The sequence below is a fragment of the uncultured Devosia sp. genome, assembly GCF_964244875.1.
Taxonomy (GTDB): Bacteria; Pseudomonadota; Alphaproteobacteria; order Rhizobiales; family Devosiaceae; genus Devosia.
On record NZ_CAXTKA010000018.1, the window covers coordinates 1 to 56,729 of the forward strand.

A 56,729-nucleotide genomic window follows, 5' to 3' on the forward strand; every position below is an offset into this window, starting at 1 on the left:
GAGTCTGGGCCGTGTCTCAGTCCCAGTGTGGCTGATCATCCTCTCAGACCAGCTAAAGATCGTCGCCTTGGTAGGCCATTACCCCACCAACTAGCTAATCTTACGCGGGCTCATCTAATTCCGATAAATCTTTCCCCCTTAGGGCGTATACGGTATTAGCAGAAGTTTCCCTCTGTTGTTCCGTAGAACTAGGTAGATTCCCACGCGTTACTCACCCGTCTGCCACTCCCCTTGCGGGGCGTTCGACTTGCATGTGTTAAGCCTGCCGCCAGCGTTCGTTCTGAGCCAGGATCAAACTCTCAAGTTTGATTTCCGACTTGGTCGCTGTAATGCACGTTTGCATGATTGACGAGAACTCACACCGTCTACGCCGCTGCAAGCAGCGCAAACAATATGTTTTCTCTTAGAAAACGTGCACCCATCGAAGTCTTTTGCCAAATCCTCAGTTGCCCAAGAACCTGACCGCAAGAACCTCGCCGTCCACGTTTCTCTTTCTTCCATCTTCACAATTTCAAAGAGCTGACCTCGCTGCCCTCGCGGGCTAGGACGTCATTGGAAGCGTTGGCCTCCGCATTCTTTCAGGAAACAAAACTTGTCTTCCGGTTGCCCGGCAGATCGTCCGCCCTTTCAGAAAACGCTGAACAGTGGGAGCGAAGTTCGCTCGACGTCGTCAACGTGGCGGGTTGTAGTCGAGACCGTTTGGCCTGTCAACACCCTAATTTCGATTTTCGTTTCTTACCGAATTTCGAAACACTGAACTTACTAATTTCTTAGAGTTTTCAGTGGCTTGCTGCTCGTTCGGGCCGTTGCCGGCGCCGCGGTCTGCAGCGATGAGCCGGGTTATAGGGGCAGCCCTTTTGCCTGTAAACCCCCCAAAACGACAAAACCGTCATTTTTGGACATTCGGCAATCTGGGCTTGTGGAAAACTCGACCGGACCGCCAGTGATTGCGGTGGTTACAGCGCCGTTTTGGCTCATATGGACCTGCTTTCATCGTCTTCAAGGCTTCGACTTCGGCGTTTTGCCATACGCTATCCTGCCCAGGCCCTGCCACGCGTTGTGGCCTAATATCGCCGCATTTCTTGCAGATCACCGCACGGGGCGTATAAGACTCCTGCGGGCATGCGCGCTGGCTATTTCCAACCAGACCGGCACCAGGCCCGCCGCCGGGGAACGATCGTGACAGTTCGAAGGATTGGGCGTTGAACGCAGCGCAACGAAATCGCCATGCAGCGCGCCTCAAGGCTACCGGCTATGAGGACAGTCCGGCCCTGACGGTGCAGTCGACGGACGGCGATATTCCCCATGGCCGCGAGCTGAGCTTTGCCTGGCTCGCCGGCACGGTGATGACCGGCCTGACCTCGGTTCTGTTGATGTTCGCCGCGCTCTATGTTTCGTTCCAGGGCCAGGATACCTTCTCGACGGCCTATGAAGCGTTGCAGCTGGCGCGGCCCAAGGCGGGGCTCCAGGCACCGACCGATTTCGATGCCAAGTCCTCGCGCGTCCGCCCCGTGGCCGCCACCCGCTCCGATCTCGAAGTGATCGAGGCTTCCATTCGCGAGAATGTCGATGGCCGCGACATGATCCGCAACCAGCCCTTCGTGCGCATCCGGGCAACGTTGGCAACCGCCGCCACCTCGCTGTCGGAGGATGCTCCGCCCTATGATCCGGTAGCGATCCTGAGCGCCACCGCGCCCGAAACCGGCGCCGACGCGCTCGAGGTCAATACCGATATCTATGGCGCCGAAGTGGAAGGCGAAGTGGCCGTCCGCCTTGCCGCCATGCCGATGACCTTCGTGCCCGCCCGCGTCATCTCGGACCAGTCCGCCGCGCTGTTCGTGCGCGAGACGGTCGAAAGCGCCTATTCGGATTCGGGCTTTGACTCGCCCACTCTGGCCTATGCGGCGCTGGGCCCCACCATTCGCGATCTAGGCATCGCCACCAATGGCACGACGATCGGCGGCGTTGCCGAAAACGTCACCGTCGTGCCCCAAAGCATGAATGCGACCGAGGCCGGGCTTGGGCGATCCGAGCGCATCCTGACCATTCGCCAACCCACCCCGATCACCGAAATCCTGACCAAGAACGGCTTTACCGCCCCAATGATCACGGCGATCGAGGGCAACCTGCAAAACGTGCTGCCCTCCAAGGACCTGGCCGCCGGCACGCGGTTGCGTATTCTGTTTGGCCCCTCGCGCACCTCGCAAAGCCTGGTTCCCTATCGGCTCAGCGTCTACGTGCACGACAATGCCAGCAATAGCGACCGGCACCAGGCCACCGTGGCGCTGACCGACAATGGGCAATATGTGCTGGGCCTGGAACCCCCGGTGATCCAGTTTCCCGAAGAGGACACCGAGGAAATCAACGTCGCCAACCTGCCCACCATCTACCGCTCGCTCTGGGAAACCGGTCGCAAGCATGATCTGGCCGATGCCACCATCAGGCGCATTATCGGCATGTTCGCCTATGACGTGGACATGAACAAAAGGATCGCCGCCGGCGACAGCATCGAAATTCTCGAAACGCCCGCCGATGCGCAGGGCAAGCAGGAACTGCTCTATGTCGGGCTGACCCTTGGCTCGACCAGCCGCCAGCTTTATCGCTTCGCCAACCCTGACGGCACCGTCGACTATTTCGATCCCGAGGGCGAAACCGGCAAGCGCTTCCTCAATCGCCGTCCGCTCCAGGGCGGGGGGACGCTGCGCTCGCGCTTCGGCTATCGCATCCACCCCATTTTCCACACCCGCAAGCTGCATACCGGCGTCGACCTGGCCGCCCGGTCCGGCACGCCGATCTATGCTGCCGGCGACGGCGTCGTCGAGTTTCACGGCTGGCAGTCGGGCTATGGCAACAAGATCGAGATCAAGCACGTCAACGGCTTCGAAACCGCCTATGCTCATATGAGCCGCTACGAGCCTGGCATCGATGTCGGCACCCGTGTGCGCCAGGGACAATTGATCGGCTATGTCGGCTCCACCGGCTACGCCACCGGCCCGCACCTGCATTTCGAGATGCTGATCAACGGCAATCTGGTCGATCCGCTCAGCGTCAAGCTGCCGCGCGAAAATACCATGCCGCCGCAATACGTGGCCCAGTTCCAGCAGACCATCGCCCAGATCAACGAACTGATGGCCCGCGACCCGGCTCCGGTGAACGTCGCCGCAGTCAACTAGACCGCGGTTCGGACCGGCTGGCGCTCCAGCGTCCACCAGGCGATCGCCGCCGAGATCAGGCTCAACACCGCCGTGATATAGGCAACGCTGGCGAAGGCCGCATCTGTCGCCGCCAGACGCAGGGCCTCGTCGCCGGCGCTCAGCCCCGGCGCCGCCATGCCGAAAAAGATCGGCAGTTCGGCTGCGCTCCCCAGCGATTGCTCGAACACCGATGCGACCACCAACCCCAGCAGGGCCACGGCCATCAGCCCGGCCACCCGCGCCACCGCATTGTTGACGCCCGATGCGACGCCCGTATCGCTGTCATCCACCGCGGTCATCACGGCAGTGGAGAGTGGGGACACCACCATGCCCATGCCCAGCCCGAGCAGCGCCACGCACGGCAACACCGCCAGCCGGACATTGTGCAGCGGCGTCGTCCATCCCAGCAACCCAAAAGCCAGGGCGACCAGCACCGACCCCACCGCGATCAGGGGCGCCGGCCCGAACCGGTCCGCCATCACGCCGCTGAACGAAGACAGGATGGTCAACAGGATTCCCAGCGGCAGCAGCGCCAACGCGACTTCCGCCGGCGAGACGCCCCAGCCGGCGATCAGCGTCATCGGCAAAAAGAACATCGCGCCGCCCAGCGCGAAATAGAGCGCAAAGGTCAGCGCATTGGCGCCTGAAAAAGCCCGGATCGCAAACAACCGCAGCGGCAGCATCGGCGCTTGCGCCCGCGCTTCCCAGACCAGGAACAGCACGGCAACGATGATCCCGCTGCCCGCGTAAAGGCCCATATGGCTCAATGGCGGCGTGCTTTCGCTGCCATCTCCGGTCAACCCATAGGCGATCAGCATCAGTGCCAGACTCGCCAGCACCGCGCCGACCAGATCGAGCCGTCGTCCCGCTTCGGGCACGTCCGCCCGCACCTTGAACCACAGCAATGCCAGTGCCGCTGCGCCCAGTGGCAGGTTGATCGCAAAGATCAGCCGCCAGCTCGCTTGGCCGAACCAGGTCAAAACGAAGCCGCCGATGATCGGTCCGCCGATCGAAGTCAGCGACGAGGCGGCCGCCCAGATGCCGATCGCCCTGCCGCGCACCTCGCGCGGATAGGCCTTGGCGATGATGGCCAGACTGCCCGGCACCATGAACGCCGCGCCTGCCCCCTGCACGGCGCGCGCGATCACCAGCACCAGGGGAGTTGGCGCCAACGCCACCACCATTGAGGCCACGACAAACACCGCGATCCCCAGCCCGAACATGTTGCGCAGTCCGAACCGATCCCCCGCCGCGCCACCGAGCAGGATCAACGAGGACAGGAACAGCAGATAGCCGTTGGAAATCCACTGCGCATCGGCCAGCGTCGCGCCCAGATCGGCCCGGATCGCGGGAATGGCAATGGAAATCACCGAGCCATCGATAAACCCCATGCTCGATGCCAAGATCGCGGCGACAAGCACCGGCCGTCGTTCGGCCGGCGTGCTCGCCAAAGCCGGGGCGCCCGGTGCAGGTGTTACGACATCGCCCACGTCACTGTCCCCGAATCGTTGCTCGATCATCAACCCGCCCCAGCGCCGCCGCCAGCCCTATTCGGTGTCTGGCATGACCGTGCCGCGCAAACCTGATACACGGGAGCGCCCTGCCCATCATGCGGACACGGCATCGTCCCGCGCGACGAACACCGCCAATTCGTTCCCGCCCGGCTCGCGAAAATGAAACCGTCGCCCGCCGGGAAAATCGAACTGCGCCCGCGTGATCACGCCACCTGCGGCGATCACGCGCTGTTCGGCGCCATCCAGGTCGTCCGTGCGCAGAATCGCCATCGTCGCCATGACCTTGCCAGCCGACTGATCGATACCCCCATCGATCCCGGCATCGCTCAGCGCGTCATAGTCCGGGCCATAGCTGACAATGCCCCAGCCGAACGCCGCGTTGAAAAATGCCGACGTTTCCGCCCGGTTGCTCGACGGAAATTCCACATAGTCGATCTTGTCGTTCATCGTCGTTGATCCCCCAAGGTTCTCTATTCGTTCTAATATCGACCAACCGTCAAAGGCAACAAAAAAGGCCGGTCTTTCAACCGGCCTTCTAGGATCATCCGCCTACGCAGCGGCATCCACCATCGCCGGCAGGTCGGGCAACAACACCAGCCCATCCTCGCCCACATCGATCAGCACGGCATCGCCATCGGCGATTCGCCCGCTCAGAATGGCGTCGGCCAGCCCGTCCTGAACATCGCGCTGAATGACGCGCTTGAGCGGGCGCGCCCCATAGGCCGGATCATAGCCCTCATTGGCCAGCCAGTCGCGCGCCCGAGCCGTCAGCCGCAAGGTGATGCCGCGATCTTTGAGCAAAGCGTCGAGCCGCTTGAACTGGATATCGACGATGGCGCCCATATGTTCGCGGCCCAGCCGGTGGAACAGCAGGATTTCGTCGAGCCGGTTGAGAAATTCGGGCCGGAACGCAGCCTTGACCATGTCCAGCACCTTGCCGCGTACCAGTTCGACCGAATCGCCGTCCTTGAGCTCGACCAGGTATTCGGCGCCCAGATTGGACGTCAGGATGATCACGCTATTGCGGAAATCCACCGTCCGCCCCTGCCCGTCCGTCAGCCGCCCGTCATCGAGCACCTGCAGCAGGATGTTGAACACGTCCGGATGCGCCTTTTCTATCTCGTCGAACAGGATCACCTGGTAGGGCCGGCGCCGCACCGCTTCGGTCAAGACCCCGCCCTCATCATACCCGACATAGCCCGGAGGCGCCCCGATCAAGCGCGCCACCGAGTGCTTTTCCATGAACTCGCTCATGTCCAGCCGCACCATCGCCGTCTCGTCGTCGAACAGGAACTGTGCCAGCGACTTGGTCAGCTCGGTCTTGCCCACCCCGGTCGGCCCGAGGAACATGAACGAGCCGATCGGCCGGTTGGGGTCCTGCAAGCCCGCGCGGGCCCGGCGCACGGCTTTCGCCACCGCAGCGACGGCCTCGGCCTGCCCGATCACGCGGGCGCCCAGCGAGCCTTCCATATGCAGCAGCTTTTCGCGCTCGCCTTCCAGCATCCGGTCCACCGGAATGCCGGTCCAGCGCGACACCACTTGCGCGATATGGCTGGGCGTCACCACCTCCTCGGCCATCAGCGGATCGCTGACGCCATCGCCATTGGCGTCCTCGGCCGCCTTGATCTGCTTTTCCAGCCCCGGAATGACGCCATAGGCCAGCTCCCCGGCTTTTGCCAGGTCGCCCGTCCGCTGCGCGATTTCAAGCTGGCTGCGCGCCGCATCCAGCCCTTCCTTGAGCTTTTGCGATCCCTGCAGCCGGTCCTTTTCCGCCAGCCACTTGGCCGACAGGCCCTGCGCCTGCTCTTCGAGGCCACCCAGTTCGCCCTCCAGCCGATCCAGCCGCGTCTTGGAGGCGTCGTCGGTTTCCCGCTTCAGCGCTTCGCGTTCGATCTTGAGCTGCATGATGCGCCGGTCGAGCTCGTCCAGCGCTTCGGGCTTGCTGTCGACCGCCATGCGCAACCGCGCGCCGGCCTCGTCCATCAAGTCGATGGCTTTGTCGGGCAAGAACCGGTCGGTGATATAGCGATTGCTCAACGTCGCCGCGCTCACCAGCGCCGAATCCGAAATGCGGATGCCGTGATGCAGCTCGTACTTTTCCTTGAGGCCGCGCAGGATCGAGATCGTGTCCTCGACGCTGGGTTCGGCAACGAACACCGGCTGGAACCGGCGCGCCAGCGCTGCGTCCTTTTCGACGTGCTTGCGATATTCGTCCAGCGTGGTGGCACCAACGCAGTGCAGTTCGCCCCGCGCCAAGGCGGGCTTGAGCAGGTTGGATGCATCCATCGCCCCTTCGGATTTCCCGGCGCCCACCAGCGTGTGCATCTCATCGATGAACAGGATGACCTGCCCGTCCGATGCGGTCACTTCATTGAGCACGCCCTTGAGTCGCTCCTCGAATTCGCCGCGATATTTCGCGCCGGCGATCAAGGCGCCCATGTCGAGCGATAGCAGCGACTTGTTCTTGAGCGATTCGGGCACGTCGCCATTGACGATGCGGATGGCGAGGCCCTCCGCGATTGCCGTCTTGCCCACGCCCGGCTCCCCGATCAGCACGGGATTGTTCTTGGTGCGGCGGCTGAGCACCTGGATGGTGCGCCGAATTTCTTCGTCCCGCCCGATCACCGGGTCGAGCTTGCCTTCGCGCACGTCGGCGGTCAGGTCGCGCGCATATTTCTTGAGTGCGTCATAGCTGTTTTCAGCCGACGCCGAGTCGGCCGTGCGGCCCTTGCGGATATCCTCGATCGCGCTGTTCAGCGTCGCCGGGGTCACGCCAGCCGAACTCAGGATCTTGCCGGCATCGGTATCGGCCTCGATCGCCAGCGCCAGCAGCAGCCGCTCCACGGCGACGAACGAATCGCCGGCCTTTTGCGCTGCGCTTTCGGCAGTGTCGAAGACGCGTGCCAGTTCGCGGCTGAGATAAAGCTGCGAGCCGTCACCGCTCACGCTGGGCAATTTCGCCAGGGCCGCCTCGACGCCGGCCCGCGCCGCCTTGGCATTGCCGCCGCCGCGTTCGATCAGGCCATTAGCCATGCCCTGCTCGTCGTCAAGCAGCACCTTGAGCAGGTGCAGGGGCGTAAACTGCTGGTGCCCCTTGCCCAGGGCCGCAGTCTGCGCGCTCTGGATAAAGCCGCGCGCCCGCTCGGTATATTTTTCGATATTCATTCAACTCTCCTGGTCTCGCCCGCCCGGCTGCCCCAAAGGCACAACCAGACGGCGGAAGCGTCGTTTGATGAAACGCCCGGCTTTCGGCGCTGCTCCATCACGACCAAGATATAGGCAGAGGATCACAAAGGAAAAGAGGCGCTGCCACGCCCTCGTGGTTCAAGGCTCACGAAGGCTCGCAGCCAACCATGAGGGCTACGCTTGAGGCGGTATTCAGAAGACCTCATGGAGGCGGCAGCGCAGCGACCTCGAACGACGAGGGCGCGGCCCACGCAAAAAAGCCGGACATCGCTGCCCGGCCTTCCACTCTTCAATTCGGACGATCTTACTCGGCAGCTGTCGTGCCACCGGTCAGGAACGCGGGCAACGCGCCCACATCGGGCTGCTCGCCATCGGCATCCACGCCGGCATCGCCACCCGCAGGGCGGCGGCGGCGCGGGCGGCGCTCGCGCACCTTGCGCGGCTCGCCCTCGGCTTCGCCATCGGGGGCTTCGGCCGGCACGGCTTCCGCTACCGGCGCTGCAGCCTGGGCGGCTGCGGCTTCGGCGGCCGCCGCCGCGGCCTGCTCGCGCGCCAACTGCTGGGCCTTGGCGCGCTCCTCCGCCGATGGCCGATCCGGGCGGGGCTGACGCTCCTGCCGATCGCCACGATCCTGGCGTTCCTGGCCATTGTTTTGCGGCTGCTGCTGTGGCTGCTGGTAAGGCTGCTCGCCATCGTCGCCATCGTTCTGCTGGCTATTGGCCGGCTGCGGCGAGGAAAAGCGCGAATTGATCTCGGGCATGTCGTCGTCGAAATCTTCGCCCTCTTCGCGGCTGGCATTGGGCTGCGCCGCCGACACGATGCGGAAATAATGCTCGGCGTGCTGCAGATAATTCTCCGCCATCACCGAATCGCCGCTCGATTGCGCGTCGCGGGCCAATTGCATGTATTTTTCCGCGATATGGGGGGCGTTGCCGCGCACCTTTACGTCGGGGCCGTTGCTCTCGAAGCTGCGCGACAACGGATTGACGTGCTTGCGCCCCCCGTTGCGGCCACGCGAGCGGTTCTTGTTGCTGTTATTCTGGCTGTTGGGTCTCATCTGGTCGCTTTGTCTAACTCGAAAAAAGTTAAGCGTCACACATTTGGCGGACCGGCTGATGCCAGGGTCGGCCAATGGCCAGGCGGAGCGCTTCGCTCCCGCACCTGGCAAATCTGGCTTCATGAAGACCGTGAGCTGTCATGCGGCAATGCCACTTGTTCCGATATCATCAAGCGTGGGGCCGGAACTCCAGGACCGCGCTGAGCCTTGCAGCTTTCGAGATGAACGGGTGACTATCACCGTGGCGCTCATGATGCGCCGTTGACAGCAAGTGTGAAGCTATCTGGTTCGCGTCGCCATTCCAAGCATAAAATGCTCCAGTTCACCGGGCTGTGCGCGTCTTGGTTACGATATGGTGCGCAATCGCCACGCGATCAAGCCCCGCCAGGTCCTGGTGGATGGCGACATCGCCAAATCCGGCCTGGGTGAGCAAGGCCGATACCGCTGCGCCTTGGTCAAAACCGATCTCGACCATGACTTGGCCTCTGGGCTTCAGCCACATGGCCGCCCCCCTGGCGATAGTCCGGTACGGCGCCAGCCCGTCCGGCCCGCCATCCAGTGCCAGGCGGGGGTCGAAATCGCGCACGTCGGAGGCGAGTGTGTCGACCACGACCGAAGCAATATAGGGCGGATTGGAAACGACGAGGTCAAACCTTTCACCACCTCTCCCTTGGGGAGAGGTGGTCAGCGGCTCAAACCACGATCCTTGTAAAAATTCGATCCGTTCCCCCACCCCATGCCGCTGCGCATTCCCCCGCGCCGCCGCCAGCGCCTCGGCGCTCAAATCCGTCGCCACTGCCGTCACCTCCGCCCGGTTCACCAGCACGCTGACCGCAATCGCCCCCGTCCCCGTCCCCAGATCCAGCAACCGGCCACCTGCGGGCAGCGTCCCGATCGCCAGATCCACCAGCATCTCGGTCTCCGGCCGCGGCTCCAGCGTCGCCGCGTTCAAGGCGAACGCCAGGCCGTAAAATTCCCGTTCACCAACGATCCGCGCCACCGATTCTCCGGCCAGCCGCCGCTGTAACAATTCGGCCACGCGCAGCGCACTGGCGTCGTCCACCGCTTCGCCCTCGCGCGTCGCGATCTCGAGGTCGCTCAGCCCCAGCGCAAACGCCGTCAGCCGTTTCGCATCGAGCGCTGCGCTGTCGAATCCAAGCCGTCCCAGCACATCGCGCCACTGCCGCCACAGCGCGCCGATGGTCATCGGGCCGCTCAGTTCGCATTCTCCAGGTCGGCCAATTGCCCGGCTTGGTGCTCGGTGATCAGCGCCTCGATAAGTTCGTCCAAGGCTTCCCCCGTGATGACCTTGTCGAGCTTGTAGAGCGTCAGGTTGATGCGATGATCGGTGACCCGCCCCTGGGGGAAATTGTAGGTCCTGATCCGCTCCGACCGATCGCCCGATCCCACCTGCCCCTTGCGCTCGGCCGAGCGGGCGCTGTCGCGTTCCTCGCGCTGCATTTCATAAAGCCGTGCCCGCAACACCAGCATCGCCTGCGCCCGGTTCTGGTGCTGCGATTTCATCGCCGAGGTGACCACGATTCCCGACGGCATATGGGTGATGCGCACCGCCGAATCGGTGGTATTGACGTGCTGCCCGCCCGCGCCCGAGGCCCGCATCGTATCGATGCGGATATCCTCGTTGCGGATCTCGATGTCGATATCCTCCACTTCGGGCAGGACCGCCACGGTTGCCGCCGAGGTATGGATACGGCCCGAGCCCTCGGTCGCCGGCACCCTCTGCACCCGGTGCACGCCGCTTTCGAACTTCATGCGCGCATAGACGCCCTTGCCCGAGACATTGGCGATGATTTCCTTGAATCCCCCCATTTCCCCGGGGCTCTCCTCCATGATCGTGACCTTCCAGCCGTGGCCCGCAGCATAGCGCTCGTACATGCGAAACAGATCGCCCGCGAAGAGCGCCGCCTCGTCGCCGCCGGTGCCGCCGCGGATTTCGAGGATGATCGACTTCTCGTCCGCCTCATCCTTGGGCAGCAGGAGCACGCGCACGGCCTGATAAAGGCGCTCGATCTTGCCGTCGAGCTCCTCGATCTCGGCCTCTGCCATCTCGGCCATGTCCTTGTCGCCGCTTCTGAGCAGCGCCTCGGCCTCCACGCGATCGCTCAACGCTTTATTATAGGCGCGGATTTCCCCCACGATCGGGGCCAGCTCCGCATGTTCCTTGGAGAACCTGACGAACTCCTCCGGCCCCGCCCCACCCGACAGCGCCGCTTCCACATATTGGAAGCGCGTCTCGAGCGCGTCGAGCTTGTCCTGGGGAAGCTGTGCCATGCGTGTTCTTTCCGGTTTTTACGCTGCGTTTAAGGCGCAAGGGCGCGGAACTCAAGGGCGGTGGCTTCACCTGTCATGTTGCCAAATGCAACAGTCGACACCTCCCCCTCGCAGGGGGAGGATCAAGGTGGGGGTGCTGTCCACGGTGCGAGGGCGCCCAACCCCCACCCAACCTCCCCCTACGAGGGGGAGGGGCCGCATCGTGCATGCGGCGGCAATGAACTAAACTGGCAGCCCTTGCTTCTGAACCCATTCATGCAACAGCGCGCGAATGGAAATCCCGCTCGCCCCATCGCTGAGCGCCGCCGCCACCGATTGCCGGATCGGCACCAAATCCAGGTTCAGCACCAACTCCTTGATCGGCCCGATGGAAGCCGGCCCCATCGACAGCCGCGTCATCCCCACCGCCATCAGCGCCAGTGCATCGACGGGCTTGCCGGCCAGCTCGCCGCACATGGTGATCGGGATGTTGTAACGCCGCGCCGCATCCACGACATGCCGGATCGCCCGCAATCGGGGCAAGGCGATCGGATCGTAGTTCTTGGCTACGCGCGGATTGGCCCGGTCCGACGCCGTCAGGAACTGCACCAGGTCGTTCGACCCTATCGAGACGAAATCCGCTTCGGGCAGCAACTGGTCCAGCTCGAACAGCAGCGAGGGCACTTCCACCATCACCCCCAGTTCGAGCTTGGACGGCACCGGCTTGCCGGCGCGCCGCAGCCGTTCGACTTCCTTGTTGACCACCAGGCGCGTTTGCCGGAACTCGAACGTCTCGGTCACCATCGGCACGAGAATCTTGAGCGGCTGCCCGTTGGCCGCCAGCAACAGCGCCCGGATCTGGGTGCGCAACAGCCCCGGCCGGTCCAGCCCCAGCCGGATCGAGCGATAGCCCATGGCCGGGTTTTCCTCGCTGTCATTGCGCAAATAGGGCAGCACCTTGTCCCCGCCGATATCGAGCAGGCGAAACACGATCGGCCGGTGCTTGGCGATCGCCATCGCCTCGGCGTAAAGGGCCACCTGCTCGCCCAGCCGCGGCAGCTTGCTCGCGATCATGAACTGCAATTCGGTGCGGAACAGCCCTACGCCTGCGGCACCCGTATCCTCGAGCATGGGCAGATCGGCCACCAGCCCGGAATTGTGCAGCAGCGTGATCTCGATTCCGTCCCTGGTCAACGACGGCAAGTCCTTGAGCGCGGCGTAATGCGCCTGCCTTTTGGCGCCCACGCGCACCTTGTCGATATAGGCCTGTTCGATCTCGGGCGTCGGGCGCAGATGCACCACGCCGGCCGGGCCATCGATGATGATGTCATCCCCGCTTTCACACATCGACACGATCGACTGCGCCCGCCCCACCGCCACCATGCCCAGCGACCGCGCGACGATCGCCACATGTGCGGTGGCTCCGCCTTCCTCCAGCACGATGCCCCGCAGCTTGCTGCGGTCATATTCCAGCAGTTCCGCCGGCCCGATATTGCGTGCGACCAGGATCGCATTGTCGGGCAGGTTGCGCCCGATGCCCTCATGGTCCCCGGTCAGCACCCGCAACAGGCGATTGGCCAGATCGTCCAGATCATGCAGCCGGTCGCGAATATAAGGGTCGGTCTGGCGCATCATGCGCGCGCGGGTGTCGTTCTGCACCCGCTCCACTGCCGCTTCCGCCGACAGTCCGTTTTCGATCGCCTCGGACAATCGGTGCACCCAGCCGCGATCATTGGCGAACATGCGGTAGGTCTCGAGGATTTCCCGATGGTCCGAGCTCGGCTGCATATCGCCATGCTCGAGCATGGCGTCGATCGAGACCCGCATCCGCTCCAGTGCGCTGTCCAGCCGCGTCTTTTCCTGGTCGGTATCCTCGGCGATGAAATTGGTCACGATTACGCGCGGGTCGTGCAACACCACGGTGCCCAGCGCGATGCCATCGGTAAAACTGACGCCGGTGAACATGCGCGGCCGCCTCAGGTCGATATCGGACCCCGGCTTGATCAGATTGTCGAAATCCGAGGTCGCGATCATCTCGGCCAGGATTGTGGCCGTAGTCAGCATCGCCTCGACTTCATCCTCGCCATAATGGCGCCGCTCGGCATTCTGCACCACCAGCACGCCCAGCGTCTGGCCGGCGCGCAGCACCGGCACGCCCAGAAACGCGTAATACGGGTCTTCCCCGGTTTCGGGCCGGTACGCGAAGGCGGGATGGCTGGGTGCATCGTCCAGCGACAGCGGCTCGGCTTCGGCCGCGATGATGCCGACCAGCCCCTCGCCCAGCCGCAGCGTCGTCATATGCACGGATTCGGCCTTGAGCCCCTTGGTGGCGAACAGCTCCAGCGCGCCGTCGTCGCGCAGCACATAGAACGAGCAGACATCGGCCCGCATGTTCTCGGCGATCAGCGAAACGATCTTGTCGAGACGCTCCTGGCTCGCCAACGGCTCTGCCATGGTCTCGCGCAATTGCCGCAGCAGCACGCGCGGGCCGACTATCGTGGTGGCCATGTTCCCAACCTGGCGGCCCGCAAGCCGCCCCCCTCGCCCGGGCACGGCTGAAAGGCTTCAGGCGCGCTAGGACTCTTTTTTGTCCAGACCGTAATACGTATGGAGCGCGCGAACCGCAAGCTCGGCATATTGCTCGTCGATCAGCACCGAGGTCTTGATTTCCGAAGTGGTGATCAGCTGGATATTGATCCCCTTGTCGGCCAGGGCCTTGAACATGGAGGACGCGACGCCCGCATGGCTGCGCATGCCCACGCCCACTACCGAAATCTTGGCGCCGCCCTTGGAGCCCGAAATCCGGGCATATTCGATGCGCTCGCCGGCATTCTGCAGCGTCTTGACCGCCTTGTCGTATTCGCTGTCGGGCACGGTAAAGGTGATGTCGGTGGTGGCCCCGTCATCGGCGATGTTCTGCACGATCATGTCCACGATAATGCCTTCGTCCGCCAGCGCACCGAAGATCGCCGCCGCCACGCCGGGCTTGTCCTTGACGTCGCGCAGCGTGATCTTGGCTTCCGCCTTGGCGAGCGTTACGCCTGAAACGATCTGCTTTTCCATGATTTCATCCTCATCGCACACCAGCGTTCCAGGCACTCCGGGCGTTCCGTCCGGCGCCAGCTGCGGCGCGTCCGGATCATCGAACGTGGAGCGCACCAGGAGCCGCACTTTGTGCGCCATCGCCATCTCGACCGAGCGGATCATCAAGACCTTGGCGCCCAGCGAAGCCATCTCCAGCATTTCCTCGAACGAAATCTTGGACAGCCGCTGCGCCTTGGGCACAATGCGCGGGTCGGTGGTGTAAACGCCGTCCACATCGGTATAGATGTCGCAGCGATCCGCCTTGACCGCCGCTGCCACCGCCACCGCCGAAGTGTCCGAGCCGCCGCGCCCCAGCGTCGTGATCCGGTTGTGCGGCGACACGCCCTGGAACCCGGTGATTACCGGCACCCAGCCATCCTTCATGCGCTGGTCCAGTTCGGTGCCGTCGATCTCCACGATCCGCGCCGCGCCATGCGCATCGTCGGTATGGATGGGCACCTGCCAGCCGGCGAACGAGCGCGACTGGATACCGATTTCGGAGAGGACGATCGCCATCAGCCCGGCGGTCACCTGTTCGCCCGAGGCGACCACGGCGTCATATTCGCGCGCGTCGTGCAAGGCGCTGGCCTCGTTGACCCAACCCACCAGCTCATTGGTCTTGCCACTCATGGCCGAGACGACCACGCAGACCTCGTGGCCCGCATCGACCTCGCGCTTGACATGCCGCGCCGCCTGCCGGATGCGCTCGACGCTGGCCACGGAGGTGCCACCGAACTTGACGACGATACGGGCCAACTGCTTCCCCGACACTCCACCGAACCCGGCGGTACGCTTCTTGTTGGCGCGGACATGCCACAAAGGGCGCAGGGGATCAATGGGGATGGGGCTGTGAGAACGAGGCGGGGTGACAGGCGCACGTCGGTATTGGGGTGGAAAGGAGACAGGCGGCTTCTGGGCTCGGCTCGTCGCAAAGCAGAATTGGTAGTTTTGCTCAGTCCATTAAGCTTTGAAGGTATTGGTCTACGTGTTGCGTCCAAAGAGCAGGCTTGAACATCAATGCGTGACCCATGGGCGCCGCGACGAAGTTTCCTTCACCACCTGCGGACCTGAATTGATCGAAGTTAGCTCTGCAGTGCGATATTCGATAATATTGATCGTAACTGCCATGCAGCCAAAGGGTTTTCACCCCCGCCGGCGCGCCCCGTTCGAAAAGCAGCGGATTGACGATTTCATGGTTTGGACACCCCCTCCCGAGCCATCCGCCGTTGAAGTTGATGGAGCCGCGAAACGTATTTGGCCTCATCCCGGCATACGCGATAGCCAAGATACCCCCGCGTGAAACGCCCCCAATGACAAGCCTTTCCTTGTCCACATCAGTTCGGCCGTGCAGATGGTCGACGACGGCATCGACGTCCTCAACTGCTCGCTCGAAGCCTGCAATCGCGATTTCAACGTCACAGGAATAGCCGGAACCGTCTGCATCAAGCCTTTCCCCATATACACCGCCGGATTTCCCTCTACCCCTTCGTTGCGGGAACAGTGCCATCCAGCCGCATTCGACAAAGTAGTTTGCCATGACCGCAGGAGCCACCGTTCTGGTGTAGAGCGATTTGTTCCGGCCATTCCCAGTGGAGCCATGATGGAACACAATGGTTGGATGCGGACCTTCTCCGCTGGGCTTCGCGGTGACGATCTCCAGAGCAACGCCAGGCTCACTTGAAGGTATGAAGGACTTTTGGAGTTTCATTCCGCCGGCCTCGATGTCTGCTTACGTCGCAGATATCACTTCGACTAATCGACCGAAATGGGGTCGCAAACGGACGCTTTTTGGCAGCCTGACTGCATATGCGACGGGACTACAAGCTGTCCCAATCTCGGTCCACCCCAAAAACTTATCCCCGCACCTTGCTCCCCGATTATCATACCCCCATTCCCGCCGTTCACGCGGCACCGACGAAGTGCCGGGCGGGGAGCTGGTTGCATGGGGTCGCCCAGGCACGAGCGTGACGCTGACAACCGGCCGGACGTAATCGTCCAACCCGAAAGGGCGGCCGCTCCATGCGTGCGCGGGAAAGCCAGATCGTGTGAAGCGGCTTTCGCCTCTTCAATATACCAAATCGGGGGCGCAAGCCCTCGGGGCGAAAGCCGCTTCCCACCGTGTCCCCGCGACGCCGCAAGGCCGGGCGGCGCTTCGGCGTGTTCTCGAACAGGACTCCCGGTAAATTTAGGACCGTCGAATGGGAATTGTGACGGATGCTTGCGCCCTGTTCATTGCCTTGCTTCCGCCCTGCACGGCAGGTCATATGGCTTCAAACGGAGCCGCTCCATGACCGCCACCACCATCAACGACGCCGAGATTGCCAAGTTCACCGCCATGGCCGAGCAATGGTGGGACCCCAAGGGCAAGTTCAAGCCGATCCACAAGTTCAATCCCGTCCGGCTGGCCTATATCCGCGAGCATGCATTGGCCCATTTCGGTCGCGACGGCAGCGTCATGCGCCCGCTCCAGGACCTGCGCCTTCTCGATGTCGGCTGCGGCGGTGGCCTGCTATGCGAGCCGCTGGCACGCCTCGGCGCCACGGTCACCGGCATCGACGCGGCCGAACGCAACATCACCATTGCGCGCCTCCATGCCGAGCAATCCGGCCTGACGATCGATTACCAGGTCACCACCAGCGAAGCCCTGGCCGCCCAGGGCCAGACCTACGACCTCGTGCTCAACATGGAAGTGGTCGAGCATGTCGACAATGTCCCGCTCTATATGAAAAGCTGCGCCGATTTGGTCGCCCCCGGCGGGCTGATGCTCACCGCCACCCTCAACCGGACCGCCCGGGCCCTGGCCTTTGCCGTCATCGGCGCCGAATATGTCCTGGGCTGGCTGCCCAAGGGCACCCATGACTGGAAAAAGTTCATCACCCCCGACGAATTGCGAGCGCTGATCACCCGCAACGGCCTTCAGGTCACCGACCAGACCGGCCTGGTCTACCACCCCCTGGGCGACGACTGGCGCAAGTCGCGTGACATGGCGATCAATTACATGATCATGGCGCAGCGGCCCGCCGCCGGTTAGAACGACACTGTTGGCCTTGGAGTTTTTTATGCGCCTTTTCCGCTTGCCGCTGGCTCTCGCCGCACTCCTCGCCCTGGCCTGCCCGGCCGCCGCCCAGATGTCGCCCGAGGCGATGACCGATCGGATCGAGCAGGTGATCGGCTTTTCCGCCGAATTCGGCACCGCCTTCGACGAGATCACCGCCGCCATGCGCGATGGCGATATCGACACCGTCGCCGCCTATGGCGCCTATCCCTTCGAGGTTGCGGCCAATGGCGAGCTCTACGATATGTTCGAGGCCAACGACCTCGCCGATAATTGGGATGCCCTGCTGCTGCCGCAAACCATCGCGGCCATCGGCGCGCAGGATTATGGCGATCTCATCGTTTCCAGCGACGGCATCGGCTTTGCCGCCGGCGCCATGTGGATGAATTTCGTCTGTGCCGACGACACCTGCGACAGTGGTGATTGGCTGATTACGCGGATCAACAACTAACGCACTCAATAGCACACACCAGCCTGGCGTTCGTACGCCGGTTACCAATGGCCCCTCATTATCTAAGTATTTACCACATTACCGCAAAAGTTCGGCAATCAAGCTGCTGTTTTGTTTGGTTTTTTGCCCATGCTTGCGCGCGCCGCCTGTCACGATAGCTTTGATCTGCGCGCCCTGGTGCCGGCGCTGGCCTTCGCCGTTCTGAGCGCGGGCCTGGCATTGGCGACCACGATGGCGGCGCCCCAGACCGGCGAGATGGCGGTGGTTTTTCCCCCGTTCACCGATGAGCGCACCGCCTGGGCGCTGGTGAGCCAGGCCGGGGGCCTGGTCGTTGCACCCACCAGGGTGCCCAATGTCGTGGTCGCCTATGCGCCCGACCCGCAATTTCAAAGCCGCATCGCCCGTCTCGGCGCCCTGTTTTTCATTGCAGCGCGTGGCCTGTGCGCCAATCTGCCCCAGCCTCTGGAACCGTCATGACCCTCGACCAAAGCCGTTCCCGCGCCACCTATGCCATCGGCGTCTTTGCCGCCATCCTGACCCTGGCCGCCATCGGCACCGAATACCTGCTGCGCGGCGCCTTCGGCACCGCCAGCCTGATCTCGCTGGCCGGCATGGCCGCGCTTCTGGTCACCTTTGCGCTGGCCCGCGGCGGGGCCACCTTCCGCTACCTGGCGGTTTCGGTGCTGATGGCCCAGGTCATGGCCATCCTGATCGCCAGCGAAGGCTATCCCTGGCAATCCGATATCAACATGGCCTTTTTCGCCGCGCTGGCGCTCTGCGCCCTGCTCTACGACGCGCGTGCCATCATCCTTGGCGCGGTGCTGATCGCCATTCACCACATCATCGTGGGCATGGCTTTCAGCGATCTGGTGTTCTTTGGCGGCGGCGGCATGGGCCGGGTGGCGCTGCATATCGGCATCATTGCGGTTGAAACCGTGGCGCTGGCGGCCATGACCCTCAATACCCTGCACATGTTTGCCCTGTCCGACCAGAAATCCAGCCAGGCCCAGGCCAGCGCCAACGAGGCCCGCGTCCTCGCCGACCAGGTCAGCCAGGCGACTGCCACCCACCGCCAAGAGCGCGCCGGCACACTGGATCAATTGCGCAGCTCGTTTGAAAACGTCGTCATCGCCGCGGCGGCGGGCGATTTCTCCCACCGCATCGATCTGCAATCCACCGACGACGAACTCGAATCCCTGGCGCGTTCGGTCAATGCCCTGGTTGCAACCGTGGAAAGCGGCCTTGCCGAAACCGGCAAGGTGTTGGCCGCCCTGGCCCATACCGATCTGACCCAGACCATGACCGGCAGCTATCAGGGCGCCTTCGGCAAGCTCCAGGCCGATACCAATGCGGTGGCCGCCAAGCTGGTCGAAATCGTCGGCGAATTGCGCGACACCTCGGGTGGCCTCAAGAGTGCAACCGGCGAGATCGCCTCGGGCGCCAACGACCTGCGCGAGCGCACCAGCCGCCAAGCCGTCGCTATCCAGGAAACCAGCACGGCCATGGACAAGCTTGCCGCCACGGTGGTCCAGAACGCCGAACGGGCACGCAGCGCCAGCGATGTCGCCGCCGGCGTCACCCGGACCGCCGAGGAAGGTGGCGCCGTCATGCACCGGGCAACCGAAGCGATGGAGCGCATCACCCAGTCCTCGGGCAAGATTTCCAACATCATCGGGCTGATCGATGATATCGCCTTCCAGACCAACCTCCTGGCGCTTAATGCGTCGGTCGAGGCCGCCCGCGCCGGCGACGCCGGCAAAGGCTTTGCCGTGGTGGCCGTGGAAGTGCGGCGCCTAGCCCAATCGGCCGCCAGCGCCTCCGCCGACGTCAAGGCGCTGATCGAGCAATCGGCCAACGAGGTCCAGGGCGGCTCCAGGCTGGTCGGCGACGCCGCCGCGCGGCTTGAATCCATGCTCGGCGCTGCCCGGTCCTCCAACGACATGATGAACAACATTGCCCGTGAAAGCGGCGACCAGGCCGCTTCGATCGATGCCATCAATTCGGCAGTCCAGGCCATGGACGAAATGACCCGCCACAACGCCGCCCTGGTCGAAGAGATCAATGCCGCGGTCGAACAAAGCGAAACCCGCGCCCGGGACCTCGACCGCGTCGTCGACATCTTCGCGGTTCCATCCGCCAGCCATCGCCAGGCCCCACTCCGCGCGGTTCGCGCTGCCCCTCCGCACCCGCAGACCGCGGCCCGCGCCTATCTCAGCAATGGCAACGCCGCGCTCGACAAGGACTGGAACGAATTCTGAGCCCTTGCGGCGGCCCGGACGGTCAGGACTTCAGGTGTCCGCTTTGATCGCATAACACAGGCTCTGTCCGCCTGCGCAGGGGGAACCAACATCGGGCCGCCGCGTCACTCCTGACGCTGGCGGCCTGAAAACTGTCCGCCCCACCGGACAGGAGTTCCCCATGATCAAGGCCATCGGCTACGCCGCCAAGCATTCCTTCAGCCGTCTCAAGCCGTTCGAGTTCGAACGCGCGGACGCCGCCGCTGACGAAGTCGAGATCGAGGTGCTGTTCTGCGGCGTCTGCCATTCCGATATCCATCAGGTCAAGAACGAGTGGTCCAACACGGTGTACCCTTGCGTGCCGGGCCACGAGGTCGTCGGTCGGGTGACCCGGATCGGGGCTTCGGTCACCAGCCACGCGATCGGCGATCTGGTCGGCGTCGGTTGCATGATCGACAGTTGCCGCCACTGCAGTCCCTGCCAGACCGGCAAGGAAAACTACTGCGAAGGCCCCAATAGCTGGCTGGCGACCTATAACGGCCCCATGGTGCCCGCCGCCAAGGCGCCCGACGGCCACAACCATTACGGGCGCGACAACACCTTTGGCGGTTTCTCCAGCGTGCTAGTGGTCAAGCAGGACTTCGTGCTGCGCATTCCCGATGGCCTGAGCCCGGAAGCCGCCGCACCGATCCTCTGCGCTGGCGTCACCACTTATTCTCCGCTCAAGCATTGGGGCGTTACATCCGGCGACAAGGTCGGCGTCATCGGCATGGGCGGGCTTGGCCACATGGCCGTCAAGCTGGCCCTTGCCATGGGCGCCGAGGTGACCGTCTTCACCTCCACCAAGGAAAAACTGCAGGAAGCCCTCGAACTCGGCGCCACCGGGGTCATCGAAACTGACGCCAATGCGCTCAAACCCCTCCAGAACAGCTTTGATTTCATCCTCTCCACCATCCCGCAAAAGCACGACCTCAACCCGTTCATACCCCTGCTCAAGCGCGACCGGACCCTATGCGTGGTCGGGGCGCTCGAACCCATGGCCGGGCTCGACAACCAGCAGCTGGCCTTTCACCGCAAGAGCGTCGCCGGCTCGTTGATCGGCAGCATTGCCGACACTCAGGAAGTGCTCGATTTCTGCGCCGCCCATACGATTGCGCCCGATATCGAGGTTATCCGCATCCAGGACATCAACGACGCCTTCCGCAAGGTCGAAAACGCCGAAGTGCGCTTCCGCTACGTCATCGACATGTCGAGCCTCAAGCTGGAGGAAGCGGCCTGATGCAAGCCTCGGCAGGGCATCACGCCGGCACCGGCCGGGCCGCGATCCGCGCCCGTACCTGCGGCGTCGCCAGGCAATTTGCAACGCTCTCATAGCCCACCGCCCCGTGATAGGGCAGCACGCGCCGGGGCACGCTGTGATTGGCTGGGCAAAGGATCACCCCCTCATTGGGACCGATCATAGCCAAGTCCAGGATTGCGGACGAGCGCGTCAACAGGAACAGCGTTTTGCCCATTGCGCCCAGGCGCAGATAGGCGGCCAGCGCTGTCTGCGTTTCCTGGTCGAGCCCCTCTTCCACCATGTCCACCACCACCACTTCGCCCTTGGCGCCGATGATGCCGGCCAGCAGCGCCGTAAGCGCCCCGCTGGGTTTGGCGCCCTCCTCCAGCAACCAGCCGACAACCCGATCGACACTGGCCTTGAGAGCCGGATCCCTCGCCAGCATCGCCCGCGCTGCCGCCCCGCCAGCTTCCAGTCGGTCCAATCCCAGGAAACTTCCACCCGGCATGATCTGCGCCAGCGTTTGCGCCAACCGCGTCTTGCCGCTCCCCAGCGAACCGATGATGTAGTTGACGGTCCGGATATCGCGCAGTTCGAACCGCTCGCCACCCCAGGGCCAAGGCAGATCAAACGCGATCTCCGGCTGCACCACATCGGTTATGCTCGAGGCCTTGCCTTGGGCCAGGTCGTTGCGCAGGCCACGCACCCGATCGACAATTGCCGCCAACTGCCCCAGCCGGTCCTCCAGGCTTGCCTGGTGCGCCCGCAACATCATCGCCAGCCCGCCATCATCCCCGCGCGGCAACCGCTCAACCTGCGACAGGGTCAGCCCCAGTGCCCGCAGCGCCACGATCTCGCCGATGCGCGCCATCTCGCCCGGACCATAGACCCGCCATCCGGCCTCCGAGCGCATCGGCAAGACCAGCCCGCGCTGCTCGTAAAGCCGCAACGCTTTGACCGATACCCCACACTGCCGCGCCGCCGCCGACGCACTGAGATAAACTGCGGAACCACCCACGAATCACCTCCTCAATTCCAACAGCTTCCGTTATCGCCCCATCCCCAAGGTCCGGGTCAAGCGGCCCCGTTTGCGCCACTCTCGTGCACTTTCCGTTCCAGTCCTCGCCATCCCATCCGTACCGTACGGTACGGTACACCTTTTCCTTGCTCCATGTCCGCAATGGGTCTAAACCTGTTATCCAACATCGACCGCTCAACGCGGCCTTCAGTTTGAGGACGGACCATGCCAGCCTATCGCTCCCGCACCACCACCCATGGCCGCAACATGGCCGGCGCCCGCGGCCTCTGGCGCGCCACGGGCATGAAGGACGCCGATTTCGGCAAACCGATCATCGCCGTGGTCAATAGCTTCACCCAGTTCGTACCCGGCCATGTCCACCTCAAGGACCTGGGCCAATTGGTCGCCCGCGAGATCGAGGCGGCCGGCGGCGTCGCCAAGGAATTCAACACCATCGCCGTCGATGACGGCATCGCCATGGGCCATGACGGCATGCTCTATTCGCTGCCCTCGCGCGACCTGATCGCCGATAGCGTTGAATACATGGTCAACGCCCATTGCGCCGATGCCATGGTGTGCATTTCCAATTGCGACAAGATCACTCCCGGCATGCTGATGGCCGCCATGCGCCTCAACATCCCCGTGGTTTTCGTTTCCGGCGGGCCGATGGAAGCTGGCAAGGCCATGATCAAGGGCAAGCTGCAGGCGCTTGATCTCGTCGATGCCATGGTGATGGCCGCCGACGACAAATATACCGACGCCGAGATCGCCACCGTCGAGGAAGCCGCGTGCCCCACCTGCGGCTCCTGCTCGGGCATGTTCACCGCCAATTCCATGAACTGCCTGACCGAGGCGCTGGGCCTGTCGCTGCCCGGTAACGGCTCGACCCTGGCTACCCATTCCGATCGCCAGCGCCTGTTCCAGGAAGCCGGCCATCTGATCGTCGATCTGGCGCGCCGCTGGTACGAGCAGGACGACGCCACGGCCCTGCCGCGCACCATCGCCACCAAGGCCGCCTTCGAAAACGCCATGGCGCTCGACATCGCCATGGGCGGCTCGACCAATACCGTGTTGCACATCCTGGCCGCCGCCCATGAGGGCAAGGTCGATTTCACCATGGACGACATCGACAAGCTCAGTCGCAAGGTGCCGGTCTTGTGCAAGGTCGCGCCGGCCAAATCCGACGTGCATATGGAAGACGTGCACCGCGCCGGCGGCATCTTCTCCATCCTGGGCCAGCTTGACCGCGCCAACCTGATCAACCGCACCGAACCCACCATCCACGCCCCCACCATGGGCGATGCGCTCGACAAATGGGATATCAGCCGTACCAATTCGGAAAGCGTGCGCAATTTCTTTCTGGCCGCCCCCGGCGGCGTGCGCACCACCCAGGCTTTTTCGCAATCCAACCGCTGGACCGAACTCGACCTCGACCGCAAGGACGGCGCCATCCGCTCGGCCGAACACGCCTTCTCCAGGGATGGCGGGCTCGCCGTCCTCTCGGGCAATATCGCCATCGACGGCTGCATCGTCAAAACCGCCGGCGTCGATGAGTCGATCCTCAAGTTCACCGGCCCGGCCCGCGTCTTTGAATCCCAGGACGCCATCGTCAAGGCGCTGCTGTCCAACGAGATCAAGGCCGGCGACGTCATCGTCATCCGCTACGAAGGCCCGCGCGGCGGTCCCGGCATGCAGGAAATGCTTTATCCCACCAGCTATCTCAAATCCAAGGGCCTGGGCAAAGCCTGCGCCCTGATCACCGACGGCCGCTTTTCGGGCGGCACGTCGGGCCTGTCCATCGGCCACGTCTCGCCTGAAGCCGCCGAAGGCGGCACCATCGGCCTCGTGCGCGAAGGCGACATCATCGATATCGACATCCCCAACCGCTCGGTGACCCTCCGCGTCTCCGACGACGAACTGATCCAGCGCCGCCACGACCAGGACAAGCTCGGCTGGAAACCCGTCCATCCTCGCAAACGCAACGTGACCCAGTCGCTCAAGGCCTATGCGGCCTTCGCGACAAGTGCGGCGCGCGGTGCGGTGCGGGATCTGGGGGAGTTCGAGGATTTGTTTTAGCGTTCGTTTGCAGGAACCAGAAAGCACCCCCACCCAGCCTCCCCCTCAAGGGGGAGGAGTCTGCCGGTGGATAAGTCTGGATCGAGTTCCAAAAGTTGAGCCATCGCCTCCCCCTTGAGGGGGAAGGTTAGGGTGGGGGTGCTGGCGAGCCACGATGCCCAAACGGAACTCAGGTACCCCTCACGACAATTCCGTCACAATCCCCTCGCCACCCCGGCCATCACGTGCTAAACGCCGCTCAGCCGAAGGTGGTCTGCCAAGATTGCCGGCTGGTTAGGTTCGATGGCGGGGATTCCACCCTCCCCATCGAACCGACCTAAGCTGAATCACGCCTTGCGGCCGATCCGATCCAGCGTGGCGAACTCATCGTCGCCGAGCGCGATAGCCGCAGCCGCCACATTTTCTTCCAGATGCTTGACGCTCCCGGTGCCCGGAATCGGCAACATGACCGGCGAGCGCTTCAGCATCCAGGCCAGCGCGATCTGGCTGGCCGAGGCCTCATGGGTGTCCATGATCGCCTTGAACTCGGCGCTGGTGGATTCCAGATTGCCGCCGTCGATCGGCCGCCACGGAATGAAGCCGATGCCGTTTTGCTCGCAATAGTCCAGCACATCCTCGGCATCGCGGCTGACCAGATTGTACATATTCTGCACCGTGGTCACCTTGAAGTACGTCTGCGCCTCCTTGATGTCGGCGACACTGACCTCGCTCAGGCCCACATGGCGGATCAGGCCCTTCTTCTGCATGTCGGCGATCGCCCCGAACTGATCGGCACGTGGCGTAACGCTTTCGATGCGGTGCAATTGCCACAGATCGATCACCTCGAGCTTGAGCCGGCGCAGGCTCTGCGTCACCCCCTGGCGCAGGAACTCTGGCCGCGCCAATTGATGCCACTGGTCCGGCCCGGTCCGCGTCAACCCGCCTTTGGTGGCGATGATCGTGCCCTGCGAATAGGGCGCCAGCACCGCCCCGATCAACTCCTCGCTGACATAGGGGCCATAGCTTTCTGCCGTATCGACAAAATCGACATTGATCTCGGGCAACCGCCGCAGCGTTGCCTTGGCTGCCTCCAGATCGGCCGGTGGGCCCCAGATGCCCTTGCCGGTAATGCGCATCGCGCCAAAGCCCAACCGGTTGACCTTCAGGTCGCCGCCAATGGAAAAAGTCCCCGAACGGGACGCGTCGAGTTCAGCCATGATGCTCTCCAGGATTTTCGCGCCGCATCGGCGCCGCTAGTTGTGTTCTTCAGGTAGGTCGGGAAGCGGGGCGAATTCCACGCCCTCTTCGGCTAACGCGATCACCTCGTCGCGCGTTGCCTCGCCATAAATGCCGCGGGCCTCGACTTCCTCGAAGTGGATTTTCCGCGCCTCTTCGGCGAACTTGTCGCCGACATAGTCGGCTTCGCTGGTGACCTTTTGACGATAGGCCCGCAGCATCTCGCGGAGCTTGGCCGCGTCGGGATGCCCGGCGCTCAGCGACATTTTCTCCGAGCCCGATCGCGCCACCGCCGGCGCCATCAGCGCCTTGCTCACCTGCGCCGAACCGCACGTGGCGCAACTGACTACGCCGCGCGCCTGCTGCGCGTCGAACGCAGCAGCATTCTTGAACCAGGCATCGAACCGGTGGGCGTTAGCGCATTCAAGCGTATACTGGATCAAAAGATCATCCTTGCACTAGGCCGCGCCCAACCGCGGCTCACGCCGATAATCCCGGAGCTACGACAAACGGGCGCGCATTGGCCAGCGCCGGAATGCGGCTTCGCGCATCCTCCACCGCTGCCGGGTCGATATCCGCCACCAGCACGCCGGGAGTATCATGATCGAGTTCGGCGATCACCTTGCCCCATGGATCGATCACCAGCGAATGCCCATAGGTTGCGCGCCCGTTCTCATGGTTTCCACCTTGTGCCGCCGCGATCACGTAGGAGCCGGTTTCAATCGCCCGCGCCCGCAACAGCACATGCCAATGCGCCTGTCCCGTCGGTACCGTGAATGCCGCCGGCACCGCCAGCACCTGCGCCCCCGCATTCGCTAAGGCATTGAACAACGCCGGGAACCGCATGTCGTAGCAGATCGCCAGCCCCAGCGTGATCTCGTCCACCTGCGCCGTCACCGCCGCCTCGCCGCCGCGATAGGTCGCGCTTTCGCGATAGGCATTGAGCCCGGCAATGGTCGCATCGAACAGATGGATCTTGTCATAGAAGCTCAAAACCGCCCCGTCCGGATTGAACAGGATCGAGCGGTTGGCAAACCGTCCATCCGCCAGCGCCACCGCCATCGAGCCGATATGGAGGTAAATCCCGTGCTCCCGCGCCATGCCCGACAATTGCGCCAGCCACGGATTGTTCTCGAACGGCCCCGCCACCCGCGCCAGCCCCTCGCGGTTCTCGGCGAACGCCATGGTCACTTCAGGCGTCAGCACATAGCGCGCCCCCGCCGCTGCCGCCTCGGACACCAGCAAGCGCAATGCCGCAAGATTCCCCTCCGGCTCCAGCCCCGACCGCATCTGAATGGCAGCGATTTTCATGGTCAGCGCAACACTTTCGATCTGGTCTTCGCTCAATGCCTCAGTCGGCGCCTCCCCTGCCAGGGGGAGGATCAAGGTGGGGGTCTGCCACCCCGACATGGGCTCTGGGACACCCACCCAACCTCCCCTGGCAGGAGGAGGAGCCGTTCAGCGGCCTGACGACTGAGTCGCGAGCCCACCTCTGCTAAGCTTCTAGCAACGCATCCAGCCCACCGGCGCGGTCCAGCGCCGCCATGTCGTCATAACCGCCCACATGGGTCGCGCCGATGAAAATCTGCGGCACGGTGCGCCGTCCATGCGCACGCTCGGTCATAGCTGCCCGTAGGTCCGGATCCAGCACGGTGATTTCGGTATAATCGGCACCCTTGTCGGCCAGCAGCGACTTGGCCGCGTGGCAGTAAGGACAGGTCGGGGTGGTGTAAATTTCTATCTTGGCCATGGCTACTCTCCGAAAGTATTGGCGTTTCCTCAAAGCTATATGGGCATTTCCGCGCCAATGACAACACGCGCGAAGGTCATCACGTCCACATGGGCCACCCCCGCCTTGAGCAGGGTCCGCGTCACCACCTTGACGGTGGAGCCGGTCGTATAGACGTCGTCCACCAGCACCACGCGCCGCCCTGCCAATCGCGCTATCATGTCGGGATGCACCGCGAACGCCCCCGCCACGTTGCGCGCCCGCCCGTCGCTGCTCAGCCCCACCTGCTGGCGCGTTCGCTTGGTCCGCCGCACCAGATGCGGGTCCATTGCCAGCCCGGTCAGGCGCGCAATGCCCAGCGCCAGTTCGCCCGATTGATTATAGCGCCGTTCGCGCTGTCGCCCCGGATGCAGCGGCACTGGCACCAGCACCGGATTGCCGTCCCACAACTGGTGTCCGGCCGCCGCCATCAGCCGCGCGCAAAACCGCGCCAGTTCCGGCCGGTCGCCATATTTGAGGCGCGACACCAGGGTGCGTGCCACCTCATTGTAAATCACCGCCGCCCGAGCTCGCCCGAATGGCGGCGGCTCGGCTATGGCTTCGGCCGACAGGGCCTCCGGTCCGACGAAGGCGCCAAACGGCACTCCCAGCCGCGGGCAGAGCGGCGCCGTGATCGGCCGCAACTGGGCAAAACAGGGGCCGCACAAAGCATCGCTCACCGCCATCGGCGCCTCGCACTGCAGGCATGCCGGCGGATAGAGCTGATCGAGCAGCAAGCCACCGGCGCGCCGCAGCCCGGCGATCACGCGGTGGTGCAGCGCCTCGGTTTTGACAACCTCGTCCATGCTCTCCATAAGCACCGATACTGCCACCGCAACCCAACGCTGTCGCCCCCGCCCATGGCCCTGCCGCCAAAAATTTTCGACGCCGAGCTGATTGCCCGCCGCCTGGCGCGTCGCAGTGGCGACGATTTCGTCATGGACCTGGTGCTGGGCGATCTGGAGGAGCGCCTGCTTTCCCTGATCCGCGATTTTCCGCGCGCCCTGCTGATCGGCCCCGATATCGCCCGACTGCCCGCCACCGGCCGGACCGCCAAGGGTGAATTTGCTTATATCCGCCTGCCCGCCTTTACGCCGGACGGCGAACTGCCCGCGCTTCCGGACGGCGAATTCGACCTGATCGTTTCCCTGCTCCACCTCCAGGCCGTCAACGACGTGCCTGGCTACCTCGCCCAATTGCGCGCCCGTCTCGCTCCCGACGGCCTGCTGCTGGCCGCAGCCCTGGGTGGCAATACGCTGACCGAACTGCGCGAGGCTTTCCTTGCCACCGATGCCGAACTTTCGGGCGGCGCCTCGGCACGCGTCGCTCCCTTCATCCAGGTGCGCGACGCCGGCGCCCTGCTGCAACGCGCCGGCCTTGCCCTGCCCGTTGCCGATGTCGAAACCCACATCGTGCGCTATTCCTCCCCCTTTGCCCTGATGGCCGAGCTCAAGGCGCTCGGCGCCGCCAATCCGCTCCACGATCGGTCCCGGCGCTTTGCCACACGCACCCTGCTCACCGCCGCCGCCCAGGCCTATGCGCGAAAAGACGCCGACCCCGATGGCCGCATCCGCGCCACGCTCGAGTTGATCTGGCTCTCCGGCTGGCGTCCCCACGAAAGCCAGCAACAGCCCTTGCAACCGGGTAGCGCGACGGTCAGCATGACGCAGGTCCTGGGCAACAAGGCAAAATAACGCCTAGGCCTCCGATCCCTCTGGTCGGGACACCTCACTGCGGGCGAGACGGTCCAGCCATTCCCCCATCAAGCCCCGTTCGCCGTTCGTCAGAGACATCGCCTGCGGCAGGGCGGCCCGCAAGGTGATCGCGGCGCCCGCCACACCTGCCTGCTGGCGCGACGGCGTGTCCGCCACGATAGCCGCAATGACCGCCTCGCGCGCTGCCTCGACCAGGCCTGGGTCGCGCTGCGCTTCGGCCATATTGAGCAGCGTGAGCACCGCGCCATCCCCCATGGCCTGCACCAACGCCAAGGCCCGCTCCTCCGCGACCCGCAACCGCCCCGCCAATGCAATTCTCTTGATCCGCGCCCGCAACACCTCCAGCCCGATCGTCACCGCGGGCGACACTTGCCGCGGGCCAGGATCACCGCTCATGATGGCGAACAGGCCCGGATGATCCAGGCCAAAGGCAATATGGGTGTCCCAGCCGTCGCGCAGGTCCTGCACGGGATCGGGATGCGGCGGGCGCTGGGCCTTCCCCGCCATATAGGCAGCCAGTCCATGCTCGGCCACCGCATCGAGCAGTCCGCGCTTGTCACCAAACAGGCGATAGATCGTTGGCGCCTGGACCGACGCCGCGCTCGCCACGGCGCGCGTCGTGACTGCGTCACGCCCCCCTTGGGCCAGCAGCACCGCCGCAGCCTCAATAATGCGCGCCCGCACATCGCCCCGGGCGGTATCGATGTCCAAACCGATTTGCGCGTCGCCTGTGCTCATGGCTGCATAATATCACCATTATGTTTCCATCGATAGCACGAACTTGTTAGCGATCTTTATCTGTGATAACAGTACAACCTGATCGCTGATAACGGCGCGCTTTGTTGGCTCGTCATGGGAGAAACCATCATGATCATCATTACCGGGGCCAACGGCCAATTGGGCCGGGCCATCGCTGAACAATTGCTCGAACGCATTCCCGCCGCCCGGATCGGCGTCAGCGTCCGCGACATCGAGGCGGCCAGACCGCTTGCCGATCGCGGCGTCCGCGTCCGTCAAGCCGATTTCGCCGACCCGACGACCCTGCCGCACGCCTTCGAAGGCGCCAGCCAACTCCTGTTGGTCTCCTCCAACGCCAGGGCCACCGGCGGCGACGCCATTGCCCAGCATCGCTTGGCCATTGCCGCGGCCGCCGCAGCGGGTGCGCGACGGATCGTTTACACCAGCCATATGGCCGCCGGCGCCGCCTCAGCCTTCCCGCCCATGCTCGACCACGCCGCGACCGAAGACATGCTGGCGCAGTCGGGCCTCGCCTGGACCGCCCTTCGAAACGGCTTTTATGCATCGAGCGGCATTGCCCTTTTGGGCAACGCCTTGGACACCGGTAGGCTCTCCGCACCCGCCGACGGCAGGGTTGCCTGGACCACGCATGCCGATCTGGCCGAAGCTGCGGCGATCATTCTGGCCCAGGACGGCGGTTTCGAAGGTCCGACGCCGCCGCTGACCGCTTCCCACGCACTCGATCTCGCCGATCTGGCTGATCTTGCCGCAAGGCTGCTGGGCCACCCGGTTGCGCGGCAAACACTTGCCGATGCGGATTTTCTGGCGCTCATGGCAGCCCGCGGCGTGCCTGAAAACCGCGCCGCTATTGCCCTTGGCCTCTACGTCGCCAGCCGGCACGGCGAGTTCGGCACCATCGACCCCACGCTGGAGCGCCTGCTCGATCGCCCGCCGATCGCCATGCACGAGGTGATGGCCACCCACATCGCCGCGGCCAAGGCGATCCAGGCCCCATAAAAAAAGCCGGCGTGTTCGCCGGCCTTTTCAAGTTCAAACCGGCAAGCCTTTATGCGGCAGCTTCTTCGTCCGGGGCTGCATCGGCTTCGGCGGCATCGGCCTTGGTGCGTTTCGGCGACTTGGCCAGGTTGCGCTGGATCAGTTGGATCGCCTCGGTCAGCGTCAGCTTGTTGACGGCGCTGATTTCGCGGCTCATGCGGTCCATCGCCTGCTCGAACAATTGGCGTTCCGAATAGCTCTGCTCGGGCTGCTCTTCGCTGCGATAGAGATCCCGCACCACTTCGGAAATGGCGATCAGATCGCCCGAATTGATCTTGGCTTCATATTCCTGGGCACGGCGGCTCCACATGGTGCGCTTGACGCGCGCGCGGCCGGTCACGGTCGTCAGGGCCTGGGCGACCATATCCTCCTCGGCCAGATGGCGCATGCCGACCGATTTGATCTTGGCGACCGGAACGCGCAGCGTCAGCTTGTCCTGCTCGAAGCTGATGACGAACAGCTCCAGCGTCAGGCCGGCGACTTCCTGCTCTTCGATCGCCACGATCATGCCGACGCCATGAGCGGGATACACGACAAATTCGCCGATCTTGAATCCAAGCCGCTGCGTGGTCTTTTTGGCTACCATGAGATAACTCCTGTTTGACGCCCCGATGGACAGTTCCCTGCGGGAAGGACCGTCCATTCCGTACTGTTCAATCCCCGCAAGGGGCACACTCGACGCAGTCAGGCTCACTGCCCGCCCGGTCCGCTTTCCGGCGCGCTCAGCATCAATCGATGATTTGTCAAAAAAAATGTGCCTGGCGGCACTCTGGTGACGGGCTTGGCTGCATGTAGACAGACCATAGCACAAAATTTCAGCAAAATCAAAAGGAACGAATCAACACCTGGTGCATCCAGCGACCTGAGCCCTGGGCGCCGGAAAGCTGCCACTTGCGGCCAGGCATCACCCGAACATCAGCGGCTCAATCGCCTTCGCCGGGCGTTTCGGAAAAATACTTCTCGAACTTGCCTTCCTGGCCGTCGAACTCTTTGGCGTTGGCCGGCGGATCGCGGCGCTCGCTCAGGTTCGGCCAGACCGAGGCATATTTCGTGTTGATCTGCAGCCAATGGTCCAGCCCGCTTTCGGTATCCGGCTTGATCGCCTCGGCCGGGCATTCGGGCTCGCAGACACCGCAATCGATGCACTCGTCGGGATGAATGACGAGCATGTTCTCGCCCTCGTAAAAGCAGTCGACCGGGCACACTTCGACGCAGTCGGTATACTTGCACTTGATGCAATTGTCGGTGACGATATAGGTCATCTGGCGGGCGGTTCTTGGGGGAAACGGGAATGGAAAGGGCTTGCCAGCGGGTTGCTAGACCCTTTTTCCGCGCGCTGCAAGGCTCCCCGGCGGATCGCTGTTGTCGCCGTTACCTGCAATCGCAGCAGGCTCTACCCTTCCCGCTCGTCACGAACTCTGGTCATCGTCCTTGAGCCGATCGGTCTCACGCCGCTCCTTCTTGGTCGGTCGCCCGGCGCCATCCGAGCGCTGCGCGATCGCGGCCTCATAGGGCGAGCGCTCGGCTCTTGGCAGCGGCTCGGGCGACAGATCCTCATATAGTCCCTGCGCTTCGCTCGCCGGTCCCCGCCGCGTGCCGGGATCGAGGATCTTCCACACCACGATCCGGTCATGGATCGCCATGGTCAGCACGTCGCCGGCGCCCACCATGTGGTCGCTATCGAGCGTTTTTTCCGAATTGACCCGGATTGCCCCGGTCTCGATGATCTTCTGCGCCAGCGTGCGCGACTTGATGGCGCGTGAAAAAAACAGGAACTTGTCCAGCCGCTCCTTGCGAGCCAAGCCTTGGGGGCGAACCGCCCCTGTTCCCGTTCCTGCCAATCGTTACTCGGGCTTCTTGTTGCGCAGCGCCGCCAGCGCCGCGAACGGGCTGTCGGGATCATAGACCACCTTGCGCTCCTCGCGTACCGGACGTGTATTGTCCTGCCGCGCCGGCTCGCTGCGCGGCTTCTCGAATTTGGGCCGCGCTTCGGCCTTGGCCCGGTTTTCGAACCGCGCCTTGCCATTGAGGTGCTGCGCCTTGGTGAGGTCCTGCACTTCCCCCTCGGGCCGACGATTGACGATCCGCTGCGGCGGTGCATCGGCGGGTCGCGTCCGATCGGGCCGCGGTGGGCGCACCTGCTGCACTTCCCCTTCGGGACGCTGCGGACCGCGCCGCGGCCGGCCTTGGCGCTTGGCAGTGTCCTGTACCCTTTTGCCGCCGGGAAACCAAACCTCGTCGAACTCCGGCTCGACCGGCTTGGCATCCTCTACCGGCACTGCGACCAGGTCCACTGCCGCGATTGGTGCGGCTTCGACGATCGTCGTTGCTGCAATTTCGGGCTCGACCACCGGCTCATCGGGCACGGCTTCGATTTCCGCAACGGCCGAAGGCTCGATTTCGCTCGGATTGTCCACCAGCACCGCTTGCAGCGCCGGCGCTTCCGCTATCGGCGCTTCGGCCACCACAGGCTCGACGACCTTGAGCGTCCGTCGCAACCGATAGCCCAGCGAGCTCAGAATCGACGCAAAGTCCTCCCCCGAACATCCCAATAGCGAGGTCATCTCGACCGTCACGCGAAACCCGTTGCCCTCGGCAGCGCCCATCGGCGGCTCGCCCTGAAACCGGCTCGGATCGACCGCGATCAGCGGCCGGATGATATCAGCCAGCCGCTCAAGGATGTCGACCCGCACCGCCCGCTTGCCCGCCACCTTGAAGCCGGCAATTTCATAGAGCTGCTGGTCGACCCCGGGATCGATGAGAAACGAGGTGCGTCCGCTGAGCACGATATGGGGCAGGTCCGTCACGCCCGGCTGGCGGATGCCGCCATGCTTGAGTGCGAACAGGATCAGCGCCAATTCGCGCGGCGCGGGCTTGAGGCTGAGCGGCAGGTAGATGTGATAGGCGCCGAACTTGATGCCCAGCTTGCGCATCTTGCCGCGCACGTCCTGATCGAGGTTCTTGACCTCCTCGGCCACCTGCGCCCGCGGCATCAGCCCCAGGCCCTCGAACAGCTGGAACGCGATGCCGCGCGCCCCCCCTTCCAGGTCGGCCGGTGCTTCCAGCACCATCAGTTGTTCCAGCACGGTGTTGATATGGTGGCGCAGCCACAAGGCCAGCCGCTCCTGCACCCGCTCCAGATCGGGCCCGGTCAGGCTTTCGTCGGCCAGCAGCAGAATGCGCGGCCGCAGCAGCGCGTCACCCTCGAGCAGTTCGGCAACGACATCGCCCTTCCACCGCATCCGCCCGTCGGTCGCCAGGACGAACTCTTCGTTCGGCGCCCCCGCCAGGCGCTCGGCCCGGTTGTGGATTTCGGGGGCCACCACCTGGTCGGCAGCAGAGCGCACGCCCTTGGCGTCGATCTCGCCCTCGCTGCGCGCCATCGTGAAGCGGAAGCCTTCGAGCGTGCCGATAAGATGGCCTTCCAGCCGCACTTCGCCTTGGCTATTGATCTCGACAGATGCCATACGTTTGTCTTTCAGATGTCGGAGCAGCACGCTGGTGCGGCGGTCGACGAACCGCTGGGTCAATCGCTCGTGCAGAGCATCGCTCAGCCGATCTTCGATATCCCGCGTCTTTTCGCGCCAATGGACTGGGTCCGCAAGCCAGTTTTTGCGATTGGCGACAAACGTCCAGGTGCGGATTTGCTTGATACGGTTACTAAGCGTGTCGATATCGCCGCTCGAATTGTCGCAAAACCGCACCTGCTCGGCCATCCAGTCGGGGTTCACCGCCTGCTTGCGCATCAGGTCGGAATAGATCCGGGTGATGATTTCGCCATGCGCAGCCGGTGAAATCCCCAGGTAATCCGGGGTCTGGCACACATCCCACAACAGTTTGGCCCCGCTCAGCCCCCGTGCCAGGGCGCCCGCTTCGTTGCGGGCCACGAATTCCAGCGCCCGCTGGTCCGTGGCGATCGGCACCCGCGTCAGGCTGCGCTGCTCGGGCGTCCGCTCAAGGCTGTCGAGCAAGGCCGGGATCGACGAGAAATCCAGCGCATTGTTGCGCCATTGCAGCACTTTGATCGGCTCGAAATCGTGGGTTTCCAGTGCCACGATCATCTCGTCGTCGAACCCTTCGGTTCCCGCCGTTACCCCGAACGTGCCATTGCGCGCATGCCGCCCCGCGCGCCCGGCGATCTGCCCCAGCTCGGCCGGCGTCAATGGCCGGCTCTGGTGCCCGTCGAATTTGGTGTCGTCGGCAAAGGCCACATGATGGATATCGAGGTTCAACCCCATGCCGATGGCGTCGGTCGCCACCAGAAAATCCACATCGCCATTCTGGTACATCTCGACCTGCGCATTGCGCGTGCGCGGGCTCAGCGCCCCCATCACCACCGCCGCCCCGCCCCGCTCGCGCCGGATCAGCTCGGCAATCGCATAGACCTGGCGGGCCGAGAATGCCACGATCGCCGAGCGCTCCGGCTGGCGCGAAATCTTCCGGGAGCCGGCATAGCTCAACTGGGAGAATCGCGGTCGGTCGATGATTTCCACATTGGGCAACAGCCGCTTGATCACCGGCGCCATGGTCGCGGCGCCCAGCAACAGCGTCTCGCTCATGCCGCGCGCATGCAGGATGCGGTCGGTGAACACATGCCCACGGTCGAAATCGATCGCCGTCTGGATTTCGTCGATCGCCACGCAATCGACCTTGATGTCGGTGGGCATCGCCTCCACCGTACACACCCAATAGCGCGGCCGGGGCGGCACGATCCGCTCCTCCCCCGTTACCAGCGCGACGGCGCCTTCCCCTGCCCGCTCCGCCACGCGATGATAGACCTCGCGTGCCAGCAGCCGCAGCGGCAAGCCGATCATGCCGCTCGGATGGGCCAGCATCCGCTCGATGGCAAAATAGGTCTTGCCGGTATTGGTGGGCCCGAGAATCGCCTTGAGCGTTGAATATGGTGAGAAAGTCATCGTCGCCAATGTAGGACGCCGGGGCGCCCGATAGAAGTGCCAGAACGCGCAACGTCCCACAACAGGACACAACAAACGACGGAAATCCATGTCCGTTTGGTGACAGAACGGGCCGCGAACAAACCGGAACCGAATCGATGAGACTCGGTGAGTCTCACTTTGTTCCGGTCTAACTCTGGTAGGTCGATACCGCCGAACCCACTAACATCTTTGTGACGCGCCGGGCCGGCCGCCTCAAACCGCAAGTCCCGTTCAAGATCGTTACGCGATACTTAACAAACCGCCGAATCTGCCCTCCAAAGCCCAAACATGAAGCGATCGTTAAAGCCCCAACCCGCTATTTTTCTTGAGCATTCAGTCTGTGTCCCAAGCCGGCAAAGGCGTTCAAACTCCTAAATTGCGGAAGTCCACTATTGACCGTCCCGACCCGGGACACGCATCCGCGGCTAATCACCCTGCCTTCCCCACCAAGCGCAGGGCTATCGTCCCTAGCCCAGACCTTTGACAAATCTCGCAGTCAACGCCTCCCCTTCCAGGGGGAGGAACAAGGTGGGGGTTTACCATCCCCCATATCCATGCTCGCGCGCCCCGAACCATCCTCTCCCTGACGAGGGAGGAGCTGCCCGGTGGCACTGGCAGGATTATGCTCGCATAACCCATTGCCTTCCCATCAAGGAGACTTCCGAGCGAGCCGCAGGGACGAACTATCCAAAGCTCCCGTTCCGAAACAGTCCAAGAGCCCAACCGCATCCCCCGTTAACCCCCGCATCAAACCCCGAACGAACACGGATCGAATCGGGCGAACCGTGCCAGTGCGCCTTTGTTCACCCCCCGCCCCTGGTGGTCGGACCCACCGCCACCCACCAGGCGTTCATCGTCCGCCGGAGCGAACCCGCTTTTCCCCAAAAAGCCGTTCATCTTCGTGACCAGACCGTGAATTCGGCCCTGCCCAACGCCCATTCTGAACGACAGGTTAAAACCCGATTGCCGTCGTCGATCCCGGCCGTCATCTCTCCCGCGCTGGTTTCCAACCCTTTCCCGACGCGAAATTGACGAAAAACCCGTTGACCGTCCCAGGCCGGGACAAGCGTGTCGCCGCAGCAAAGCGCCGCCGCGAGTGCTCGACCCGCCCCGGCAGCATCAAAATAAAGGAAAAATCAGGTCGGCGCCGGCTAAGGCGTCATCGCCGTCAGCACCATGGACAGATCGCCTACGCTGGTGGTCAGCAGCACGCGGTAGGGAATGAAATATCCCGTCTCGCCCAATGGCGCGTACCAGATCAGGATGCGGTCGCTATCGGCCAGGTAGCTGGTCATTTCCGAACTGGTAAAATGGCCCGAGATCGGCTGGTAATCCAGATTGCATAGGATGACCGGCCCCTGGTAACCGGTGCGCGGCGAAGTCGCCTGGTCTTCGGCTGCGAAGGCCATGACGATGTTGAAGCGCTCGACCCCGGTGAACACCGCAAGCTTGCGCCGACACAAAGCTTTGTCCAGCGCCCCGCCCTTGACCACGAAGGCCGACAGCACATCCCCCACATTGCTCAGATGCGAGCGCTCGATCGGCACCCGGTTGTAATTGTCCACCAACGGCGGATCGACCCGGAACGCCGATACGTCATGGCCCGCATAGCTGACATCCACCGTGAAAACCTCGCCATTGGCCCGGGTCTCCAGGTCGAACTGCTGGCTGGTCAATTGCGGCACGCTCGATTGACCGCTGGCCGTCACGCTGGCCGTGCCGCTCGACACCAACGCACCCAGTCCGGCCACCTTGGCTTCCAGATCAAGGCTGTAGCGCCCGCCGCTATCGGTCAGGTCCACATCGACATTGGCCACGTTGATGCCGCCTAACGTCACCACATAGCGCGCATTGGCGTTGACATCCGCCGCCAGCGCCGCGTGAGCGACCAAGGCGAAGGCGCCGGCACAGATAAATCGGGACAGGATCACGATGGCTCGTCTCTCAGCACGCGTGGCAAGGACGGCACGCCCCCCGGCGCCGCAGCGAATCAGTTCGACCCAGAAAATGCCTGCGCCGATCCCCCCTTGCAAGCCGATCGCGCCCGTTTGAGCCCGCCTCGCCTTGACGGCGTCGCCCGTTTTCTCTAAAGACGCCCCAGATTTCACAACAATCAAGGCCCGTTGCGGACGTCTCCGCCACGCAGGACCTTTACACAAATAGGATATCTCGATGGCCCGTCGCTGTGAACTGACTGGCAAGGGCGTGATGACCGGGAACAATGTGAGCCACGCGCTCAACCGCACCCGTCGCCGCTTCCTGCCCAACCTCTTGAATGTAACCCTGCTGTCCGAGGCGCTTGGCCGCCCGGTCAAGCTGCGCATCTGCGCTGCCGCCCTGCGGACGGTGGAACATCGCGGCGGTCTCGATGCCTTCCTGCTCAAGCAGGATGACGCCGACATGAGCCCCCTGGCCCGCGGCCTCAAAAAGGAACTGCGCGCCGCTCTGGCCGCCTAAGTTCATCGAGTCCGGGTTTGGACCGCGCAGCGCCCCAGTGCTGCGCGGTTTTTGTTTGAACATACAGCTCAGCCATCAGGGTCTCTGCTGTCGCTCGCCCGCCGGTCGATAGCCTGGCGTAAACCGCGAACCCCTGTTATTGAACGCGTCCCGCCCCGGTCTTTTGCCGGCCAGCGCCTATGAGGTCCATTGCCATGTTCACTCGCCTTTTGGTGGCCATCGCCGCCATGGTCGTGGTTGTCGCCGCGTCCAACATACTCGTGCTCTATCCGCTGCAGGCCCAGCTTGGCTCTGTCAACCTGGCGGATTTGTTGACCTGGGGCGCCTTCACCTTCCCCTTTGCCTTCCTCATCACCGATCTGACCAACCGCTTCGATGGCCCGCGCAATGCGCGCCTCGTGGTTCTGGTCGGCTTCCTGGTTGGCCTCGGCGTCTCGTTTTATCTGAGCTATCACCCGCTGCCCTGGAATGCCGGTGGCGCGCCCGCCACCACGCAGCGCATCGCGCTGGCTTCGGCGTCGGCGTTCCTTGTCGGGCAATTGCTCGATATCGCCGTGTTTTCGCGCCTTCGCGCCAGCCGCTCCTGGTTCCTGCCGCCGCTGGCAGGCTCGCTGTTCGGCTCGATCATCGATACGACGATCTTCTTCGCCTTCGCCTTCGCCCCCGCCCTGGCCGGCATCGACGCCCTGTTCGGCCTCGCGGACGGCTCGCTTGGCTTCCCCGCGCCCTGGCTCGGCATCGGCCCTGAAGTGCCCCTCTGGACCTCGCTCGCCACCGGCGATTTCCTCGTCAAATTCCTCGCCGCTTTGTTGCTCCTGGCGCCCTATCGCGCGCTGATGGGGCGGCTGATGCCGCTACCGCCCCTAGCGAGCGCCTGAGCGTCGTTCTTCCCCTCGCCCCTTGAGGGAGAGGGACAGAAATTCTTCGTTCAGAAGAATTTCAGGGTGAGGGGTTCTGCGCTTCCCCATGCTTCGACGCTATGGCTACGGCCCCCTCATCCGGCCCTTCGGGCCACCTTCTCCCACAAGGGCAGAAGGGTGACAACTGAGAATTTTCGGCTCCTTCCCCTTCTCCCCTTGTGGGAGAAGGTGCCCGAAGGGCGGATGAGGGGGCCTTATGGTGCCAGCGCAAATTCCAGCAACAGATTGCGCTCCCAATCGTTGAAATTATTGTCGCTTCCCAGCACGATCCGCGTTTCACCGCCGGGCGCGGTGTGAACCGCCACCTGCTCCATATTGTCGATCGTCCCGCCACTCGCCTGCAGCAGCACTTCGCCCACCATCAGATTGCCCGGCCGCACATCCTGCGCCCGCACCCGCCGCAGGGTCATCGTGAATGCCAGGAACGACACCCCGCGCTCCAGCACCAGCAAATCGCCATTGGGCAAAAACGCGCAATCGGTTGGGTTCACCGCCGGGCTCGATTGATAGCTGAGCGGCCCCTTGTCGTTCTGCCCCAGGAGCCAGGCGACGTGCTGGCCGTCATCGTCGATCACCCCTTCGGTCAACAGCAGTGTCGAGCCGGCGATCGGGGAGGCGTCGGGCGCCACGCAGACTGCTTCCAGCGATTCATTGGTGCGCGTATCGGTCAGCCATTCGGGAACCTCCACCTCCTTGGCCGCTCCGCCGGGCACCATGTCGGTCAGCTCGAACTCCGCTACCCGCGTCAGGTGCTCGAACCCCACCCGCACCGCTTCCGGCACGCCATTGCGCAGCACCGTCGTGATCGCCTCGGCATCGCGGCTATACTGCCGGGGCAACGGCGCGCCCTTGGAGTTCTGGATCGGCTCGATGCGCACGCCGATAAAGCCGAACAGCCGGTTGCCTTCATCGTAGGCCAGTTGTCCAGAGATGAAATTGCCCCGGTCCGAAACCAGCGCCACATGCTGGTCGGTGCTGGTGAAGGCGATCCCCGACAGCCCCCCGAAGCTGTCGTCCTGGCTGACCATGGCGATGCCGCCGCGCCAGATCAGCCGATCGACCGGCCCATCCAGGGGAACGCCGCCAAAATCGGTGATCTGCACCGCGCCCACGGTCAGTTCGGCCGCGTCGGCCTGCCAGACGGCCGCCATGGCCAAGGCCAGAGCGAGCGCGCGGCGGATCATCCGCGCCGCCCCCGTCGCACCTGTGCCGGCGGCTCCTCGTCGAATAGGGCCGCCAGCTCGTCGGTCAGTGCCCCGCCCAATTCTTCGGCATCGAGCAGCGTCACCGCCCGGCGATAATACCGCGTCACGTCATGCCCGATCCCCACCGCCACCAGCTGGATCGGCGAGCGCGTCTCGATATCCTCGATCACCTGGCGCAGATGGGCCTCGAGGTAATTGCCGGCATTGACCGACTGCGTTGAGTCATCTACCGGCGCTCCATCGGAAATCACCATCAGGATGCGCCGCGATTCCGCCCGCGCCATCAGCCGCTTGCGTGCCCATTCCAGCGCCTCGCCGTCGATATTTTCCTTGAGCAGCCCCTCGCGCATCATCAGGCCCAGATTGCGCCGCGCATGCCGCCACGGCTCGTCCGCCGCCTTGTAGATGATGTGGCGCACGTCGTTGACCCGTCCCGGATTGGCCGGCCGATTGGCCTCCAGCCAGGCCTCGCGCGACTTGCCGCCCTTCCAGGCCCGCGTGGTGAAGCCCAGGATTTCCACCTTGACCCCGCACCGCTCCAGCGTGCGCGCCAGGATGTCTCCGCAGATCGCCGCAATGGTGATCGGTCGCCCCCGCATCGAGCCCGAATTATCGATCAGCAGCGTCACGATCGTGTCGCGGAAATCGGTGTCGTTCTCGACCTTGAACGACAATGCCTGCATCGGATCGGTGACCACGCGGGTCAGCCGCGCCGTATCCAGCAGGCCTTCCTCGAGGTCGAACTGCCAGCTCCGGTTCTGCTTGGCCATCAGCCGCCGCTGCAGCTTGTTGGCCAGCCGCGCTACCGCCCCTGCGAGATTTTCCAGCTGCTTGTCGAGCAGCGCCCGCAACTGGTCGAGCTCCTCGGGTGGGCACAACTCGCCCGCCTTGACGATCTCGTCGAACTTCTGCGTGAAAATCTTGTAGTTGAACTGGTTCGTCGCCCGCTCGCCGCCGTCCTTGGCCGGCGGCGGCATCGGCGCGTCTTCCCCCGCTTCGGCCGCCGCGTCCTCGTCGGTATCGGCCATGTCGCTGTCGATGCCATCGACATCGCCGGTTTCCTCGGTGTCGCCGGCGCTTTCATCCTGCTCGCTGTCGGACTGATCGTTCTCGCCTTCGCCCTGTTCGGGCGACTGATCGCTGCCCTCGGCCTGGTCGGGCTCCTGGTCGTCGCCATTGTCCTCGTCGCTGGCGTCGGGGTCTTCCAATTCGCTTTCGGGCACCAGGTTGAGGTCGCGCAGCAGCGCTTTGGCAATGCGCGAAAACGCCTCCTGGTCCTCGTAGCGGGTCAGCAGCTTGTCCAGCGATGCCCCGCCTTTGGCTTCGATCTCGGCCCGCCATAGATTGACCAGCCGATGTCCCGATGGCGGCACCGGCACGCCGGCCAGTTTTTCGCGCAACAGCAGGCCCAAGGCCTCGGCGATCGGCGCGTCGCCGCGATCGCTGACCTCGGCGAAATTGGCGCGGAACAACCGGTCCTCCAGCATTTCCCCGATATTGCCCACCATCCCGGGCATCCGCACGCAGCCCAGCGCCTCGACCCGCGCCTGCTCCAGCGCGTCGAACGCTGCCCGCGCCATCGGGTCAATCGGGCTGCGCTTGCGATGGGTATCGGGATCGTGGCTGGCCAAGCGCATCGCCATGGCATCGCCCTGCCCGCGCGCCACCGCGATATCGCGCCGGCTCGGCAGCCGCGGCAAGTTGGCCAGCCGCGCCTTGTCGGAGGTCAGGAGCGGCCGGTCGGCGGTGAATGACACCTCCAGGTCCGCCTTGCCGCCAATGGCGCGCACCGTCGCGCCCATGGCGGCTTTGAACGCCTGGGTCTGGTCCGGCTTATTGGCTTTGCTGCGGGGTGGCTGTGCCATTCATCAATACTCTGGGCTCTTGCTGCCCCTCCCCATGCGGGGAGGGAGTGAGCGTAGCGAACCGGGCGGGGCAACTCGCGTTCGGCGCGAATTCCCATCCTTGTCACCGCGTCATTCCCGCGAAAGCGGGAACCCATTCGTCTGCGATCCAAGAGTGGGTTCCCGCTTTCGCGGGAATGACGCCGGAATTGCAATTATACGGCCACCGCCAGGTTCGCCGAGCTCTCCGGCAAATCTTCCCCGAACACCCGCTGATAGAACTCGGCCACCACCGGCCGTTCCAGCTCGTCGCATTTGTTGAGGAACGTCAGCCGGAACGAAAACCCGACATCGCCAAAAATCTCGGCATTCTCGGCCCAGGTGATCACCGTGCGCGGGCTCATCACCGTCGACAGATCGCCATTGATAAAGGCCGAGCGCGTCAGATCCGCCAGCCGCACCATGTTGGACACGGTCTTCTTGCCCTTGTCATTGGCCGCATAGCTCTTGGCCTTGGCCAAAACGATGCCCACTTCCTTGTCGTGCGGCAGATAATTGAGCGTCGTCACCAGGCTCCAGCGGTCCATCTGGCCCTGGTTGATCTGCTGGGTGCCGTGATAGAGCCCCGACGTATCCCCCAGCCCGATCGTATTGGTGGTCGAAAACAGCCGGAACGCCGGATGGGGCACGATGACGCGGTTCTGGTCCAGCAGCGTCAGCCTGCCGGCAACTTCCAGCACGCGCTGGATCACGAACATCACGTCGGGCCGGCCCGCGTCATATTCGTCGAACACCAAGGCCACATTGTTCTGCACCGCCCACGGCAAAATGCCGTCGCGGAATTCGGTGATCTGCTTGCCGTCCTTGAGCACGATGGCGTCCTTGCCGACCAGATCGATACGGCTCACATGGGAGTCCAGATTCACCCGCACCAGCGGCCAGTTCAGCCGGGCGGCCACTTGTTCGATGTGCGTCGATTTCCCCGTGCCGTGATAGCCCTGCACCATGACGCGGCGGTTGAAGGCGAAGCCCGCCAGGATCGCCAATGTCGTGTTGCGGTCGAACAGATAGTCCGGATCGACCGGCGGCACATGGCTGTCGGCCTGGGCATAGCCGCGCACGATCATGTCGGAATCGATCCCGAACAGATCGCGGGCCTTGTAGTCGGTATCGGGCAAATTGGTGTAGTCGCTCATGGCAGGGCTCTTGGCGGCAAGAAACGGAACGGGCGGGAAAAATTCGGCGAAGTCGGGCGCTCTATAGCAGCATTGTGACGGCCGGGGTAGCCGTTAGCGGGCATGACTGGGACGCTTCCATGCCACGCCCTCGTGGTTCGAGGCTCGTAAAGAAGTCGCACCTCACCATGAGGGCTACCAGACACTCGGTCCAACAACAGCCCTCCTGGTGAGGTGCGCTTCTTCAGCGCCTCGAACCACGAGGGCGTGGCACCATTTACTTCGCCACGAACCCCGCCTTCTTCAAATGCGAATACGCCGCGATGATGGTGCGCAGTCGGTCCTCGGACGATTTGTCGCCGCCATTGGCATCGGGATGGTGCAGCTTGACCAGGCTCTTGTAGGCCTTCTTGATCTCGTCGGATTTGGCCTGGCCCAGAATGCCAAGCGTTTCCAGAGCCCGCCGGTCCGGCTCGTGCAGTGGGCGCGAGCGCTCCTCGGCCGGTTTTTGCGATTGGCGATGCCGGTACTTGGCGAACACGCCGAACGGATCGCCATATTTGTCGCCGGACCCCAGCCCCGCCGTCTTGGCCGTGCGCGATGCCCGCGCGCCGGCTTGTCCCGTGCCGAAGCTGGTGCGCGCCTCCGGCTTGGGTGGCGCGTGCAGCGCCTCTTCCAGGTCATCTTTGTCCATGCCGGCAAAGAAGTTGAACGCCGTATTGTAGTGGCGCACATGCTCGAGGCAGAAATTGTGATACTGCCCTTCGTTGCGATGTCCCTTGGGCGCGCGGTGCGTGCCCGCCTTGTCGCATCCTTCCCAGTCGCAGCCGATGGCGGCGGGTTCGGGCTTGTCCTCCCGGCGCGGGCGGATGCGGATCGTGTCGAAAAGCTTGGATTCGATTTTCATTGCGCCTAGCTACTACCCAATAAACCGTCAACAGAAACGTCAAACCATGTCCATGACCGACACCATCACCGACAAGCTGACACGGGCGCTGGCGCCCGTTCACCTCGACGTCATCGACGAATCCCAGCTTCACCATGGCCACGCCGGATGGCGGGAAGCTGGTGAAACCCATTTTCGTGTCAGAATCGCGACCCGCCATCTTGAAGGCAAGTCGCGCGTCGCGCAACACCGCGCAATTCTCGAAACTCTCGCCACCGAACTCGAGACCGGCGTCCACGCCCTTGCCATCGAGGTTCTGCCGGTAAATGGCCCCTTCGAATTGCCCCACGGGGTTTGATTTCTTGTCTTGCCCTCGCCCCTTGCGGGACTTGGAGACGGTGCCGAGGCCACAAGACGCTCCAGTGGCCGTCTTGAGCCGAACAAGGACCAACATTTCTGCGTCCAGCGGAAGGTCAGGGTGAGGATGCTGCGCCAACCAGTTACTCCATGCAACGACTTGCAGGAAACCCCTCATCCGCCCTTCGGGCACCTTCGCCCGCAAGGGGAGAAGGAGAAGCAAGTCAGCCCCGCACATCGTCCAAGAACCGCGCCACTGCAACCGCATCCACGCCTTTTTCGATAAACGCCTTCCCGATCCCGCGCGTCAGAATAAACGTCAGCGCCCCGCGCGAAACCTTTTTATCCTGCGCAATCGCCGCCATCAAATCTTCGGTAGAGCCCAGGTCCCCCGGCACGTCCCCCAATGTGGTGGGCAACCCGCTCTTTTGCAAATGCTGGACGATCCGCCCCGTGTCCTGGCTCGGCGCCAGCCCCAGCCGCGCCGAAAAGCCATGCGCCAGCACCATGCCGATCGCTACGCCCTCGCCGTGCAGCAGCCGATCGCCATAGCCGGTGGCTTTTTCCAGCGCATGCCCGAACGTGTGCCCTAGATTGAGCAGCGCCCGCACGCCGAGCTCTTTCTCGTCCGCGATCACCACGCGCGCCTTTTGCCGGCAGCACCGCGCGATCGCCTCGCCCCGCGCCGGCCCGCCGGCGAAAATCTCTGCCTGGTTCTGCTCCAGCCAGAAAAAGAACTCTTCGTCATCGATCAGCCCATATTTGACCACTTCGGCATAACCCGCCGCGAATTGCCGTGCATTAAGGCTATCGAGGCTCGACAAATCCACCAGCACCAATTTCGGCTGATGAAACGCGCCGATCAAATTCTTGCCATGGGGCGAGTTGATCCCGGTTTTCCCCCCCACCGCGCTATCCACCTGTGCCAGAAGGCTCGTCGGCATCTGCACGAAATCCATGCCCCGCCGCGTGATCGACGCCGCGAACCCTGCCAGGTCCCCGATCACCCCGCCCCCCAGCGCGATCACCAGGTCGCCCCGCTCCAGCCGCGCCGCCAACAATCCCTCGACCGCCGTTTGCAGCTGGCCGAACGACTTGGTGGCTTCCCCCGCCGGCAAGACGATTTCGGCATGCTCCAGCCCCGCGGCGTCCAGCGATTGCAACAGGCGCGGCAATTGCGCCCTGGCCACGTTCTCGTCCGTGATGATGCCATAGCGCCGCCCCGCGAAGCGCTCCAAAAGGATCGCCCCGGCATCGTCCAGCAGCCTGTCCCCGATCAGGATGTCATAGGCCCGCTCGCCAAGCGCCACGCGAACGGTATGGGCGATCTGCGCCATCAGGACTCCTCGCTTTGCAGATGGGCCAGCACCGCCTCGATCAAGTCCCCCGCCACCACATCCTGGGGCACGTCGCGCGAGATCACCGTGACGTCGGCCTCCCCGTAAATGGGATAGCGCTCCTCGATCAGGGCCTGCAGCGTCGCGCGCGGATTGGCGGTCCGCAGCAACGGCCGGTTCGATCGCCGCGACACCCGGGCGAACAACAGGTTGAAATCCGCCTTGATCCACACCGAAACCGCTTCCGCCTTGACCAGGCCGCGCGTTTCCGCATTGACGAACGCGCCGCCCCCGGTGGCCAGCACGATGTCGCGATCCTTGAGCACCCGGGCGATGACGCGGGTCTCCCCGGCGCGGAATTCGGGCTCGCCGCGCTGCTCGAAAATCTCGGGAATGCTCATCTGCGCGGCTTTCTCGATTTCCTCGTCGCTGTCGAGAAACGATCGGCCCAATTGGTTGGCCAGCCGCCGGCCGACCGTGGTCTTGCCCGCGCCCATCATGCCGATCAACACCAGCGGCCGCCCCGCCAGCGCATCGATAAGCTCCTTGGCGCGCGCCTGCCGCTCCGCCATGTCGGGTCTGCTCACCAGCCGCTCCGCACCTGTGTTGCGGCTATCAAGCGGGGCGGAGGGCCCCTGTCAAGAACTTGCCGCCTGGCCATGCCTACCAGTTGGAAAGCATTTGGTGCCATAATGCACCAAATCGAGCCTCGACCGGATCACCATGCCCACTCTTATCCGCCTCGTCATTACCCTGCTGTTCCTGGCGGGCCTGGTCTATGCGGCAATGTTCATGCTGGTCGCCCTGGTCGAGCCGACGCCCAAGGAAGTCACCATCCGCATTCCCGCCCGGGAATTGCTGGGCGAAAGTGCCCCCGCGACAGGCAATCAGCCCGCCCCGCTGGTCGAGCCCCCCTCGCTGGTCCAGCCCCCGCCCGCCGCCACCGGGCCGGCGGCCGGAATCGCGCCCGAATGAGCGGCAGCCATCTGATTTCCGCTTTTCTCGAAATGATGAGCGCCGAACGCGGCGCCGCCGCCAATACCGTCGCCGCCTATCGGCGCGATCTCGCCGGCTATTCGGGCTTCCTGCTCAGCCATGGGCAAACCCTTCTGACCGGCGCGCGCGAGCACGTGTCGGCCTATCTCGACCAGCTCAAGCGCGATGGCCTGTCGGCATCCTCCAGTGCCCGCCAGCTTTCGGCGATCCGCCAGTTCCACCGCTTTCTCTGTGCCGATGGCCTGCGTGGTGACGATCCGACCCGCATCGTCGCCAGCCCCAAGGCGCGCCGCCCGCTGCCCAAAGTGCTCTCCATCGCCGAGGTCGACCGCCTGTTGACCACCGCCGAAGCGGAGGCGAACGCCGATGCGTCTCCGCAAAAACAGGCTGCCGCGCTCCGCCTCTACCTCCTGCTCGAACTGCTCTATGCCACCGGCATGCGTGTGTCCGAACTTGTTAGCCTGAAGCGCTCGGCCGTCATGCGCGATGCCAGTTTCCTGACCATCATCGGCAAAGGCAACAAGGAGCGCATCGTTCCGGTCAACGACCGCGCCCGCGACGCCATCAAGGCCTATCTGGCAACCCTGGAGCCCGGCCCTTTTCTGTTCCCCGCCGGCGGCGCCGACGGCTATCTGGCCCGCCAGGTCTTCGCGCGCGATCTCAAGCGGCTCGCCGCGCGCACCGGTATCAGCTCGGCCCGGGTCGCGCCCCATGTGCTGCGCCACGCCTTTGCCAGCCACTTGCTGGGTGGCGGCGCCGACCTGCGTGTGGTGCAGATGCTGCTCGGCCATGCCGATATCTCGACCACGCAGATTTATACCCACGTGCTCGACGAAAAGCTGCGCACCCTGGTGGAAACCCATCATCCCTTGGCGGACCAATAGCGCAGACGGTCAAGGGCACGCTTCGTACCTTTCCGGAAGCGAACGGCAAGAACCTTGACTCCGCGTTGCGCCATCGCCACGTTGCGGCCACGTTGGGCGCCAACAGCAGCGCCCCAACCCGATGGGTCGCCACACGACCCGCTCATAGGCAGGTGGGATGCAGTCTTATCTCGATTTCGAAAAGCCGGTCGCCGAACTTGAAGGCAAGATCGCCGAGCTCAAGGCGCTTGCCGCCACCGACCAGGCAGTCAGCATCGACGAGGAAGTCACGCGCCTGTCCGCCCGCGCCGACGAGGCACTGGTCGATATCTACCGGCGCCTGACGCCCTGGCAGAAGACCCAGGTCGCCCGCCACCCCCAGCGCCCCCATTTTTCCGACTATGTGCAGGGCCTGATCACCGAATGGACGCCGCTGGCCGGCGATCGCAAATTCGGCGAAGATTCGGCCGTGCAAGCCGGCTTGGGCCGGTTTAATGGCCAGCCCGTCGCCATCCTGGGCCAGGAAAAGGGAAATTCCACTGAATCGCGGCTCAAGCACAATTTCGGCATGGCCCGCCCCGAGGGCTATCGCAAGGCCGTCCGCATCATGGACATGGCCGACCGCTTCAACATTCCCGTGATTGCCTTCGTCGATACTGCCGGAGCCTATCCCGGCATCGGTGCCGAGGAACGCGGCCAGGCCGAGGCCATCGCCCGCTCCACCGAAAAATCCCTCGAGCTGGGCGTGCCCAACCTCGCCATCATCATCGGCGAAGGCGGTTCGGGCGGCGCCATCGCCATCGCCACCGCCAACCGGGTGCTGATGCTCGAGCACGCCATCTATTCGGTGATCTCCCCCGAAGGTGGCGCCTCGATCCTGTGGAAAGACGCCGCCAAGGCGCAGGACGCCGCCACCAACATGAAGATCACCGCCACCGACCTGCTCGGCTTCGGCGTCATCGACGGCATCATCGCCGAGCCGTCCGGCGGTGCCCACCGCCAGCACCAGTTCGTCATGGACGCCACCCGCACCGCCATCGCCGCCTTCCTCAAGGATTTCGCCGGCAGGGAGCGTCTCGACATTCGCGAACAGCGCCGCGAAAAGTTCCTGGCGATCGGCCGGACGGTCTAGCAACACGACCGAAGGTCGCCCCGTTGCAGACCGGCATCATCTCGATCCAATCAAAAATCCGGCATCGAATTGCCACGCCCGGTGCTTCCGGGCATTTGGCCACCATGGTAATTGTCCGTTAACCATGAGCTCTCACCATGCGCTAACCAACACCGCGTAGGGGTAAATCAACTCTTTCACCAACGGGCTGCTTTTGCTGTGAACTCCTTTTTTCTCAACAAACTTGCAATGGTGTTCATCCTGGCCTGGCTCAGCCTGGGCCTGGCGGCCTGCGGCGGCCTGGTCAAGGGCGACAATCGCCAGAACCAGCCCCTGAACAGTGGCCTGGTCGCGGCGATCAAGGCCATCGGCTCGACCCCCGGCGAAGGCATGGTCGTGCGCATTTTCAAGCAGGAGAGCGTCCTCGAAGTCTGGAAGCGCAGCACCGCCGGGCAGTACCGCCTGCTCAAGACCTATGAGATCTGCGCCTATTCCGGCGCCCTCGGCCCCAAGGTCAAGGAAGGCGACCGGCAGAGCCCGGAGGGCTTCTACACCATCACGCCGGGCCTGCTGAACCCCAAGTCCAACTATTATCTGGCCTTCAACACCGGCTTTCCCAACAAGTTCGACCGTTCCTGGGGCCGCACCGGTTCGGACCTGATGGTGCATGGCGATTGCTCCTCACGCGGCTGCTACGCCATGACCGACGAGGGTATTTCCGAAATTTATGCTCTGGCCCGCGAAACCTTCAGGGGCGGCAATCCTAGCTTCCAGTTGCAGATTTTTCCGTTCCGCATGACCGCCGCCAACCTGGCCACACACACCGCCGATGCCAGCATGGGCTTCTGGAAGGACATCAAGGAAGGCTACGACCTGTTTGAGCTGAACAAGGCGCCCCCGCTCTGGGACGTGTGCGAGCGCCAATATATCTTCAATGCCGCAACAGTGGCACCCCTCGATGCCATGGGCACCTGCCCCGCCGTCGCGCCCAATGCCGCGCTGCTGGCCCGCCAGCAGGCCGATGAAACGGCGCTAGCCGGCCAGCTTGCCGCCGTCGAGCAGCAGGCAACCACCGATGCGGTCATCAAGGCCCGCGGCGAAGCCGTCAACGGCGCTGTCGGCGGCTTCTTCGGCGGCGTCGGCAACCTGTTCGGTGGCGGCGAGGAAAACATCGCCCCCGTCATCACCGGCAAGCCCGCGCCCGTGCCGATGCCCCCTCTGGTGCGGAGCTGACTGCACCAGTTAGTTAGCCCGCATCCAACCGAGCCTAGCTTCTCCCACGGGAGGAGCACGAGCCTGAACCCTTCAGTCGTCACCCTTCTCCCCTTGTGGGAGACGGTGGCGCGCAGCGCCGGATGAGGGGACCTTGCACCCCCAGCCATCGTTCCGGCACGATCCTGCCGCCCATCGCTACCGACGAGGACACCCCTCATGGCCGAGCGCAAACCTATCGAAGCTATCCTGATCGGTCTCGCCTTGCTGGCCGTCCTCGCCCTTGGCCTTTACCCGCTAATGGCCCCCGTGACCCCACCACCCGCCGCACCCGCCCCGATCATCTATGACCGCACCCAACTTCTTGCCGATCTCGACGCCGCCGGCTTCACCCTCGGCGATCCCGCCTTTATCCGCATCTTCAAGCGCGAGCGGCGCCTCGAAGTCTGGCTGCAGAACGCCGATGGCCGCTTCGCGCTGTTCCGACCCTACGATATCTGCTATTTTTCCGGCGGGCTCGGCCCCAAGCTGCGCGAAGGCGATCGCCAGGCGCCAGAAGGCTTCTACCGGGTCGCCCTGCCGCAGCTCAACCCCAAGTCGCGCCATCACCTGGCCTTCATCTCGGCTTTCCCAACGCCTTCGACCAGAGCCTGAACCGCACGGGCTCGGCCCTGATGGTGCATGGCGGCTGCTCCTCGGTCGGCTGCTATGCGATGACCGATGCCAAGGTCGACCAAATTTATGCTATCGTGGCGGCGGCGCTGGCGGGCGGACAGGAGGCGGTTGATATCCACGCCTTTCCGTTCGCCATGAGCGATGCGGCCATGGCGGCCATGGGCGGCCAGCACTGGCTGGCGTTCTGGACCAATCTCAAGCAGGGCTATGACCTGTTCGAGGCGGCCCGCATTCCCCCGCCCATCGGCACCTGCAACGGAGAATATCGCTTTGGACCAGAAGTGGGCACTGCCGGGTGTGTCGAAATCGGATACTGGCACGCCTGATATCGCGCCGGCAAATCCCTCCAGAACTACCCGCGTCCTGACCGTCGTGGTCGGCCTGATCGCCCTGGCCGCCATCGCCACCTCCGCCTGGGTCTATGCCGATACCCAGCGCGACCTCAGCCGCGTCGCCACCGACATTGCCCAGATCAGGCTGAGCCTGCAATTGTTCAGCCAGCAGCGCCCCGGCGATATCGCCCTGCCGGCCAGCGACGCCGTGCAGGATTTGAGCAACCGCCTCGCCATCCTCGAACAGGACTGGCGCGGCCAGGCCCCGGCGCCGGCTGCCGCCATCCCCGATACCGCAACGGCCACCCCCACCGGCCCGGCCACCGATTGCATCCCCCAGGGCACCCGCTTCCTGGTCGCCGCCGGCGACAGCTATCCCATTTGCGGCACCCCCGCCGTGGTCGCGGTCACCGCCGTGGACAAGACCTATGTATCGTTCACCGACGGCACCATCGTCACCCTTGGCGGCAATGCCATCCTCAAGGGCACCAGCTGCACTCTGGCCGTAGTCTCCTCCAACGCCGACGGCATGGACGGCTACGCCGAACTACGCGTCGGCTGCTAGCGCGTCCGAACCGCGACAAGCCTAGGCCATGGTCTTGATGAAATCGACGAACGCGCGCAGCGGCGCCGGCACCAGGCGTCGGCCCGGATAATACAGGAACGGCCCGGAAAACTTCGGCCACCACGGCTCCAGCAGTGGTTCCAGGACGCCGGTATCGAACAGGGGCCGCAGCCAGTCCTCAAAGATATAGACCATGCCGCTGCCCGCGATGGCCGCGTCAACCGCCAGGTCCGTGGTCGTCCCGATGCTGACGATCAGGGGTCCGCTTGGCTCGATCCGCAGCTTTTCCCCATGGCGCTCGAACTCCCAAGCCGGCATGGCCCCGCTGGGAAAACGCCCCCGCAGGCAGGCATGCGCCAACAGCTCGCTCGGATGCTGCGGGCGGCCGTGACGATCGAGATAGCTTGGCGCCGCGCCCAGGGCCGAGCGCTGCACCCGCGGCCCGATCGGCACGGCGATCATGTCCTGTTCCAGCTTGTCGTCATAGCGGATGCCGGCGTCGCACCCGGCCGCCAGCACATCGACAAAGCTTTCTTCGCCAATCACCTCCAGCCTGATTTCGGGATAGGCCGCCAGAAACGGCGGCACGATATGGGCCAGCACCAGCCGCGATGCACTGACCGGCACATTGAGGCGCAGCGTGCCCGCCGGCCGGTCGCGAAAGCCGTTGACCGCATCGAGCGAGGCCTCCACCTCGCTGAGCGCCGGGCCCAGGCGCGCCAGCAGGCCCAGTCCCGCTTCGGTGGGGACCACGCTGCGTGTCGTGCGGTTGAAGAGGCGCACGCCCAGTTCGGCCTCCAGCCGCCGGATGGCTTGGCTGAGGCTTGATGCGCTGCTATCATTGAGCCGTCCGGCCTCGCGGAAACCACCCGCACGCGCCACCGCAACGAAAGCGCTCAGGTCTCCAAGATCAGCCTTCATTGTTCGTCGCTCCGCACAGCCTGTGCAGATTGTACCCAATTATCAAGCGATTGCGCAGCCTCTATCTTGAGCCGGCAACCACAGGAGCAATCATGTCAACCATTCGATCCGCGGGCACCTATACCTTGGGCAATCGCAGCGTCACGCGCCTGGGCTATGGCGCCATGCAACTGGCCGGCCCCGGTGTCTTCGGCCCGCCCAAGGACCGTGACGCGGCCCTCGCCGTCCTGCGCGCCGCCGTGGCGGCCGGCGTCGATCATATTGACACCAGCGATTACTATGGCCCCTACGTCACCAACCAGATCATTCGCGAAGCGCTCGAGCCCTATGCCCAAAGTCTGACCATCGTCACCAAGGTCGGCGCCAAGCGCGGCAATGGCGGGGCTTGGCTGCTCGATAATTCACCCGAGGGGCTGACCCGGGCCGTGCACGACAATCTGCGCAATCTGGGCCTTGAAGCATTGGAGGTCGTCAATCTGCGCATCATGATGTCGGCCCACGGCCCGGCCGAAGGCTCCATCGCCGCCCAGGTCGAAACCATGGCCGACCTGCAGCGCCAGGGCCTGGTGCGCCATATCGGGATCAGCAACGTCACCGCCACCCAGATCGCCGAGGCGCGCGCCATTGTCGAAATCGTCTGCGTGCAGAACGAATACAATCTGGCCCACCGCGGCGACGATGCCTTGATCGATGCCCTGGCCCGAGACGGCATCGCCTATGTGCCTTTCTTCCCCCTGGGTGGTTTCAGCCCCTTGCAATCCACCATCTTGTCCGACGTGGCCGCGCAACTCGACGCCACGCCCATGCAGGTCGCTCTCGCCTGGCTGCTGCAGCGCGCCCCCAATATCCTTTTGATCCCCGGCACCTCGTCGCTCGCCCATCTGCAGGAGAACCTAGCCGCCGCCACGCTCGACCTGCCCAGGGACGCCGTCACCGCCCTCGACGGCATTGCCGCCGCCTGATCACACCAAAAAGCCCGGACCATCGGTCCGGGCTTTCCAATTGCTGAGCCGCGCATCAATGTCGACAGGTTCCACGGTCCGAGGCCTGGATTAGCTGCCGTCGCGAGCGGATGCCATATCGGCGATATAAAGGCTGATCAAGCGGATGAGTTCGCGCTGCATCGTCTTGTCGTCCAGCACTCCCCGCCGCGCCGCGTTGTGGATCACCCCGTCGATGGCATCGGAAATGACCAGCGCGATCGTGCGGTCCTGCGCATTGGCCTGACGTCCGCGATAGATCGAAACCGCACTGACGTAATAGCCCAGATACTCGCTTTCAAATGCGCTTTTGGGATTTCTGTGTTCATCGGAACTGGGCGCTTCATCGAGCAGCGCCCTATGCAGGCGGGGATGGCCGCTATGGGCGGCGATCATGTCGTAAACAAGCTTTTCGGCGAAATGCTCTGCCGACAGTCCGTCCGCCTTAGTCTGCCGCATCACGGCCAGGCAGTCATCCAGATGACGGCCGCGGATCGCATCGGTCAAGGACATCTTGTCGGGAAAGTACTGGTACAAGGACCCGATGCTCACCCCAGCCAGTGCGGCGACCTTGTTGGTGGTAAATCCGGCCCAGCCCGTCTCCCCTAGAACGCGAGCACCCGCCTCGATGATCAGTTCAACCGTGGCACGGGAGCGCTCTTGGCGCGGCGCCTTGCGCATCACGGCCCCCTGCCTGGAGATGCGAGTAGACATCGGCCCCTCCTCGCCTAAAATGTGAAGTCAATGCTCACATTTGAAACGCGCCAAGGAGTTCGTCAATGGATCACGCGCTACGCAAGCTTTATGGCTACCACGCCTGGGCCAATAGCGAGCTTTTTGATAAACTGGCATCGGTTGATGGCAGCTCGCAACAAGCGGAACTCCAGACTGCCTTGCGCCTGCTCAACCACTATTACGTCGTCGCCCAGATCTTCGCCGCGCATCTCAGGGGCGTGCCGCACGGCTACCTCTCGGACAATACCGTCGACACCCCAACCCTGGACGAATTGCGCGACGCCGTGGCCGGGTCCGACCAATCCTATCTGGATTACATCGAGAACGCCTCCCCCGCAGAGCTCGCAGAACTGATCCCGTTCACCTTTACCGATGGTGACAAGGGTTACATGAGCAGACAGGAAATGCTCACGCACGTCGCGCTGCATGGCGGATATCATCGTGGCGAAGTGGGGCGTATTTTATGGCAGCTGTCCGTCACGCCGCCATGGGACACGTTCGCGGTTTATCTGCACCGGACCGAGCCTGACCGCAGGCTGCAGGGAACCGGGGAGACCGCCGTTCCAACATGAACCTGCGCCGGCGATCGCCAAACGAACCGGCCACATCCTCGCGGATGTGGCCGATCCTTGAACATCTGGATTGGCGGTCCTAGAACGCCCCGTGGCAGTGCTTGAACTTCTTGCCCGATCCGCACGGGCACGGCGCATTGCGCGACACCCCGACCAGCAATTTTGGATCGATCGGCTTGAGCGAGGGATCGTTGCCCACCGCCCCCAGCGAGTCCGCGATCGTGTCGCCGCCATCGGCATCGTTATCGCCGGTCAGCGGATCGATATGGGTTTCCTGAAGCCTGCTGAGATCGGGCTCCGGCAGTGGCTCGGGCTGGCGCAACTGCAGCTGGATATGGCTCAACTGCGTCGTCACCAGTTCGCGCAGGTTCGTCAGGAGTGACTGGAACAGCTCATAGGCTTCCTGCTTGTATTCGTTGAGCGGATCGCGCTGCGCAATCCCGCGCCAGCCCACCACCTTGCTCAAATGGTCCAGCGTCACCAGGTGCTCGCGCCACAGCCCGTCGATCGATTGCAGCAGCAGCGACTTTTCCACCTGCCGCATGATCTCGGGCGAATATTGTGCCACCTTGGCCGCCGCGCCCGCATCCGCCAGGTCGCGCAGGCGCTCCTCGACCATCTCCTGGTCGATCCCCTCTTCCTCGGCCCAGGCCTTGATAGGCGCCGCGACATTCAGATACGTCTTGGCCGCCGCTTCCAGCTGCTCCACATTCCACTGCTCGGGATAGGAGCGCGGCGGAATGGCCTTGCCCACGATCGCCTCGACCACGTCGTGCCGCATTTCGCGCACCGTGTCGCTGACATCCTCGGCATCCATCATCTCGATGCGCTGCTCGAAGATCACCTTGCGCTGATCGTTCATCACATCGTCGTATTTGAGGATGTTCTTGCGGATATCGAAGTTTCGGCTTTCCACCTTCCCCTGCGCCCGCTCGATCGCCTTGGTCACCCAAGGATGGGTGATGCTCTCGCCCTGCTCCAGACCCAGCTTGCCCAGCATGGAATCCATCGAATCCACCGGAAAGATGCGCATCAGGTCGTCCTGCAGGCTCAGGAAAAACGCCGAATGCCCCGGATCGCCCTGCCGACCCGACCGGCCGCGCAACTGGTTGTCGATGCGCCGCGACTCGTGCCGCTCGGTGCCGATCACCATCAGCCCGCCCGCCGCGATGGCCTTGGCCTTGTCGGTGGCGATGGTGGATTTGATCTGCTCGATCCTGGCCTCGCGCTCGGGCCCTTCCAGGCCCTCGGTTTCGCGCGCGATGCGCATTTCCAGGTTCCCCCCGAGCTGGATGTCCGTGCCGCGGCCCGCCATGTTGGTGGCGATGGTGATCGCCCCCGGCAGCCCCGCATCGGCCACGATCCCCGCTTCCTGCTCGTGATGGCGCGCGTTGAGCACGTTCATCGCACCCACGTTCTTCTTGCGCAGCAATTCGGCCAGCATTTCCGATTTTTCGATCGAGGTCGTGCCCACCAGCACTGGCTGCCCGCGATCCTGGCATTGCTTGATCATGTCGGCGATGGCATCGAACTTTTCGGCCGCCGTGCGATAGATGGCGTCCTCGTCGTCCTTGCGCTGGACGCTCACATTGGTGGGCACCGTCACCACGTCGAGCCGATAGATATCGGCAAATTCCTCGGCCTCGGTCGCGGCCGTGCCGGTCATGCCCGCCAGCTTCTTGTAGAGCCGGAAATAGTTCTGGAAGGTGATCGAGGCCAGCGTCTGGTTTTCCGG

The 56,729-nt window shown here is 63.9% G+C and carries 51 protein-coding genes and 1 rRNA gene (1 of these 52 running past the window's edge); 21 read left to right on the forward strand and 31 right to left on the reverse strand.

Annotation, left to right across the window (positions count from 1 at the left end; translation table 11 throughout):
* Window positions 1-307 (reverse strand): 16S ribosomal RNA (locus ACFE8X_RS16555); the annotation flags it as partial.
* An 895-nt stretch (window positions 308-1,202) separates the two neighbouring features.
* Between ACFE8X_RS16555 and ACFE8X_RS16560 the strand changes: the two genes are divergently transcribed.
* Window positions 1,203-3,173, forward strand: a complete 1,971-nt coding sequence (locus ACFE8X_RS16560) for a M23 family metallopeptidase (protein ID WP_375452601.1) — start codon at window positions 1,203-1,205, stop codon at window positions 3,171-3,173.
* Here the strand turns inward: ACFE8X_RS16560 and ACFE8X_RS16565 are convergent.
* The 9 genes from ACFE8X_RS16565 to ACFE8X_RS16605 all read right to left on the reverse strand — a co-directional run bounded on the left by ACFE8X_RS16565 (window position 3,170) and on the right by ACFE8X_RS16605 (window position 16,014).
* The gene (locus ACFE8X_RS16565; RefSeq protein ID WP_375452602.1) at window positions 3,170-4,714 is read right to left on the reverse strand and encodes an MFS transporter; all 1,545 of its coding nucleotides are present in this window, start codon (window positions 4,712-4,714) and stop codon (window positions 3,170-3,172) included. The genes ACFE8X_RS16560 and ACFE8X_RS16565 overlap by 4 nt on opposite strands.
* An 87-nt stretch (window positions 4,715-4,801) precedes the next feature.
* A complete protein-coding gene (locus ACFE8X_RS16570) occupies window positions 4,802-5,155 on the reverse strand; it encodes a VOC family protein (RefSeq protein ID WP_375452603.1) in 354 nt (117 codons plus the stop codon).
* Between the two features lie 102 nt (window positions 5,156-5,257).
* Window positions 5,258-7,873, reverse strand: a complete 2,616-nt coding sequence (gene clpB, locus ACFE8X_RS16575) for an ATP-dependent chaperone ClpB (protein WP_375452604.1) — start codon at window positions 7,871-7,873, stop codon at window positions 5,258-5,260.
* A gap of 325 nt (window positions 7,874-8,198) precedes the next feature.
* Window positions 8,199-8,951 (reverse strand): DUF4167 domain-containing protein, encoded by a 753-nt coding sequence (locus ACFE8X_RS16580; protein WP_375452605.1) that lies wholly within the window; start codon window positions 8,949-8,951, stop codon window positions 8,199-8,201.
* Window positions 8,952-9,273: 322 nt separating this feature from the next.
* Window positions 9,274-10,158, reverse strand: a complete 885-nt coding sequence (gene prmC / locus ACFE8X_RS16585; RefSeq protein WP_375452606.1) for a peptide chain release factor N(5)-glutamine methyltransferase — start codon at window positions 10,156-10,158, stop codon at window positions 9,274-9,276.
* A gap of 8 nt (window positions 10,159-10,166) precedes the next feature.
* On the reverse strand, window positions 10,167-11,243 hold the full coding sequence (gene prfA / locus ACFE8X_RS16590; protein WP_375452607.1) for a peptide chain release factor 1: 1,077 nt from the start codon (window positions 11,241-11,243) through the stop codon (window positions 10,167-10,169).
* Between the two features lie 222 nt (window positions 11,244-11,465).
* Window positions 11,466-13,730 (reverse strand): phosphoenolpyruvate--protein phosphotransferase, encoded by a 2,265-nt coding sequence (gene ptsP, locus ACFE8X_RS16595; RefSeq protein WP_375452608.1) that lies wholly within the window; start codon window positions 13,728-13,730, stop codon window positions 11,466-11,468.
* Between the two features lie 66 nt (window positions 13,731-13,796).
* Window positions 13,797-15,062: an aspartate kinase gene (locus ACFE8X_RS16600; RefSeq protein ID WP_375452609.1), complete on the reverse strand. Its 1,266-nt coding sequence runs from the start codon at window positions 15,060-15,062 to the stop codon at window positions 13,797-13,799.
* A 196-nt stretch (window positions 15,063-15,258) separates the two neighbouring features.
* Entirely contained in the window at window positions 15,259-16,014 is a 756-nt protein-coding gene (locus ACFE8X_RS16605; RefSeq protein ID WP_375452610.1) for an alpha/beta hydrolase family protein, read from the reverse strand.
* A gap of 579 nt (window positions 16,015-16,593) precedes the next feature.
* Here ACFE8X_RS16605 and ubiG point away from each other — a divergent pair.
* The 5 genes from ubiG to ACFE8X_RS16630 all read left to right on the forward strand — a co-directional run bounded on the left by ubiG (window position 16,594) and on the right by ACFE8X_RS16630 (window position 21,328).
* Window positions 16,594-17,337: a bifunctional 2-polyprenyl-6-hydroxyphenol methylase/3-demethylubiquinol 3-O-methyltransferase UbiG gene (gene ubiG, locus ACFE8X_RS16610; protein ID WP_375452611.1), complete on the forward strand. Its 744-nt coding sequence runs from the start codon at window positions 16,594-16,596 to the stop codon at window positions 17,335-17,337.
* 28 nt (window positions 17,338-17,365) lie between these two features.
* Window positions 17,366-17,812 carry a hypothetical protein gene (locus ACFE8X_RS16615; RefSeq protein WP_375452612.1) on the forward strand — a complete coding sequence of 149 codons (447 nt, stop codon included), beginning with the start codon at window positions 17,366-17,368 and terminating at the stop codon, window positions 17,810-17,812.
* Between the two features lie 129 nt (window positions 17,813-17,941).
* On the forward strand, window positions 17,942-18,289 hold the full coding sequence (locus ACFE8X_RS16620; protein ID WP_375452613.1) for a hypothetical protein: 348 nt from the start codon (window positions 17,942-17,944) through the stop codon (window positions 18,287-18,289).
* Window positions 18,286-20,070 carry a methyl-accepting chemotaxis protein gene (locus tag ACFE8X_RS16625; RefSeq protein ID WP_375452614.1) on the forward strand — a complete coding sequence of 595 codons (1,785 nt, stop codon included), beginning with the start codon at window positions 18,286-18,288 and terminating at the stop codon, window positions 20,068-20,070. Before ACFE8X_RS16620 ends, ACFE8X_RS16625 begins: the two co-directional genes overlap by 4 nt.
* Before the next feature lie 160 nt (window positions 20,071-20,230).
* Window positions 20,231-21,328 carry an NAD(P)-dependent alcohol dehydrogenase gene (locus ACFE8X_RS16630; protein ID WP_375452615.1) on the forward strand — a complete coding sequence of 366 codons (1,098 nt, stop codon included), beginning with the start codon at window positions 20,231-20,233 and terminating at the stop codon, window positions 21,326-21,328.
* Between the two features lie 19 nt (window positions 21,329-21,347).
* Here the strand turns inward: ACFE8X_RS16630 and ACFE8X_RS16635 are convergent, their stop codons facing one another.
* On the reverse strand, window positions 21,348-22,346 hold the full coding sequence (locus tag ACFE8X_RS16635) for a MerR family transcriptional regulator (RefSeq protein WP_375452616.1): 999 nt from the start codon (window positions 22,344-22,346) through the stop codon (window positions 21,348-21,350).
* A gap of 225 nt (window positions 22,347-22,571) precedes the next feature.
* Between ACFE8X_RS16635 and ilvD the strand changes: the two genes are divergently transcribed.
* On the forward strand, window positions 22,572-24,422 hold the full coding sequence (ilvD, locus tag ACFE8X_RS16640; protein ID WP_375452617.1) for a dihydroxy-acid dehydratase: 1,851 nt from the start codon (window positions 22,572-22,574) through the stop codon (window positions 24,420-24,422).
* Window positions 24,423-24,748: 326 nt separating this feature from the next.
* On the opposite strand, the gene ACFE8X_RS16645 is transcribed toward ilvD, so the two are convergent.
* From ACFE8X_RS16645 to ACFE8X_RS16665, 5 genes are all read right to left on the reverse strand, one after another.
* The gene (locus ACFE8X_RS16645; RefSeq protein ID WP_375452618.1) at window positions 24,749-25,618 is read right to left on the reverse strand and encodes an aldo/keto reductase; all 870 of its coding nucleotides are present in this window, start codon (window positions 25,616-25,618) and stop codon (window positions 24,749-24,751) included.
* A 36-nt stretch (window positions 25,619-25,654) separates the two neighbouring features.
* Entirely contained in the window at window positions 25,655-26,080 is a 426-nt protein-coding gene (locus ACFE8X_RS16650; protein ID WP_375452619.1) for a DUF1178 family protein, read from the reverse strand.
* Window positions 26,081-26,117: 37 nt separating this feature from the next.
* Window positions 26,118-26,948 (reverse strand): carbon-nitrogen hydrolase family protein, encoded by an 831-nt coding sequence (locus ACFE8X_RS16655; protein ID WP_375452652.1) that lies wholly within the window; start codon window positions 26,946-26,948, stop codon window positions 26,118-26,120.
* 184 nt (window positions 26,949-27,132) lie between these two features.
* Window positions 27,133-27,387 (reverse strand): glutaredoxin 3, encoded by a 255-nt coding sequence (grxC, locus tag ACFE8X_RS16660; protein ID WP_375452620.1) that lies wholly within the window; start codon window positions 27,385-27,387, stop codon window positions 27,133-27,135.
* A 35-nt stretch (window positions 27,388-27,422) separates the two neighbouring features.
* Complete coding sequence (locus ACFE8X_RS16665) at window positions 27,423-28,211, reverse strand: ComF family protein (RefSeq protein WP_375452621.1); 789 nt, start codon at window positions 28,209-28,211, stop codon at window positions 27,423-27,425.
* Window positions 28,212-28,265: 54 nt separating this feature from the next.
* Here ACFE8X_RS16665 and ACFE8X_RS16670 point away from each other — a divergent pair, with 54 nt between their 5' ends.
* On the forward strand, window positions 28,266-29,099 hold the full coding sequence (locus tag ACFE8X_RS16670) for an SAM-dependent methyltransferase (RefSeq protein WP_375452622.1): 834 nt from the start codon (window positions 28,266-28,268) through the stop codon (window positions 29,097-29,099).
* 3 nt (window positions 29,100-29,102) lie between these two features.
* Here ACFE8X_RS16670 and ACFE8X_RS16675 read toward each other — a convergent pair whose 3' ends face one another.
* Window positions 29,103-29,858, reverse strand: a complete 756-nt coding sequence (locus ACFE8X_RS16675) for a TetR/AcrR family transcriptional regulator (RefSeq protein ID WP_375452623.1) — start codon at window positions 29,856-29,858, stop codon at window positions 29,103-29,105.
* A 129-nt stretch (window positions 29,859-29,987) separates the two neighbouring features.
* On the opposite strand from ACFE8X_RS16675, the gene ACFE8X_RS16680 reads away from it, so the two are divergent.
* Window positions 29,988-30,875 carry an NAD(P)H-binding protein gene (locus tag ACFE8X_RS16680; protein WP_375452624.1) on the forward strand — a complete coding sequence of 296 codons (888 nt, stop codon included), beginning with the start codon at window positions 29,988-29,990 and terminating at the stop codon, window positions 30,873-30,875.
* A gap of 49 nt (window positions 30,876-30,924) precedes the next feature.
* Here ACFE8X_RS16680 and ACFE8X_RS16685 read toward each other — a convergent pair whose 3' ends face one another.
* From ACFE8X_RS16685 to ACFE8X_RS16705, 5 genes are all read right to left on the reverse strand, one after another.
* Window positions 30,925-31,500 carry a CarD family transcriptional regulator gene (locus ACFE8X_RS16685; protein WP_375452625.1) on the reverse strand — a complete coding sequence of 192 codons (576 nt, stop codon included), beginning with the start codon at window positions 31,498-31,500 and terminating at the stop codon, window positions 30,925-30,927.
* A gap of 337 nt (window positions 31,501-31,837) precedes the next feature.
* Window positions 31,838-32,176, reverse strand: a complete 339-nt coding sequence (gene fdxA / locus ACFE8X_RS16690) for a ferredoxin FdxA (RefSeq protein ID WP_375452626.1) — start codon at window positions 32,174-32,176, stop codon at window positions 31,838-31,840.
* 147 nt (window positions 32,177-32,323) lie between these two features.
* A complete protein-coding gene (locus ACFE8X_RS16695) occupies window positions 32,324-32,716 on the reverse strand; it encodes an RNA-binding S4 domain-containing protein (RefSeq protein ID WP_375452627.1) in 393 nt (130 codons plus the stop codon).
* A 42-nt stretch (window positions 32,717-32,758) separates the two neighbouring features.
* Window positions 32,759-35,830, reverse strand: a complete 3,072-nt coding sequence (locus tag ACFE8X_RS16700) for a helicase-related protein (protein ID WP_375452628.1) — start codon at window positions 35,828-35,830, stop codon at window positions 32,759-32,761.
* 1,172 nt (window positions 35,831-37,002) lie between these two features.
* The gene (locus ACFE8X_RS16705; protein ID WP_375452629.1) at window positions 37,003-37,782 is read right to left on the reverse strand and encodes a DUF3108 domain-containing protein; all 780 of its coding nucleotides are present in this window, start codon (window positions 37,780-37,782) and stop codon (window positions 37,003-37,005) included.
* A gap of 241 nt (window positions 37,783-38,023) precedes the next feature.
* On the opposite strand from ACFE8X_RS16705, the gene rpmB reads away from it, so the two are divergent.
* Entirely contained in the window at window positions 38,024-38,308 is a 285-nt protein-coding gene (rpmB, locus tag ACFE8X_RS16710) for a 50S ribosomal protein L28 (RefSeq protein WP_375452630.1), read from the forward strand.
* Between the two features lie 194 nt (window positions 38,309-38,502).
* Window positions 38,503-39,186 carry a queuosine precursor transporter gene (locus ACFE8X_RS16715; RefSeq protein ID WP_375452631.1) on the forward strand — a complete coding sequence of 228 codons (684 nt, stop codon included), beginning with the start codon at window positions 38,503-38,505 and terminating at the stop codon, window positions 39,184-39,186.
* Window positions 39,187-39,422: 236 nt separating this feature from the next.
* Here the strand turns inward: ACFE8X_RS16715 and ACFE8X_RS16720 are convergent, their stop codons facing one another.
* The 4 genes from ACFE8X_RS16720 to ACFE8X_RS16735 form a co-directional block, all read right to left on the reverse strand.
* Entirely contained in the window at window positions 39,423-40,412 is a 990-nt protein-coding gene (locus ACFE8X_RS16720; protein WP_375452632.1) for an esterase-like activity of phytase family protein, read from the reverse strand.
* Window positions 40,409-42,298 (reverse strand): cobaltochelatase subunit CobT, encoded by a 1,890-nt coding sequence (gene cobT, locus ACFE8X_RS16725; RefSeq protein ID WP_375452633.1) that lies wholly within the window; start codon window positions 42,296-42,298, stop codon window positions 40,409-40,411. Before cobT ends, ACFE8X_RS16720 begins: the two co-directional genes overlap by 4 nt.
* Before the next feature lie 194 nt (window positions 42,299-42,492).
* A complete protein-coding gene (gene cobS / locus ACFE8X_RS16730; protein WP_375452634.1) occupies window positions 42,493-43,473 on the reverse strand; it encodes a cobaltochelatase subunit CobS in 981 nt (326 codons plus the stop codon).
* Window positions 43,474-43,729: 256 nt separating this feature from the next.
* Window positions 43,730-44,359 (reverse strand): J domain-containing protein, encoded by a 630-nt coding sequence (locus tag ACFE8X_RS16735; protein ID WP_375452635.1) that lies wholly within the window; start codon window positions 44,357-44,359, stop codon window positions 43,730-43,732.
* 52 nt (window positions 44,360-44,411) lie between these two features.
* On the opposite strand from ACFE8X_RS16735, the gene ACFE8X_RS16740 reads away from it, so the two are divergent.
* Complete coding sequence (locus ACFE8X_RS16740) at window positions 44,412-44,696, forward strand: BolA family protein (protein ID WP_375452636.1); 285 nt, start codon at window positions 44,412-44,414, stop codon at window positions 44,694-44,696.
* Window positions 44,697-44,919: 223 nt separating this feature from the next.
* Here the strand turns inward: ACFE8X_RS16740 and aroB are convergent, their stop codons facing one another.
* Window positions 44,920-46,032 carry a 3-dehydroquinate synthase gene (gene aroB / locus ACFE8X_RS16745; protein ID WP_375452637.1) on the reverse strand — a complete coding sequence of 371 codons (1,113 nt, stop codon included), beginning with the start codon at window positions 46,030-46,032 and terminating at the stop codon, window positions 44,920-44,922.
* A complete protein-coding gene (locus ACFE8X_RS16750; protein ID WP_375452653.1) occupies window positions 46,032-46,604 on the reverse strand; it encodes a shikimate kinase in 573 nt (190 codons plus the stop codon). Before ACFE8X_RS16750 ends, aroB begins: the two co-directional genes overlap by 1 nt.
* 151 nt (window positions 46,605-46,755) lie before the next feature.
* Here ACFE8X_RS16750 and ACFE8X_RS16755 point away from each other — a divergent pair, with 151 nt between their 5' ends.
* The 7 genes from ACFE8X_RS16755 (at window position 46,756) to ACFE8X_RS16785 (ending at window position 51,786) form a co-directional block, all read left to right on the forward strand.
* A complete protein-coding gene (locus ACFE8X_RS16755) occupies window positions 46,756-47,007 on the forward strand; it encodes a hypothetical protein (protein ID WP_375452638.1) in 252 nt (83 codons plus the stop codon).
* Window positions 47,004-47,912 (forward strand): site-specific tyrosine recombinase XerD, encoded by a 909-nt coding sequence (locus tag ACFE8X_RS16760; protein WP_375452639.1) that lies wholly within the window; start codon window positions 47,004-47,006, stop codon window positions 47,910-47,912. The genes ACFE8X_RS16755 and ACFE8X_RS16760 overlap by 4 nt, the downstream gene beginning before the upstream one ends.
* Window positions 47,913-48,069: 157 nt before the next feature.
* Entirely contained in the window at window positions 48,070-49,023 is a 954-nt protein-coding gene (locus ACFE8X_RS16765; RefSeq protein ID WP_375452640.1) for an acetyl-CoA carboxylase carboxyltransferase subunit alpha, read from the forward strand.
* A gap of 198 nt (window positions 49,024-49,221) precedes the next feature.
* A complete protein-coding gene (locus tag ACFE8X_RS16770; RefSeq protein ID WP_375452641.1) occupies window positions 49,222-50,235 on the forward strand; it encodes a L,D-transpeptidase family protein in 1,014 nt (337 codons plus the stop codon).
* Window positions 50,236-50,433: 198 nt separating this feature from the next.
* A complete protein-coding gene (locus ACFE8X_RS16775) occupies window positions 50,434-50,868 on the forward strand; it encodes a murein L,D-transpeptidase family protein (RefSeq protein WP_375452642.1) in 435 nt (144 codons plus the stop codon).
* 59 nt (window positions 50,869-50,927) lie between these two features.
* Window positions 50,928-51,215: a hypothetical protein gene (locus ACFE8X_RS16780; protein WP_375452643.1), complete on the forward strand. Its 288-nt coding sequence runs from the start codon at window positions 50,928-50,930 to the stop codon at window positions 51,213-51,215.
* A complete protein-coding gene (locus ACFE8X_RS16785; protein WP_375452644.1) occupies window positions 51,187-51,786 on the forward strand; it encodes a hypothetical protein in 600 nt (199 codons plus the stop codon). The genes ACFE8X_RS16780 and ACFE8X_RS16785 overlap by 29 nt, the downstream gene beginning before the upstream one ends.
* Window positions 51,787-51,807: 21 nt before the next feature.
* Here the strand turns inward: ACFE8X_RS16785 and ACFE8X_RS16790 are convergent, their stop codons facing one another.
* Window positions 51,808-52,707 carry a LysR family transcriptional regulator gene (locus tag ACFE8X_RS16790; RefSeq protein ID WP_375452645.1) on the reverse strand — a complete coding sequence of 300 codons (900 nt, stop codon included), beginning with the start codon at window positions 52,705-52,707 and terminating at the stop codon, window positions 51,808-51,810.
* Window positions 52,708-52,799: 92 nt separating this feature from the next.
* Here ACFE8X_RS16790 and ACFE8X_RS16795 point away from each other — a divergent pair, with 92 nt between their 5' ends.
* Entirely contained in the window at window positions 52,800-53,669 is an 870-nt protein-coding gene (locus tag ACFE8X_RS16795; RefSeq protein WP_375452646.1) for an aldo/keto reductase family oxidoreductase, read from the forward strand.
* Window positions 53,670-53,759: 90 nt separating this feature from the next.
* Here ACFE8X_RS16795 and ACFE8X_RS16800 read toward each other — a convergent pair whose 3' ends face one another.
* Window positions 53,760-54,401, reverse strand: coding sequence for a TetR/AcrR family transcriptional regulator (locus ACFE8X_RS16800; RefSeq protein WP_375452647.1), 642 nt, complete (start codon window positions 54,399-54,401; stop codon window positions 53,760-53,762).
* Window positions 54,402-54,466: 65 nt separating this feature from the next.
* Between ACFE8X_RS16800 and ACFE8X_RS16805 the strand changes: the two genes are divergently transcribed.
* A complete protein-coding gene (locus tag ACFE8X_RS16805) occupies window positions 54,467-54,994 on the forward strand; it encodes a DinB family protein (protein ID WP_375452648.1) in 528 nt (175 codons plus the stop codon).
* A gap of 79 nt (window positions 54,995-55,073) precedes the next feature.
* Here ACFE8X_RS16805 and secA read toward each other — a convergent pair whose 3' ends face one another.
* On the reverse strand, window positions 55,074-56,729 hold the 3' portion of the coding sequence (gene secA, locus ACFE8X_RS16810; protein ID WP_375452649.1) for a preprotein translocase subunit SecA. 1,062 nt of this gene lie beyond the right edge of the window; only the last 1,656 of its 2,718 coding nucleotides appear in the window; its start codon lies beyond the right edge, outside the window — the gene reads right to left on this strand; its stop codon occupies window positions 55,074-55,076.

Bases quoted from the DNA above. Each gene is read 5' to 3' on its own strand.
- rpmB (WP_375452630.1), top strand. From the start codon at position 38,024: ATGGCCCGTCGCTGTGAACTGACTGGCAAGGGCGTGATGACCGGGAAC.
- ACFE8X_RS16680 (WP_375452624.1), top strand. From the start codon at position 29,988: ATGATCATCATTACCGGGGCCAACGGCCAATTGGGCCGGGCCATCGCT.
- ACFE8X_RS16620 (WP_375452613.1), top strand. From the start codon at position 17,942: ATGCTTGCGCGCGCCGCCTGTCACGATAGCTTTGATCTGCGCGCCCTG.
- ACFE8X_RS16750 (WP_375452653.1), bottom strand. From the start codon at position 46,604: ATGGCGGAGCGGCAGGCGCGCGCCAAGGAGCTTATCGATGCGCTGGCG.
- ACFE8X_RS16630 (WP_375452615.1), top strand. From the start codon at position 20,231: ATGATCAAGGCCATCGGCTACGCCGCCAAGCATTCCTTCAGCCGTCTC.
- ACFE8X_RS16670 (WP_375452622.1), top strand. From the start codon at position 28,266: ATGGCCCTGCCGCCAAAAATTTTCGACGCCGAGCTGATTGCCCGCCGC.
- ACFE8X_RS16805 (WP_375452648.1), top strand. From the start codon at position 54,467: ATGGATCACGCGCTACGCAAGCTTTATGGCTACCACGCCTGGGCCAAT.
- ubiG (WP_375452611.1), top strand. From the start codon at position 16,594: ATGACCGCCACCACCATCAACGACGCCGAGATTGCCAAGTTCACCGCC.
- cobS (WP_375452634.1), bottom strand. From the start codon at position 43,473: ATGAGCGACTACACCAATTTGCCCGATACCGACTACAAGGCCCGCGAT.
- prfA (WP_375452607.1), bottom strand. From the start codon at position 11,243: ATGGCACAGCTTCCCCAGGACAAGCTCGACGCGCTCGAGACGCGCTTC.
- ACFE8X_RS16790 (WP_375452645.1), bottom strand. From the start codon at position 52,707: ATGAAGGCTGATCTTGGAGACCTGAGCGCTTTCGTTGCGGTGGCGCGT.
- fdxA (WP_375452626.1), bottom strand. From the start codon at position 32,176: ATGACCTATATCGTCACCGACAATTGCATCAAGTGCAAGTATACCGAC.
- ACFE8X_RS16645 (WP_375452618.1), bottom strand. From the start codon at position 25,618: ATGGCTGAACTCGACGCGTCCCGTTCGGGGACTTTTTCCATTGGCGGC.
- ACFE8X_RS16675 (WP_375452623.1), bottom strand. From the start codon at position 29,858: ATGAGCACAGGCGACGCGCAAATCGGTTTGGACATCGATACCGCCCGG.
- ACFE8X_RS16700 (WP_375452628.1), bottom strand. From the start codon at position 35,830: ATGACTTTCTCACCATATTCAACGCTCAAGGCGATTCTCGGGCCCACC.
- prmC (WP_375452606.1), bottom strand. From the start codon at position 10,158: ATGACCATCGGCGCGCTGTGGCGGCAGTGGCGCGATGTGCTGGGACGG.
- clpB (WP_375452604.1), bottom strand. From the start codon at position 7,873: ATGAATATCGAAAAATATACCGAGCGGGCGCGCGGCTTTATCCAGAGC.
- ACFE8X_RS16720 (WP_375452632.1), bottom strand. From the start codon at position 40,412: ATGATCCGCCGCGCGCTCGCTCTGGCCTTGGCCATGGCGGCCGTCTGG.
- grxC (WP_375452620.1), bottom strand. From the start codon at position 27,387: ATGGCCAAGATAGAAATTTACACCACCCCGACCTGTCCTTACTGCCAC.
- ptsP (WP_375452608.1), bottom strand. From the start codon at position 13,730: ATGGCCACCACGATAGTCGGCCCGCGCGTGCTGCTGCGGCAATTGCGC.
- ACFE8X_RS16765 (WP_375452640.1), top strand. From the start codon at position 48,070: ATGCAGTCTTATCTCGATTTCGAAAAGCCGGTCGCCGAACTTGAAGGC.
- ACFE8X_RS16605 (WP_375452610.1), bottom strand. From the start codon at position 16,014: ATGAAACTCCAAAAGTCCTTCATACCTTCAAGTGAGCCTGGCGTTGCT.
- ACFE8X_RS16685 (WP_375452625.1), bottom strand. From the start codon at position 31,500: ATGGTAGCCAAAAAGACCACGCAGCGGCTTGGATTCAAGATCGGCGAA.
- ACFE8X_RS16780 (WP_375452643.1), top strand. From the start codon at position 50,928: ATGACCGATGCCAAGGTCGACCAAATTTATGCTATCGTGGCGGCGGCG.
- ACFE8X_RS16740 (WP_375452636.1), top strand. From the start codon at position 44,412: ATGACCGACACCATCACCGACAAGCTGACACGGGCGCTGGCGCCCGTT.
- ACFE8X_RS16615 (WP_375452612.1), top strand. From the start codon at position 17,366: ATGCGCCTTTTCCGCTTGCCGCTGGCTCTCGCCGCACTCCTCGCCCTG.
- ACFE8X_RS16715 (WP_375452631.1), top strand. From the start codon at position 38,503: ATGTTCACTCGCCTTTTGGTGGCCATCGCCGCCATGGTCGTGGTTGTC.
- aroB (WP_375452637.1), bottom strand. From the start codon at position 46,032: ATGGCGCAGATCGCCCATACCGTTCGCGTGGCGCTTGGCGAGCGGGCC.
- ACFE8X_RS16735 (WP_375452635.1), bottom strand. From the start codon at position 44,359: ATGAAAATCGAATCCAAGCTTTTCGACACGATCCGCATCCGCCCGCGC.
- ACFE8X_RS16665 (WP_375452621.1), bottom strand. From the start codon at position 28,211: ATGGACGAGGTTGTCAAAACCGAGGCGCTGCACCACCGCGTGATCGCC.
- ACFE8X_RS16760 (WP_375452639.1), top strand. From the start codon at position 47,004: ATGAGCGGCAGCCATCTGATTTCCGCTTTTCTCGAAATGATGAGCGCC.
- ACFE8X_RS16580 (WP_375452605.1), bottom strand. From the start codon at position 8,951: ATGAGACCCAACAGCCAGAATAACAGCAACAAGAACCGCTCGCGTGGC.
- ACFE8X_RS16775 (WP_375452642.1), top strand. From the start codon at position 50,434: ATGGCCGAGCGCAAACCTATCGAAGCTATCCTGATCGGTCTCGCCTTG.
- ACFE8X_RS16565 (WP_375452602.1), bottom strand. From the start codon at position 4,714: ATGATCGAGCAACGATTCGGGGACAGTGACGTGGGCGATGTCGTAACA.
- ACFE8X_RS16570 (WP_375452603.1), bottom strand. From the start codon at position 5,155: ATGAACGACAAGATCGACTATGTGGAATTTCCGTCGAGCAACCGGGCG.
- ACFE8X_RS16655 (WP_375452652.1), bottom strand. From the start codon at position 26,948: ATGAAAATCGCTGCCATTCAGATGCGGTCGGGGCTGGAGCCGGAGGGG.
- ACFE8X_RS16625 (WP_375452614.1), top strand. From the start codon at position 18,286: ATGACCCTCGACCAAAGCCGTTCCCGCGCCACCTATGCCATCGGCGTC.
- cobT (WP_375452633.1), bottom strand. From the start codon at position 42,298: ATGGCACAGCCACCCCGCAGCAAAGCCAATAAGCCGGACCAGACCCAG.
- ACFE8X_RS16800 (WP_375452647.1), bottom strand. From the start codon at position 54,401: ATGTCTACTCGCATCTCCAGGCAGGGGGCCGTGATGCGCAAGGCGCCG.
- ACFE8X_RS16795 (WP_375452646.1), top strand. From the start codon at position 52,800: ATGTCAACCATTCGATCCGCGGGCACCTATACCTTGGGCAATCGCAGC.
- ilvD (WP_375452617.1), top strand. From the start codon at position 22,572: ATGCCAGCCTATCGCTCCCGCACCACCACCCATGGCCGCAACATGGCC.
- ACFE8X_RS16755 (WP_375452638.1), top strand. From the start codon at position 46,756: ATGCCCACTCTTATCCGCCTCGTCATTACCCTGCTGTTCCTGGCGGGC.